49 protein-coding genes (1 of these 49 running past the window's edge) are annotated in these 57,671 nt (G+C 64.3%); 20 read left to right on the plus strand and 29 right to left on the minus strand.

Annotated features, from left to right (window positions below; genetic code table 11):
* Positions 1–220 precede the first annotated feature (220 nt).
* On the plus strand, positions 221–1,714 hold the full coding sequence (gene glpK / locus GEV06_08370) for a glycerol kinase GlpK (GenBank protein ID MPZ17910.1): 1,494 nt from the start codon (positions 221–223) through the stop codon (positions 1,712–1,714).
* A gap of 90 nt (positions 1,715–1,804) precedes the next feature.
* Here the strand turns inward: glpK and GEV06_08375 are convergent, their stop codons facing one another.
* Complete coding sequence (locus GEV06_08375; GenBank protein ID MPZ17911.1) at positions 1,805–3,979, minus strand: ATP-dependent RecD-like DNA helicase; 2,175 nt, start codon at positions 3,977–3,979, stop codon at positions 1,805–1,807.
* 34 nt (positions 3,980–4,013) lie between these two features.
* Positions 4,014–5,114 carry a gfo/Idh/MocA family oxidoreductase gene (locus GEV06_08380; GenBank protein ID MPZ17912.1) on the minus strand — a complete coding sequence of 367 codons (1,101 nt, stop codon included), beginning with the start codon at positions 5,112–5,114 and terminating at the stop codon, positions 4,014–4,016.
* Here GEV06_08380 and GEV06_08385 point away from each other — a divergent pair.
* From GEV06_08385 to GEV06_08395, 3 genes are all read left to right on the plus strand, one after another.
* The gene (locus GEV06_08385) at positions 5,050–5,805 is read left to right on the plus strand and encodes a hypothetical protein (GenBank protein ID MPZ17913.1); all 756 of its coding nucleotides are present in this window, start codon (positions 5,050–5,052) and stop codon (positions 5,803–5,805) included. The genes GEV06_08380 and GEV06_08385 overlap by 65 nt on opposite strands.
* A 28-nt stretch (positions 5,806–5,833) precedes the next feature.
* Positions 5,834–7,282, plus strand: a complete 1,449-nt coding sequence (locus GEV06_08390; GenBank protein ID MPZ17914.1) for an iron-sulfur cluster-binding protein — start codon at positions 5,834–5,836, stop codon at positions 7,280–7,282.
* A gap of 71 nt (positions 7,283–7,353) precedes the next feature.
* Positions 7,354–8,052 (plus strand): lactate utilization protein, encoded by a 699-nt coding sequence (locus GEV06_08395; protein MPZ17915.1) that lies wholly within the window; start codon positions 7,354–7,356, stop codon positions 8,050–8,052.
* Here the strand turns inward: GEV06_08395 and GEV06_08400 are convergent.
* Positions 8,003–8,788, minus strand: a complete 786-nt coding sequence (locus GEV06_08400) for a glycerophosphodiester phosphodiesterase (GenBank protein ID MPZ17916.1) — start codon at positions 8,786–8,788, stop codon at positions 8,003–8,005. The two genes, GEV06_08395 and GEV06_08400, sit on opposite strands and share 50 nt — an antisense overlap.
* Positions 8,789–8,948: 160 nt before the next feature.
* Here GEV06_08400 and GEV06_08405 point away from each other — a divergent pair, with 160 nt between their 5' ends.
* Together GEV06_08405 and GEV06_08410 are read left to right on the plus strand one after the other, a co-directional pair.
* Positions 8,949–10,454, plus strand: a complete 1,506-nt coding sequence (locus tag GEV06_08405; GenBank protein ID MPZ17917.1) for a magnesium chelatase — start codon at positions 8,949–8,951, stop codon at positions 10,452–10,454.
* A gap of 24 nt (positions 10,455–10,478) precedes the next feature.
* Positions 10,479–11,756 (plus strand): VWA domain-containing protein, encoded by a 1,278-nt coding sequence (locus GEV06_08410; GenBank protein MPZ17918.1) that lies wholly within the window; start codon positions 10,479–10,481, stop codon positions 11,754–11,756.
* Between the two features lie 13 nt (positions 11,757–11,769).
* On the opposite strand, the gene ypdA is transcribed toward GEV06_08410, so the two are convergent.
* The gene (gene ypdA / locus GEV06_08415; protein MPZ17919.1) at positions 11,770–12,789 is read right to left on the minus strand and encodes a YpdA family putative bacillithiol disulfide reductase; all 1,020 of its coding nucleotides are present in this window, start codon (positions 12,787–12,789) and stop codon (positions 11,770–11,772) included.
* Positions 12,790–12,876: 87 nt separating this feature from the next.
* Between ypdA and GEV06_08420 the strand changes: the two genes are divergently transcribed.
* Positions 12,877–13,755, plus strand: coding sequence for an ABC transporter substrate-binding protein (locus tag GEV06_08420; protein MPZ17920.1), 879 nt, complete (start codon positions 12,877–12,879; stop codon positions 13,753–13,755).
* On the opposite strand, the gene folE is transcribed toward GEV06_08420, so the two are convergent.
* Positions 13,739–14,302 (minus strand): GTP cyclohydrolase I FolE, encoded by a 564-nt coding sequence (folE, locus tag GEV06_08425; protein ID MPZ17921.1) that lies wholly within the window; start codon positions 14,300–14,302, stop codon positions 13,739–13,741. The genes GEV06_08420 and folE overlap by 17 nt on opposite strands.
* On the opposite strand from folE, the gene GEV06_08430 reads away from it, so the two are divergent.
* Positions 14,283–15,047, plus strand: coding sequence for a tetratricopeptide repeat protein (locus GEV06_08430; GenBank protein MPZ17922.1), 765 nt, complete (start codon positions 14,283–14,285; stop codon positions 15,045–15,047). The two genes, folE and GEV06_08430, sit on opposite strands and share 20 nt — an antisense overlap.
* Positions 15,048–15,202: 155 nt before the next feature.
* Here GEV06_08430 and GEV06_08435 read toward each other — a convergent pair whose 3' ends face one another.
* The 7 genes from GEV06_08435 to GEV06_08465 form a co-directional block, all read right to left on the minus strand.
* Entirely contained in the window at positions 15,203–16,060 is an 858-nt protein-coding gene (locus GEV06_08435) for a 3-hydroxybutyryl-CoA dehydrogenase (protein ID MPZ17923.1), read from the minus strand.
* 17 nt (positions 16,061–16,077) lie between these two features.
* Positions 16,078–18,699, minus strand: coding sequence for a hypothetical protein (locus tag GEV06_08440; GenBank protein MPZ17924.1), 2,622 nt, complete (start codon positions 18,697–18,699; stop codon positions 16,078–16,080).
* A complete protein-coding gene (locus GEV06_08445) occupies positions 18,677–19,093 on the minus strand; it encodes a hypothetical protein (GenBank protein MPZ17925.1) in 417 nt (138 codons plus the stop codon). The genes GEV06_08440 and GEV06_08445 overlap by 23 nt, the downstream gene beginning before the upstream one ends.
* A gap of 344 nt (positions 19,094–19,437) precedes the next feature.
* On the minus strand, positions 19,438–22,566 hold the full coding sequence (locus tag GEV06_08450) for a TonB-dependent receptor plug domain-containing protein (protein MPZ17926.1): 3,129 nt from the start codon (positions 22,564–22,566) through the stop codon (positions 19,438–19,440).
* Complete coding sequence (locus GEV06_08455; GenBank protein ID MPZ17927.1) at positions 22,353–22,859, minus strand: RES domain-containing protein; 507 nt, start codon at positions 22,857–22,859, stop codon at positions 22,353–22,355. The genes GEV06_08450 and GEV06_08455 overlap by 214 nt, the downstream gene beginning before the upstream one ends.
* Positions 22,856–23,305: a DUF2384 domain-containing protein gene (locus GEV06_08460; protein ID MPZ17928.1), complete on the minus strand. Its 450-nt coding sequence runs from the start codon at positions 23,303–23,305 to the stop codon at positions 22,856–22,858. The genes GEV06_08455 and GEV06_08460 overlap by 4 nt, the downstream gene beginning before the upstream one ends.
* A 224-nt stretch (positions 23,306–23,529) precedes the next feature.
* The gene (locus tag GEV06_08465; protein ID MPZ17929.1) at positions 23,530–26,463 is read right to left on the minus strand and encodes a TonB-dependent receptor plug domain-containing protein; all 2,934 of its coding nucleotides are present in this window, start codon (positions 26,461–26,463) and stop codon (positions 23,530–23,532) included.
* A gap of 583 nt (positions 26,464–27,046) precedes the next feature.
* On the opposite strand from GEV06_08465, the gene GEV06_08470 reads away from it, so the two are divergent.
* Positions 27,047–30,127 carry a TonB-dependent receptor plug domain-containing protein gene (locus GEV06_08470; GenBank protein ID MPZ17930.1) on the plus strand — a complete coding sequence of 1,027 codons (3,081 nt, stop codon included), beginning with the start codon at positions 27,047–27,049 and terminating at the stop codon, positions 30,125–30,127.
* A 77-nt stretch (positions 30,128–30,204) separates the two neighbouring features.
* On the opposite strand, the gene GEV06_08475 is transcribed toward GEV06_08470, so the two are convergent.
* From GEV06_08475 to GEV06_08520, 10 genes are all read right to left on the minus strand, one after another.
* Complete coding sequence (locus GEV06_08475; GenBank protein MPZ17931.1) at positions 30,205–30,663, minus strand: HEPN domain-containing protein; 459 nt, start codon at positions 30,661–30,663, stop codon at positions 30,205–30,207.
* A complete protein-coding gene (locus tag GEV06_08480) occupies positions 30,660–31,151 on the minus strand; it encodes a nucleotidyltransferase domain-containing protein (GenBank protein ID MPZ17932.1) in 492 nt (163 codons plus the stop codon). Before GEV06_08480 ends, GEV06_08475 begins: the two co-directional genes overlap by 4 nt.
* A 133-nt stretch (positions 31,152–31,284) precedes the next feature.
* Positions 31,285–32,781, minus strand: coding sequence for an aldehyde dehydrogenase family protein (locus tag GEV06_08485; protein ID MPZ17933.1), 1,497 nt, complete (start codon positions 32,779–32,781; stop codon positions 31,285–31,287).
* A gap of 17 nt (positions 32,782–32,798) precedes the next feature.
* Positions 32,799–33,200: a gamma-glutamylcyclotransferase gene (locus GEV06_08490; GenBank protein ID MPZ17934.1), complete on the minus strand. Its 402-nt coding sequence runs from the start codon at positions 33,198–33,200 to the stop codon at positions 32,799–32,801.
* A 138-nt stretch (positions 33,201–33,338) separates the two neighbouring features.
* Positions 33,339–34,406 carry a hypothetical protein gene (locus GEV06_08495; protein MPZ17935.1) on the minus strand — a complete coding sequence of 356 codons (1,068 nt, stop codon included), beginning with the start codon at positions 34,404–34,406 and terminating at the stop codon, positions 33,339–33,341.
* Positions 34,407–34,673: 267 nt separating this feature from the next.
* Positions 34,674–35,495, minus strand: coding sequence for an ABC transporter permease subunit (locus tag GEV06_08500; GenBank protein MPZ17936.1), 822 nt, complete (start codon positions 35,493–35,495; stop codon positions 34,674–34,676).
* Entirely contained in the window at positions 35,492–36,403 is a 912-nt protein-coding gene (locus GEV06_08505) for an ATP-binding cassette domain-containing protein (protein ID MPZ17937.1), read from the minus strand. Before GEV06_08505 ends, GEV06_08500 begins: the two co-directional genes overlap by 4 nt.
* Positions 36,404–36,411: 8 nt before the next feature.
* Positions 36,412–37,251 (minus strand): hypothetical protein, encoded by an 840-nt coding sequence (locus tag GEV06_08510; GenBank protein ID MPZ17938.1) that lies wholly within the window; start codon positions 37,249–37,251, stop codon positions 36,412–36,414.
* An 11-nt stretch (positions 37,252–37,262) separates the two neighbouring features.
* Positions 37,263–38,183: an ATP-binding cassette domain-containing protein gene (locus GEV06_08515; protein ID MPZ17939.1), complete on the minus strand. Its 921-nt coding sequence runs from the start codon at positions 38,181–38,183 to the stop codon at positions 37,263–37,265.
* Between the two features lie 68 nt (positions 38,184–38,251).
* Positions 38,252–38,821, minus strand: coding sequence for an HD domain-containing protein (locus GEV06_08520; GenBank protein MPZ17940.1), 570 nt, complete (start codon positions 38,819–38,821; stop codon positions 38,252–38,254).
* Positions 38,822–38,938: 117 nt separating this feature from the next.
* Here GEV06_08520 and GEV06_08525 point away from each other — a divergent pair, with 117 nt between their 5' ends.
* A complete protein-coding gene (locus GEV06_08525) occupies positions 38,939–39,379 on the plus strand; it encodes an NUDIX domain-containing protein (protein ID MPZ17941.1) in 441 nt (146 codons plus the stop codon).
* Between the two features lie 167 nt (positions 39,380–39,546).
* On the opposite strand, the gene GEV06_08530 is transcribed toward GEV06_08525, so the two are convergent.
* The 3 genes from GEV06_08530 to mtnA all read right to left on the minus strand — a co-directional run bounded on the left by GEV06_08530 (position 39,547) and on the right by mtnA (position 42,308).
* A complete protein-coding gene (locus GEV06_08530) occupies positions 39,547–39,963 on the minus strand; it encodes a YjbQ family protein (GenBank protein ID MPZ17942.1) in 417 nt (138 codons plus the stop codon).
* A gap of 106 nt (positions 39,964–40,069) precedes the next feature.
* On the minus strand, positions 40,070–41,197 hold the full coding sequence (gene tsaD, locus GEV06_08535) for a tRNA (adenosine(37)-N6)-threonylcarbamoyltransferase complex transferase subunit TsaD (GenBank protein ID MPZ17943.1): 1,128 nt from the start codon (positions 41,195–41,197) through the stop codon (positions 40,070–40,072).
* 49 nt (positions 41,198–41,246) lie between these two features.
* Positions 41,247–42,308: an S-methyl-5-thioribose-1-phosphate isomerase gene (gene mtnA / locus GEV06_08540; GenBank protein MPZ17944.1), complete on the minus strand. Its 1,062-nt coding sequence runs from the start codon at positions 42,306–42,308 to the stop codon at positions 41,247–41,249.
* 100 nt (positions 42,309–42,408) lie between these two features.
* Between mtnA and GEV06_08545 the strand changes: the two genes are divergently transcribed.
* The 3 genes from GEV06_08545 to GEV06_08555 all read left to right on the plus strand — a co-directional run bounded on the left by GEV06_08545 (position 42,409) and on the right by GEV06_08555 (position 46,561).
* On the plus strand, positions 42,409–43,242 hold the full coding sequence (locus tag GEV06_08545) for an FkbM family methyltransferase (GenBank protein ID MPZ17945.1): 834 nt from the start codon (positions 42,409–42,411) through the stop codon (positions 43,240–43,242).
* Complete coding sequence (locus GEV06_08550) at positions 43,239–44,495, plus strand: hypothetical protein (protein MPZ17946.1); 1,257 nt, start codon at positions 43,239–43,241, stop codon at positions 44,493–44,495. Before GEV06_08545 ends, GEV06_08550 begins: the two co-directional genes overlap by 4 nt.
* A 146-nt stretch (positions 44,496–44,641) precedes the next feature.
* Positions 44,642–46,561, plus strand: a complete 1,920-nt coding sequence (locus GEV06_08555) for a hypothetical protein (protein MPZ17947.1) — start codon at positions 44,642–44,644, stop codon at positions 46,559–46,561.
* Here GEV06_08555 and GEV06_08560 read toward each other — a convergent pair.
* From GEV06_08560 to GEV06_08570, 3 genes are read right to left on the minus strand one after another with little or no spacing between them, the layout of a single operon-like run.
* Positions 46,461–47,453 (minus strand): hypothetical protein, encoded by a 993-nt coding sequence (locus GEV06_08560; protein ID MPZ17948.1) that lies wholly within the window; start codon positions 47,451–47,453, stop codon positions 46,461–46,463. The genes GEV06_08555 and GEV06_08560 overlap by 101 nt on opposite strands.
* Before the next feature lie 17 nt (positions 47,454–47,470).
* Positions 47,471–48,637 carry a glycosyltransferase gene (locus tag GEV06_08565; GenBank protein ID MPZ17949.1) on the minus strand — a complete coding sequence of 389 codons (1,167 nt, stop codon included), beginning with the start codon at positions 48,635–48,637 and terminating at the stop codon, positions 47,471–47,473.
* Between the two features lie 2 nt (positions 48,638–48,639).
* Positions 48,640–50,928 carry a hypothetical protein gene (locus GEV06_08570; GenBank protein MPZ17950.1) on the minus strand — a complete coding sequence of 763 codons (2,289 nt, stop codon included), beginning with the start codon at positions 50,926–50,928 and terminating at the stop codon, positions 48,640–48,642.
* Between the two features lie 180 nt (positions 50,929–51,108).
* On the opposite strand from GEV06_08570, the gene GEV06_08575 reads away from it, so the two are divergent.
* Together GEV06_08575 and GEV06_08580 are read left to right on the plus strand one after the other, a co-directional pair.
* Positions 51,109–52,092, plus strand: coding sequence for a glycosyltransferase (locus GEV06_08575; GenBank protein ID MPZ17951.1), 984 nt, complete (start codon positions 51,109–51,111; stop codon positions 52,090–52,092).
* Positions 52,089–53,462 (plus strand): hypothetical protein, encoded by a 1,374-nt coding sequence (locus tag GEV06_08580; GenBank protein MPZ17952.1) that lies wholly within the window; start codon positions 52,089–52,091, stop codon positions 53,460–53,462. Before GEV06_08575 ends, GEV06_08580 begins: the two co-directional genes overlap by 4 nt.
* On the opposite strand, the gene GEV06_08585 is transcribed toward GEV06_08580, so the two are convergent.
* Positions 53,459–53,890, minus strand: coding sequence for a cytidine deaminase (locus tag GEV06_08585; GenBank protein ID MPZ17953.1), 432 nt, complete (start codon positions 53,888–53,890; stop codon positions 53,459–53,461). The two genes, GEV06_08580 and GEV06_08585, sit on opposite strands and share 4 nt — an antisense overlap.
* 103 nt (positions 53,891–53,993) lie before the next feature.
* Between GEV06_08585 and GEV06_08590 the strand changes: the two genes are divergently transcribed.
* From GEV06_08590 to GEV06_08610, 5 genes are all read left to right on the plus strand, one after another.
* Entirely contained in the window at positions 53,994–54,593 is a 600-nt protein-coding gene (locus GEV06_08590; GenBank protein ID MPZ17954.1) for a sigma-70 family RNA polymerase sigma factor, read from the plus strand.
* 1 nt (position 54,594) lies between these two features.
* Positions 54,595–55,260, plus strand: coding sequence for a hypothetical protein (locus GEV06_08595; protein ID MPZ17955.1), 666 nt, complete (start codon positions 54,595–54,597; stop codon positions 55,258–55,260).
* Positions 55,250–56,767: a hypothetical protein gene (locus GEV06_08600; GenBank protein MPZ17956.1), complete on the plus strand. Its 1,518-nt coding sequence runs from the start codon at positions 55,250–55,252 to the stop codon at positions 56,765–56,767. The genes GEV06_08595 and GEV06_08600 overlap by 11 nt, the downstream gene beginning before the upstream one ends.
* A gap of 178 nt (positions 56,768–56,945) precedes the next feature.
* Entirely contained in the window at positions 56,946–57,497 is a 552-nt protein-coding gene (locus tag GEV06_08605) for a DUF2384 domain-containing protein (GenBank protein MPZ17957.1), read from the plus strand.
* Positions 57,494–57,671 carry the 5' portion of an RES domain-containing protein gene (locus GEV06_08610; GenBank protein ID MPZ17958.1) on the plus strand. It continues 269 nt past the right edge of the window, so the window shows 178 of its 447 coding nt (coding positions 1–178); its start codon is at positions 57,494–57,496; its stop codon lies off the right edge, out of view. Before GEV06_08605 ends, GEV06_08610 begins: the two co-directional genes overlap by 4 nt.

Below are 57,671 nucleotides of genomic sequence, written 5' to 3' on the forward strand. Positions count from 1 at the left end.
TTAGGGGACATTTCTATTTCGCTCGCGAGGGGACATTATCACTTCGCTTCAACACCGGAGACCTCGGCGGAGACCTCGGCGACGCGACCCGCACGTGACTGGTCCTGGGGCATCACTTCGCCGCGCGGCCCAACCGCTGATAGCATGTCCGTCGGACAACGTAGGGTGAAGGCGAGCAGGCCGCGCGTCGACCGCCTTACCTTCGGAGAGGAGTCTGCTCATGCCACGTGCCGTGCTGGCGCTCGATCAGGGCACCACCTCGAGCCGCGCGATTGTCTTCGGCCGCGACGGACGGATGCTGAGCGTCGCGCAGCAGGAGTTCCCGCAGATCTTTCCAGGTCCCGCCGAGGTCGAGCACGATCCGGAGGCCATCTGGAGCTCGCAGCTTGCCGTCGCCCGCGAAGCCATTCAGCGCGCGGCGCTCGAGCCTCGAGACATTGCCGCGATCGGCATCACCAACCAGCGCGAGACCACAGTGCTGTGGGAGCGTGACACCGGCCGCCCGATTGGCAACGCCATCGTCTGGCAGAGTCGTGTGACCGCGGGTATCTGCGATCGGCTCAAGGCGGACGGCCTCGAGCCGATGTTCCGTGCCAAGACCGGCCTCGTGGTCGATGCCTATTTCTCCGGCACCAAGATCAAGTATCTGCTCGACAAGCACGAAGGCTTGCGAGCCAGAGCGGCGCGCGGAGAAGTGCTCTTCGGGACCGTCGATGCGTTTCTGCTCTGGCGGCTGAGCGGCGGCAAGCTGCATGTCACGGATGTGACCAACGCGAGCCGCACGCTCCTGTTCAACATCCACAGGCTCGATTGGGATGACGAGCTGTTGCGCGTACTGGACGTGCCGCGGGCAATGCTGCCAGAGGTACGGGCGTCGAGCGAGGTGTACGGCGAGACGGACCCGGAGCTCTTCGGCACTCCTATTCCGTTGGCCAGCGCGGTAGGCGATCAGCAGGGGGCGCTGTTCGGTCAAGCGTGCTTCGAGCCGGGCAGCGCGAAGAACACGTACGGCACCGGTTGTTTCGTCCTCCTCAACACCGCCGGCTCGCCGGTCGCCTCCGAGCATGGTCTGCTGACCACCATTGCGTGGCAAGTCCGCGGCGAGGTCACCTATTGCCTCGAAGGGGCCATCTTCGTCGCGGGCGCCGTTGTTCAGTGGCTGCGCGACGGCCTGAAGATCATCGAGCGATCGGCCGACGTCGAACGGCTGGCCTCACAAGTCAGCGACGCCGACGGCGTCTACTTCGTGCCGGCATTCGTCGGCCTCGGCACGCCGTACTGGGACGCGTACGCGCGCGGGATGATTATCGGCTTGACGCGCAACTCGACGGCTGGTCACATCGCCCGCGCGGCTATCGATTCGATGGCCTACCAGACGCGCGACGTGCTGGAGGTGATGCAGCACGAAGCGGGTCTTCGCGTGAAGAGCCTCAAGGTGGACGGCGGCGCCACCGGGAACGCACCGCTGCTCCAATTTCAGGCCGACCTCCTCGGGGTGCCCGTACGCCGGCCGCTGGTCGCCGAAACGACGGCGCTCGGTGCCGCGTATCTCGCAGGTCTGGCGGTGGGCTACTGGAAAGATCTCGCAGACGTCCGTGGCAATTGGGCGCTCGACCGCGAGTTCTCTCCGTCGCTCGACAGCTATACACGCGAGCATCTCTACACACGGTGGAAGAAGGCGGTCGAGCGCTCGCGGGGCTGGGCGAGTGAGTAGTTGTGACTTGTGAGATTTGGATACGTAGCGCAGGCCTTTAGGCCTGCCAACAGAGCGTCCGCAAGGTGCAGGCAGGCCTGAAGGCCTGCGCTACGACTGTTTTTCGGTCAGCCATTCGCGCAGCTTCGTCCAGCGGCGACGCGTGTGTGTCCCCTTCACGGCAATTGCCAGCGCGCGAGCCTGACCGATGAGCACGACGAGCTTCCGCCCGCGCGTGATCGCGGTATACAACAAGTTTCGCTGCAGCATGACATAGTGCTGCGTCGTCAACGGGATGACGACCGCCGGATACTCCGAGCCTTGTGCCTTGTGAATCGTGGTCGCATAGGCGAGAACGAGCCGATCGAGCTCGCCAAAATCGTAGGCCACCCGGCGCCCGTCGAAGGACACGACTATCTCGCTGGCCGCCTGATCGACAGAGACGACCAGGCCAAGGTCGCCGTTGTACACCTCCTTCTCGTAGTCGTTCTCGACCTGCATGACCTTGTCGCCGACGCCGAAGGTGTAGCCGAACCGCTCGACAGCATCCGGGCCGGGCGGATTGAGCGCGCGCTGCAGCCCGACGTTGAGCGTCCGCGCGCCGAGGGAGCCGCGGTTCATCGGACAGAGCACCTGCACGTCGTGGAATGGATGCAGGCCGTAGCGTGTCGGGATCCGTTCGCAGATGACCTGCAGGAGCTTCCGCATCGCGACGTCGGGGTCGTCGGCTTCGACGAAGTGGAAGTCCGACTCGGTGGAGCGACCGAGGTCGGGCATCTCGCCCTGGTTGATTCGATGGGCATTGACAATGATGCGACTGCTCGCCGCTTGGCGAAAGATGCTCGTGAGACGAACGACAGGGACGCGTGCCGAGCCAATCAGATCGGCGAGGACTTGGCCGGGACCAACCGACGGCAACTGATCGGCATCGCCGACCAGTAGCAGCGCGGCACCGGGGCTGACGGCCCGCACCAGGCTCCACATCAGCGGCACATCGATCATCGAGAGCTCGTCGACAACGACGTGCTGGGCCTCCAGCGGATTCGATTCGTTCCGCCGAAACCGGCCCGTCCGCGGATTGACTTCGAGAAGGCGGTGAAGCGTCCGTGCCTCGAGGCCCGTTGCCTCCGACAGCCGCTTGGCCGCGCGCCCGGTAGGCGCCGCAAGGGCCGGCCGCACGCCCTTGGCGGCAAGCACCGCCACGATGGCCCGCAGCAACGTCGTCTTGCCGACGCCAGGGCCACCGGTGATGACCAGGACCTTCGTGCGAACCGCAGCGGCGAACGCCTCCGCCTGACGCTCCGAGAGGGTGAGGTGCAGCCGTGCCTCGACCCACGCGCGCGCCCGGTCGGTGTCGATCACCGGCCAGGGCGGCGCGCCCTGCGAGAGCTGGCGCAGCCGTTCGGCGAGCTGCCGCTCTGCGGAATGGAGCGCGGCGAGGAAGATGCACGGTTGGCTGTCGACCGTGTCGGCCGCGAGCGCTCCATCGGCCAGCTCGAGATCGAGGGCTTGTCCGACGATCTCCGACGAGACCCCGAGCTGTCGCGCACTCTCGGCCAGCAGCACATCGCGAGGCAGCCCGCAGTGTCCCTCGTCGAGCGCTTGGGCGAGCCGGTAGCCAAGCCCGGCACGCACGCGCATCATCGCCGTCTTTTCGATGCCGAGCCGCTCGGCAATCCGATCAGCGCTCAGGAAGCCCACGCCACGGATGTCACGGGCGAGCCGGTACGGATTCTCCGAGATCGTCTTGACGGCATCGATGCCGTAGGTCTTGAAGATGCGCACGGCACGCGCAGTGCCGACACCGTGCTGGTGCAAGAACAGCATGATGTCGCGAATCGCCCGCTGCTCCCGCCAACCGGCGGCAATACTGGACGCGCGAACTGGGCCCACGCCAGGCACGTCACGCAGGCGATCCGGCTCGCGCTCGATGATGTCGAAGACCTCGGCACCGAATGCCGCCACCAGCTGCTTGGCGTAATGACGGCCAATGCCCTTGATCAATCCCGAGGCCAGATAGCGCTCGACGGCCTCGGCCGAGTCCGGCGGCGCCACACGGAGCCAATCCGCTTTGAACTGCAGGCCATGCGTGCGATCGTTCACCCATCGACCTGTGGCCTGCACCTGCTCGCCAGGAGCGATGCTCGCCGCGCAGCCAATCAGCGCGACGAGGTCGCGCCGTCCCCGAACCTGTACCCGGACAACGCAGAACCCGGTCTCGAGATTGTGGAACGTCACGCGCTCCACCGCACCAGAAAGGAATTCTCGGGAATCGGGATTCGGGATTCGGCCCTTCGACCCTTCGACTGCGCTCACTTGCTTATTCCTGGTTCTTGGTCCCTGGTTCCCGTTTCCCGATTCCTGAATCCTGAACCCCGATCACGCGACCGGTCCGAGCGGACTCGTAGAGTGCTACCAGTGTCGCGACGTTGCCGCGGCTTTCGGAGGGCAAGACGCGCGCCGGCACACTCTCGCGGGCGGCCCGGCGCAAGTCGTCCACCTGGAGCTGGTACAGCGGGCCGCCTTCAATGGGAACCTCGGTCGTCTCGTCACCACGACGTACGACGATGACCTCTGTGGGGCCGGGCTTGAAGGGATGCGGCACGTCGAGCACGCCCTCCGAGCCGACAACCTGCATTTCCGTGCGGAAGGGAGCAGTGAAGCCACAATCGAACTGACCAAGGATGTCGCCTGGAAAGCGCAAGGTCGCCGCCGCCGCGACGTCGACACCCGTAGACCCCGTCACGATCGTGGCGCTCACCTCGAGCGGATCCGCACCCAAGACGTACCGCATCCAGCTCACCGGGTAACAACCAATGTCCCACAGACCGCCGCCTCCGAGCCGCGGATCCAACCGGACGTTGTGATCGCCGGTCAGCAGGAACGTGAAGGCACCGCGCAGGTGCCGCACGCTGCCCACCGCTCCCTCGAGGACCAGCTGCCGTGCGGCCAGGGTCACTGGATGATGGCGGTACATGAATGCCTCCGCCACCACGACGCCGTGGCGGGCGGCCGCCTCGCCCATCGCCTCCACCTCGCCAACCGTGAGCGCCAGCGGCTTCTCGCACAGGACATGCTTCCCTGCCGCGGCGGCGTTGATGGTCCACGCGGCATGCAGCGCGTTCGGCAACGGGATGTAGACGGCGTCGACGTCGGGATCCGCCAAAAGGTCGTCGTAGGCACCGTGCGCACGCGGTATCTGCCAGTCGCGCGCGAACGCCTCGGCCCGCCCTCGGTCGCGGCTGGCAACCGCCACGAGCGCGTGACCTTGGCTGCGGAGCGGCTCCACTAGCCGGCGCACAATGCGCGCCGTGCCAAGAATGCCCCAGCGGAACGGCCTGGAGTCGGCAGAAGACATGCGCCTGTTATACCCTAGTCGCGTGAAGCCGCGCTCTGTGCAGCTCCTGGTGACCTGCCTCATCGACCATTTCTTTCCGCAGACCGGACTTGCCGCCGTCGAGGTGCTCGAACGACACGGCGTGTCGGTGACCTGCCCGGCCGGACAGACATGCTGCGGTCAGCCAGCCTTCAACGCTGGCAGTTGGAATGACGCCCGGGCCATGGCACGACATACGCTCGATGTGTTGTCGAAGGACGAGCGACCCATCGTGGTGCCGTCCGGCTCCTGCGCCGACATGGTGCTCCATCACTACGAGACCTTGCTTGCCGCGGAGCCCGCGTATGCGAAGAAAGCTCATGATGTGGCGTCGCGGACCTACGAGTTCTCGCAGTTCCTCGTCGACGTGCTCGGCATTACCGACACCGGGGCAACCGGGACTGGACGCGTGACCTACCATGCAGCCTGTCATGGTCTGCGCGGCCTCGGCGTCGATCGTCAGCCACGCGCGCTGCTGGAGCATGTGCGCGGCATCGAGCGGTGCCCGCTGCGCGATGCTGACGTCTGCTGCGGGTTTGGCGGCCTGTTCGCCGTGAAGATGGCCGATATCTCTGGCGCGATGCTCGCAGCAAAGCTCGACGCCATCGAGGAGAGCCGTGCCGACACCGTCGTGGTCACCGATGTGAGCTGCGGCATGCACGTGCAGGGTGGCCTCGAGCGGCGCGGCAGCCGGGTGCGCGTGCGCCACCTGGCCGAGGTCCTCGCGAGCCGTTGAGCACCGAACAGTCATGGCAGCCCGATACATGACGAGCCCGCTACCTTTCCATCGACGCGTCGAGCAGGCGCTCGGCAACCAGCAGCTCCGCGGTGCCATTGGGCGTGCGACGGCCCGCAAAGTGGAGGGCCGCTTGGCGGCCCTGGCAGGCCTTGCGGATGCCGATCGACTACGCGACGAGGGGCGCCGCATCCGCGCAAACGCCCTTGGCCGCTTGGACGAGCAGCTCACGCGCTTCGTCGAGCAGGTCGAACGCCATGGCGGGACAGCCGTGTGGGCGCCTGACGCCGACCACGCCGTGCGCTACCTCGTGGACCTCGCGCGCGCACGCGGCGTCAAGTCGATCGTCAAGTCCAAGTCGATGGTGACCGAGGAAATCGAGCTGAACCGCGCGATCGAGGCGGCCGGCCTTCGCGTTGTCGAAACCGATCTCGGAGAGTACGTCATCCAGCTCGATCACGATCATCCATCGCATATCGTCGCTCCAATCATCCACAAGACGCGGCAAGACATCGCCGCCACGTTCAAGCGAGAGGTCGGTGCCACCGACGCCGACGTGGCCGACATCCCGAGCATGACGGCGTTTGCACGCCGGAAGCTGCGCCAGGACTTCCTGACGGCCGGGATGGGCGTGAGCGGTGTGAACTTTGGGATTGCCGAGACCGGAACGCTGTGCATCTGCACCAACGAGGGGAATGGCCGCCTCACCACGACCGTACCGCGGATTCATGTCGCCTTCATGGGCATTGAGCGTATCTTGCCCACGCTGGCCGACCTCGGGATCATGCTGCAGCTGCTGGCGCGCAGCTCGACGGGGCAGAAGCTGACCGCCTACACGAATCTCCTCACGGGACCCCGCCGGCCGGGCTTGGACGCCGAAAGTGATGGACCCGATGAGCTCCACGTCGTCCTCGTGGACAACGGCCGGAGCCACGTGCTCGGAAGCGAGCTCGCCGAGATCCTGTATTGCATTCGCTGCGGCGCATGCTTGAATGCCTGTCCCGTATATCGCCAGATTGGGGGTCACGCGTACGGCAGCGTCTACCCTGGACCGGTTGGCGCCGTGTTCACGCCCGCAATAGGCGGCCTGGCAGACTGGAGCGACCTCCCTCACGCCAGCAGCCTGTGTGGCGCGTGTCGGGAGGTCTGCCCCGTCCGAATCGACATTCCGCGGATGTTGCTCGCCCTGCGCGCGCGCGCCGCAACCGAAGGCCACGGACCTTGGTGGGCACGCGTGGGCCTGCGAGCCTATCGCTTCACCGCCGTTCGACCGACGCTGTTCCGCCTGGCTGGCCGCTTGACCGCGCGAGCAACGAGCTTGGTGGCGCGGGATGGGCGTATCTCGAAGCTCCCTGGACCACTGGCGGGCTGGACCAGGTATCGCGAATTCCCAGCGATGGCCCCTCGCACGTTCCAGGAACAGTGGAAAGGCAGGCGTCAGGAATCAGGTTCAGGAATCAGTAGCGCAGGCCTTTAGGCCTGCCTGCGCCGCAGTTCGGCAGGCCTAAAGGCCTGCGCTACGTATAGCAACTCAAGAGACGTCAGCACATGAAGCCAGAAGATCTCGCTCACATGCGGAGCACGCTTGGCCGAGCCATCGGGCGGGCGCTGCTGCCTGGTGCGTCTCCCGACGGTCCGTCGAGTGCGCGAGTGTCTCAGGGCGCGGAGCGCGCCGCCGAAAGCCCCGAGGAGCTGGTCTCCTCGTTTCGCCGTGAGTTAGAAGCACTCGCCGGTGTCGTGCACGAGGTATCCGGGGTCGAGGCGGCGCGGTGTCGTGTTCGTGAGATTGCTCGCGATCAACGTGCCACGCGCGTGCTCTCGTGGGAAGGGCAGCACTTGCGCGTGGACGGCCTGTTGGGTGACCTGGAAGGCGACGGTCTCCAGGTCATGACCGGACCCGTGCCCTCCGAGACCGAGGCACGAGCCGCCTCGCTGGCGACACTGGAACGAGCGGAGCTTGGTCTGACGGGGGCTGACGCAGGCCTGGCGGACACAGGGTCGATAGTGGTGCGGAGCGGTCCAGGCCGGCTGCGCCTTGCTTCGCTCCTGCCGCCGGTGCACGTTGCGCTCCTGCCACGTTCGGGCCTCTGGCCCTCCTTGACCGCATGGTTGGCGGAGGAGTCGTCGACGGTCCAGGACGTGAGCAACCTCGTCATCATCACCGGCCCGAGCCGCACCGCTGACATCGAAATGACACTCAGCCGCGGTGTTCACGGGCCCGGTGAGCTCCACGTCGTTCTGTACTGAAAGCCCCTGCCGACTCGAGCCAGCGCTGGACCGCGGGCACCGCCTCGTCTGGACGGTCCGTGATGATGCCGTCTGCGCCCCAATCGAGCATCCGTGCGATCTCGCGTGGCTCGTCCACAGTCCAGACATGGACGGTCAGACCGGCGCGATGCGCAGCACGCACGAATCGGGGCGACACGATTCGTAGGCCACCGCCATGCTCCGGCACTTGGAGCGCCCGATACGGAAGGCGCCGAAGCGGCCAACGGACCCACGACTTGTAAAGGGCCAGACGTACCTCTTCCAGACAGGCGCTGGTGATGACCGTGGGCTCGGCTTCCCGCGCCGCTCGCAGCGTGGCGAGCGAATAACCGCCAAAGCAAACCCGCTCGAGAGCGCCAGCGCGCCGAACGACCTCCACCGCCACACGACCGAGTGTCGGGTCGATGCCTTTCAGCTCGATGACGAGCGCCGCGTCGCGCGCCTGTTGCAGCACATCCACGAGCCGCGGCATGCGAATGCCCTTACCGCGCAACGGATAGCCCTTGCTCGGGGCAAACCAATGAGCGGCATCGAGAGCGCGGAGCTCGTCCGCCGTCCGGGCCGAAATCGGCCCACGCCCATTGGTCGTCCGGTCGAGTGTCGCATCGTGGTGAACCATCACGACCCGATCCCGGGAGAGACGACAATCGAGCTCCACCCCTTGCGCGCCGAGCGCCAGGCCGTTGGCAAACGCCTCGCATGTGTTCTCGGGCATCAAGGCCGCACCGCCACGGTGGGCAAACACCGTAGGGCGAGCGCGATCAAGGATCAGGTGCAAGGTTCGACGTAGGGGTTCAACGTTCGAGGTTCGAGGCTCGAGCTCAACTCAACACTCACCACTCAACACTCGAGACTCAAGGTGATACTATCGCGGTATGGCCCGTCCAAAGACGCTTGGTGCACTAAAACGCGACGTGGCGGCGGGGCGCATCCCGCACCGCCCGGTGCGCGCGGAGATTCGACAAAACCTCATTGCCCGCCTGAAGCAGGCGGGACCGCTCTTCCCAGGCATCATCGGCTACGACGAGACGGTCATCCCCCAGCTGGTGAACGCACTCCTCTCACAGCACGACTTCGTCTTGCTCGGCCTGCGCGGCCAGGCCAAGAGCCGGCTGCTGCGCGCCCTCGTGACGCTGCTCGATGAAGCAATGCCCGTCGTCCCCGGGTCGGAGATCCACGATGACCCGCTTGCGCCGTTGAGCGCCTTCGCGAAGCGCCGCGTGCAGGAAGAAGGCGACGCCATGCCCATCGAATGGGTCCCCCGGGAGGCACGTTACGTCGAGAAGCTGGCCACGCCGGATGTGACGGTGGCCGACATCATCGGCGACATCGATCCGATCAAGGCGGCCCGTGCCGGCTTGCAGCTCTCCGACGAGCTGACGATGCACTACGGCCTGCTGCCGCGGGCGAACCGGAGCATCTTCGCCATCAACGAGCTGCCCGACCTCGCCGGGCGCGTCCAGGTGAGCCTCTTCAACATCTTGCAAGAGGGCGACGTGCAGATCAAAGGCTATCCGGTGCGACTGCCGCTCGACGTGCTCATGGTCTTCAGCGCCAATCCAGAGGACTACACCGCCCGCGGGAAGATCATCACGCCGCTCAAGGACCGGATCGGCTCGGAGATTCGCACGCATTACCCGCGCACGCGAGACGCCGCCATGGCGATTACGCAGCAAGAGGCATGGGTGGAGCGAGACGGCCACGGAGGGCTGCGTGTCGACGTTCCTCCCTACGTACGCGAGGTCGTCGAGGAAATTGCGTTCCAGGCGCGCGTGGATTCAAGGGTGGACAAGCGCTCTGGCGTGAGCCAGCGCCTGCCCATCACCTGTATCGAGAACGTGGTGTCCAACGCAGAGCGACGGACGCTTCTCTCGGGTGAGTCCGTCGTCGTTCCCCGTGTGGCGGATGTCTACGCGGCCTTGCCTGCGCTCACCGGGAAGCTCGAGCTCGAGTACGAGGGCGAGCTGCGGGGCGCCGATACGGTCGGCCGTGATCTCGTCCGCAGCGCCGTGCGCGTCGTCTTCGACGGCTATGACGATGGCGCCGACCTCAAGCCGATCATCGAGTGGTTCGATATGGGCGGGACGATGCAGCTCAGTGACACGCTGTCTGCGGCCGAGCTGCTCGAGGAAGCCGGGAAGCTGCAGGGGCTCGTCGAGCTCGGCGATCAGATCGACCGAGACACCGGTGGCGACAGTGGGCGCCGCGCCGCGGCCGTCGATTTCATTCTCGAGGGTCTGCACGCGCAGAAGCGCGTCAGCCGATCCGACGCGTGGCAGTACGAGGCGGCGGAGCCGCCGCGCCGCCGCATCCGTACGACACAGCCAACCATCGAGGACGAGGAGCTTCCGTCACCGGGGCGCAAGAAGCTGTACAACTGATCGCCCCTCGATCATCTGCGGGTCATGCGCTACAAATTTCATCGTTGGGTGGGCGACGATCTCGAAGGGCTCGACCTCGAGGAGCTCCTGTCGAAGCTGTCCGACCTCCTGATGGGGAGCGGCTTCGACAACCCGTACGGCGATCCGGGCGACACGTCTTTTTCACGGCAGTCGCTCCACGACGCCATTCTGGACGCCCTGCTGTCAGGCGGTCTTCTGTCGGAGGAAACGCTGGAACGGCTCCTCGGGGACCCGGCCGATGCCGATGCCCGATCGCAGATCGAGCAGCTCATCGAGCGCCTCATCGAGCAGCTGACCAAGGAGGGGTATCTGGTCCCGCATCCCGGACCGGCGCCCTCGGACGCGTCGCCAGACCGGGCGGGCGATGGCGGTGGCGGGGATGGACGGCCCGTGGAGTTCGAGGTCACCGACAAGGGCCTGGATTTCCTGGGCTACAGGGCGCTCCGCGATCTTCTTGGCTCACGTGGCCGCAGTGCCGTCGGCCGGCACGATACCCGCGAGCTGGCGACCGGCACCGAGGCCGAAGGCGCTCCCAAGGCCTACGAGTTCGGCGAGACGCTCAACCTCGACGCCAGCGCGACCATCCTCAACGCCGTTCGACGCGGAGGCTTGCCCATCAGTCACCAGCCGACGAGCGGCAACGCTGCCATCGACGTGCGAGAAGAGGACCTCATGGTTGCCCAGGGTGAGTATCAGAGCTCCTGCGCCACCGTTCTGCTGCTCGACTGCAGCCATAGCATGATCCTCTACGGCGAAGACCGCTTCACGCCGGCCAAGCGTGTCGCGCTCGCGCTGTCGAACCTCATTCGCCACCAATACCCGGGCGACGACCTGCGCGTGGTGTTGTTCCACGATGCGGCCGAAGAGATCCCGCTCTCACGGCTCGCGCGTGTGCGCGTCGGTCCGTACTACACGAACACACGTGAAGGCCTGCGGCTGGCGCGCCGCATCCTCGAGCGCCAGCAAAAGGACATGCGGCAAATCGTGATGATCACCGACGGCAAGCCGTCCGCAATCACCCATCCGGATGGCCGCATCTATCGCAATGCTTTCGGTCTCGATCCCCTGATCGTCACCGAGACCTTTGCGGAGGTCTCGGCATGCCGCCGTTCGGGCATCATGATCAACACCTTCATGCTGGCGCGCGACTACGATCTGGTCGCCTTCGTCCGGCGTGTCGCCGAGATATGCCGCGGCAAGGCGTACTTCACGACACCGTTCACCTTGGGCCAGTACGTCCTCATGGACTACCTGACGAAGAAGACGAGGACGGTTCACTGAGGTCTTTCTAGAGCTAGGCTTGCACCGAGTCCGCTACCTCCATGCGCAACCGGTCGTGAATGATGCGAACGACCTGCGCCCCATGAAAGCGGCCGTTCTCGATGAAGATCTTGCCGCTGTTCCGACCGGTGATCACGGCGCCTGCCAGAAACACACCGGGCACGTTCGTCTCGAACGTTTCGGCATCGAAGACCGGCACTGACGTTTCCGGATCGAACTCGACACCCGCCGCGGCGAACAGGGTCGTGTCCGAGCGATACCCCGTCAGCAATAGCACGACATCGGCGGGTAACACGTGGGGTCCAGATCCATCTTCGATCAGCACCTCCTTTGGTCGAATCTCGATCAGGCGGGCCCCTAGCCGTGCCTTGATAGCGCCATCCTTGATGCGGTTCTCGAGATCCGGGCGCACCCAGTATTTCAGCGAGTCGGAGAAGCTCTGCCCGCGATGGACCAGGGTGACATCCGCGCCAGAGCGATAGAGATCGAGGGCAGCATCGGCAGCCGAGTTGGCGCCACCCACGATGGCGACCCGCTTCTTGAAGTACGGATGTGCCTCGGTGTAGTAGTGCGAGACGTGCGGCAGCTCCTCGCCGGGCACACCCATCATGTTGGGAAGATCGAAGGCGCCCGTCGCAATCACGACGAAGCGGCCGGCGTACTCATGAATCCTACCTTCGGGCGTCTCCGTACGTACCGCGAAGGGGACGTCGCCGTCGTTGCCAGCGCGCACGACGGCCGTCACCCGCTCGTTGTACTGGATCGCGAGATCGTAAGTTTCGACGGCGCGCCGATAGTAACGGAGTGCCTCGACGCGCGTCGGTTTCTCGTAGGGCGTCACGAACGGCAGGCCGCCAATCTCCATCAGCTCTGGCGTCGTGAAGTAGATCATATTGACGGGGAAGTGCAGCAGCGTGTTGACCAGAACGTCCTTCTCGAGGACCAGCGCCGAGAGCCCGCGCTGCTTGGCAGCAATAGCGGTCGCGAGCCCGGCGGGCCCAGCACCTACAACGACGATGTCGTACAGTTGCATAGAGTCAGGTAAAAGGTTTTCGTCAGCTCAAACGATTCGGGCGTCGCCAGAGGTACCTGTGGCGCCCACCATATTGGTAATTGTACATTGTGCATTGACCGGAGGGCCGTTCTGGGCAGATATCCGCAACGCATCGTCTGTCTCACGGAGGAAACAACCGAGACGCTCTACAGGCTCGGCCAAGGCCACCGTGTCGTTGGTGTGTCTGGCTACACGGTGCGCCCGCCAGAGGCGCGTCAGAAGCCAAAGGTCTCGGCATTCATCAATGCGCGATTCGAGAAGATCGAAGCGCTGCGCCCAGATCTGATTCTGGCTTTTTCCGACCTACAGGCCGACATTGCTGCAGAGCTCGCCCGTCGTGGCTACACAATCGTCGTCTTCAATCAGCGGACGACCGACGAGATTCTGCAGATGATTCGGATGCTCGGGGCCCTGGTCGGCTGCGCCGCACAGGCCGAGGCGCTGGCTGACGAGCTCGAGCAGGGGCTCGAGGCGGTTGCGCGCTCCGCGGCGCGATTTCCCTCCCGACCGCGCGTATTCTTCGAGGAATGGGACGACCCCATCATCTCCGGCATCACGTGGGTGGAACAGCTCATCGAGATTGCCGGCGGGGAGCCAACGTTTCCAGAGCTGCGCGCATGCCGTCTCGGACGTGAGCGCATCGTGTCAGCAGATGACGTCCTCTCTCGCACGCCAGAGGTCATCCTCGCGTCCTGGTGTGGCAAGGCGGTCAAGCACGCACGCATCGCCGCGCGACCTGGATGGGCCGAGCTGCCGGCCGTACGCGGCGGCCACATCTACGAAATCAAGTCCACGTACATCCTCCAGCCGGGACCGGCATCGCTCACCGAAGGCGTCCGCCAGATCCACGCGCTGCTCGCCCGCGCTGTGGGCGTGCCCGTCGATCCGGCTCTCGCACCGGAGGAGACAAGGGGACAGGCCCCTTTCTCTACTTCGATCGGATGAGTTGTAAGAACTCCGCGCGGGTGCGCGCATCGCCGCGGAAGGTGCCGAGCATGGCGCTGGTCGTCGCATAGCAATTCTGTTTTTCGACACCGCGCATGGCCATGCAGAGATGCAATCCCTCCATGACAACGCCAACACCGAGCGGGTTGATCTTCTCGCGAATCGTCTCGGCGATTTGGTTCGTCAGACGCTCCTGCACTTGGAGTCGCCGGCTGAAGATATCGACCAACCGAGGGATCTTGCTAATGCCGATGACCTTGTCCCGTGGGATGTAAGCGACGTGACACTTTCCGAAGAACGGGAGGAGATGGTGCTCGCAGAGGCTGTAGAAATCGATCTCTTTGACGATCACCATCTCGCTATAATCAACCGTGAACAGGGCGCCATTGAGGATTTCATCGACGTTAGCACGGTAACCGCTGGTGAGGAACTGCAGCGCCCGCTCGACGCGCTCGGGCGTACGGCGAAGACCTTCGCGGTTGGGATCCTCGCCCAGCGCCGGTAGTAATTGAACGATCAGGTCTTGCATGAAGATATTGTACCTCACGGTTTTCGTTGCCTGCGGAGTTCCCTCTACAGTCGCTGCGGCGCTCCTGCCAGCTTCGAGAGCCGTGACCGCCCTGGCTCAGACATCGTTAACGCCAGATCCTGATGCGCTCTATGCCGAGCGAGAAGACCCTGACAAGGCGCGTTCGGCGGTCGAGATCTGGCAGGCACGCGCTGCTGCTGATCCGACTGATTTCGAGTCCACCTGGAAGGTCGCACGAGCGATGTACTGGATCGGTAGCCACGGCCCCAAGGAGGCCAGACGGGCGGATCTCGAGGTCGGGATGAAGGCCGCACGCGAAGCCATCGCGCTGAACGAGAACCGCCCGGAGGGACACTTCTGGCTCGCGGCCACGATGGGCAAGCTCGCGGAGGACTCCAGGATGGCCGGTCTCCGGTACCGCGGCGCAATCAAGGAGGAGTTGGAAACGGTATTGCGCCTCGATCCCGCCTTCCAGCAGGGCTCCGCGGATCGCGCGCTCGGCCGCTGGTACTATCGCGTGCCTGGCCTGTTCGGTGGCAGCAAGGAGAAGTCCGAGCAGCACCTCCGGCAGTCATTGAAGTACAACCCGAACAGCACGGCAACTCTCTTCTTCCTGGCCGAGACCCTCATCGCGCTGGACCGGAAAGAGGAGGCGCGCACGACGCTCGAAAAGCTGCTCGCCGCGCCGGCAGATTCGGAGTGGGGCCCGGAAGACCGCGAGTTCAAGGCGGCGGGCTCGAAGCTGCGGGGGGATCTGGAGTGACAGGGTGAGGGGGTGACAAGGTGAGGGGGTGAGGGGGTGACAAGGTGACAAGGTGACCGCGGGGCCTGAAGGCCCCGCGCTACAGACGCTCAAACGACCCCGTCACCTTGTCACCTTGTCACCTTGTCACCTTGTCACCCTTGATCACTTGCCCTTTACTTCTCGTAGCTGTAAAATCCCCGCCCCGCCTTGCGCCCGACGTGCCCGGCAAGAACCATACGCTTCAGGAGAGGCGGCGGAGCGTAGGCCGGCTCGCGAAATTCCTCGTACATGATGTTCGCAATGTAGTACGTCGTGTCGATCCCGACGAAGTCCAGGAGCGTAAACGGTCCCATCGGATGACCGCAACCGAGCTTCATCCCGTTATCGATGTCTTCGATGCTGCCCAAACCGTTCTCGTAGGCCCGAACCGCATCGAGGAGGTACGGCACGAGCAACCGGTTGACAATGAAGCCGGGTCGATCGGGCGCCACTATCGGCTCCTTGCCCAGTGCACGTGCAAGCGCCATCAGCCGCGAGTGCGTCTCGTCGCTCGTCGTCAGTGCGCGAATGACCTCGACGAGCTTCATCAGCGGCACCGGATTGAAGAAATGCAGGCCGCCAAACCGGTCTGGCCGTGTGGTGCTCGCCGCAAGCTCGGTGATACAAAGCGACGACGTGTTCGAAGCCATGACCGTGTCCGGCTTCACCACGGCCTCGAGCTGACGATAGGCTGCTCGCTTCGCGTCGAGGTTCTCGATGATGGCTTCGATGACGAGATCGCACTGCTTCAAGTCCTCATAGCGAGTGGTCCCGGTGATCTGCGCGAGGGTGGCAGCCTTCACATCTTCCGTCACCTTGCCTCGTGATACGCCATCACTCAAGAACCGCTCGATGCGACCAAGGCCCTTGCGCAACAGCGCCTGGTCGACCTCGAGCACAATCGTCCGGTAGCCGCTCTGCGCGGCTACCTGCGCGATGCCAGAGCCCATGAGGCCACAGCCCAACACACCTACGACGTTGACTTCCCGCATTGGCGGTTCTTTCTGCATCAGAAACTGAACTTCGCGAGAAATCGGAGCTCCCGTTCCCCCTGCAAGCCTGCCGCCTGCAGGAACTGCGGATCGGGCCGAACATCGTCGCGATTGGCGGATGCAAGCGCGTCGGCGTCGAAGCCGTTGAAGAACTGCTCATCGGATACGTTGAACCGATCCCGATACGGGCGCTGGTAGATCCTCGTGACGTTCTCTTCGTCGAAGAGATTGAAGATCTGCACTCCGACACTGAGTCGGCGCCCGCCGCCGAGCTGAAACGCGTGTTGGACGCTCAGATCGGTGCGGCTGAGTGCCTCAGTACGCCCATCGCTGTTCCGTCCCTGGTACCAGACCGGGATGCCATTCTGACTGATCTGGCGCGTGGTCGGCGTGCCGGAGGCCATCAACTGGTTGCCGCCGACTGTCGTGCCCCAGGGGAAGTCGTATGACGCCTGCAGGTTGAGGATGTGCGGGCGATCCGTCGCGAGGACGCCGTACAGCGGGTCAAGGCTACCGGACGTATCGAAGAGGCCGTACAGACCATCGAAGTAGCGCTCGACGTTTGGATCCGTCCGCCCCGTGCCATTGTCCGACTCATCGGAGCTAGCAAGCCCGGAGTAGTTCCCGTAGAGACGGCTGAACGTATAGACCGCGTTGAGCTGCCAGTTGTCGGCGAGCCGCTTGCGGAGCGCGAGCTCCAGGCCATCGTACTCACGCTTGGCATGCGGCATCTGTGGAAAGTCGCGTCCGAGCGGAAACAGGCCGAAGTCCTCGGAGCCCTTGCCTGGGTTCGTGATGAAGTAAATCTCGCCAACGCCGGGTAGCTGTGTGCCGACGTCCTCGATGGTCCGGTCGAGCTGCTTGTGGACATAGCGGACCCCGACGGACATCGTGGCGTTGAGCTCGTGGTCGAGGCCGACGGTGAGCTCTTGCGTCCGCACCGGCTTCATGTCTGGATCGACACCGCCCACGCCCAAGGCCACGGCTTCGGGTCCGTTGGACGGGTAGCGATAGTCGATCTCCTCGATGAAGGTGCCGGGGCAAGACGATGATCCGATGGCGCTTGGCGGATAGTCGCACTGGATCGAAGGCCAGTCGAACGTATCCAAGGTGATCATGTAGTCGACCCATTTGTCGCCGCCGAACGCACCGCGCGCCAGATCCAGCTTCATCAGATCGTAGTAGACGCCCCAGAAGCCATACAGCTTTGAGCGTGCGCTGCCCGTCAGGTCGTAGGCAAACCCGACGCGCGGTGCGAACTTGTCTGCAAACGAGAACTCGAGGTCCGGGGCATCGTCGCGATACGAAGGAATGAGCTCTCGCTCGGTCCGCACGCCGAGGTTCAACGTCAGCCGATTATTGATGGTCCAGGCGTCTTGCACGAAGAAACCGAGGTTGTGGCCTGTCACGTCTCCCAGCGTCTTGAACTCACGAACGATATAGTAGCCGTACTCCCCCCGCACAGCGCGTCCATCGAGCGTCTGCCAGCTATCGTCCCAAGAGAGACGAATATCTGGCAGAACGTTGCCGCTGTCGACGTCGTTGCCGAACCGCTCGTACTGGACGCCTGTCTTGAGCGTGTGATCACCGAGCCCGTTCAAGTAGGACGTCAGGTCGCCGCTGACTTGGACGCGCCGCCAGTCGTCCTTGAGATTGCGCGCGTTCGCTATCGAGCTGTCGTATCCATTGACGTGCTTTAAATTGCCGGGAACCTCCGGAAACCCGAAGTTGCTCTCGAGGACGCGGTAGCGGATGCCGTCGAAGAACTCGCCCTCATCCTTGCTTCCGTAATCGTAGATGCCCGTGGCGACGTTGACGTACAGCCGATTGGTGGGAGCCCAGTCGATCACTGCCGACACCGTCCGGTCGAATGAATCCGAGCGCACCGAATCCGGAAAGGACACGGGGTTGTCGAAGCTCGTCCCGTCCGGCTCGATGGACGGAAACGCGTATCCACCCCGGAACTCGTCGTTCATCACAGACACCTTCAACCGGAGCGCATCGGTCAGACGGGTCGTCACGTTCCCGAGGAGGCGATGCCCACGCTCATCGTCTACGAACTCTTGCGTCGCGTCGTTCTCGAGAAACGTGACCGTGCGGCTCTCGCGCCGAAAGTTCGGTGCGTATCCGGCAAAGAACCACATCCGGTCCCTGAGGATCGGCCCGCCCAAGGCGAACGTCGGCTCGGTCTGGCGGTCGCCGTCGCGAGGCTTCGTCACGTGCTCCGCAATCGTCGTATCGACTGGGTTGAGCCGCAGCTCCGGCCGGATATCTCCCGAGAGCTCGTTGTCCTCGTGATAGAGACCGATGTCGCCGTGCCACGCGTTGCTTCCGGAGCGCGTGATCGCGTTGATGACACCCCCTGTGGAGGCGCGATACTCCGCGTTGTAGCCACTCGTCTTGACCTGTACCTCCTCGACGAACTCCATTCGGAGGCCTTTGTTGTCGATGCCACTGCCGATGTCGGTGGTGTCGAGGCCATCGATGACGAAGCGGTTCTCAGACCCGCTCGCACCATCCACCTGGAACCCGCCCGACTTCGGCTCATCCTCGGCGCCTCTCGCCATACCGATGGCATCGGTGTAGTTGCGGTTGATCGGCACGCGCGTCAGGAGCTCACGCGTGATCGACGCCGTCACGGCGGTTTGCTTCACGTCGATGAGCGGCGCCTCGGGCCGTCACCTCGATGGTCTCGGCCAGGCCTTCCACCTGCAGCGTGAGGTTCACGCTCAGCACCTGCCCCAGCTCCAAACGGACGTTGCCAATGCTGTGCGACTGAAACCCCTGAAGTGCGGCAGCGATCTCGTAGCTGCCCGGCGGCAGTGCTGGGAATCGGTACGCACCGGCCGCATCTGTGACTACGGTCTCTCGCCCTACCAACGCCGGGCTCTCGGCTTCCACCGTGACGCCGGGAAGCATCCCGCCTTGTGCGTCCCGAACGACGCCTTCGATCCTGCCGCTTTGTTCCTGCGCAAGGACGGGGCCAACCGACAGCCCGAGAAGTACGGCGACGCTGCAGAGCCAGCTACGCATAACCTATCCTCCTGGGTAAAGCAAAAACAATATCGTCGGGCCGGGCGGGCACCCGGAGCCCCCGAGCGATCAACAGTGCCGGAGGATAGTGTAATGATGTGCTGGAGGAATGCGCAAGCGTGGAAAACGGGGACGCCTGGACAGGCCTCCCGTTTCACCGGTCGTAGGGTTCGCCGACTCGTCCGCCCGTTTCGACTTCGCCAAGGCTACGTCGAACCCGCTGAAGCTTTAGCGAAGACGTGAGCGCGCCTAGAACCCTTGAGAACCCGAAACTTGACGCATTTGGGTCAAGTTTCGGGGCTCGCAAGTGAGCGTCGGGGAGCGCGGCCGGAGGCCGCGGTCCGCTAGAATTCGTAGCGGATCCCGAATCTGATCTGGCTCGGCGTTTGGTACTGGAGGACATTGCCGAAGTCGGGACTCTCGGTCGTCGGGTTGGTTTGTGTGTAGTCGTCGTACGCCAACACGCCTTGCCGGTTGATGAAGTTGAACGCGTCGACGAGCAACACAAGCCGACGGCCAGCAACACGAATGGCATAGTCGGCGTGGACGTTCAAGTCCACCTCCACGGGCGAGCGTTGTTTGAACCCGTCGTCCGTTTGGAACCCGACTCCGCGCGGTGTCTCTGGAATCTCGCCGGTGCTCTGATATCGAGGGTTGGCCGCGAGGGCGGTCAACGGACGGCCGGAGCCCAGCAGCACACCAAGGCCGAGGTTCAAGCCCCAGTCGAAGCTGCGGTTCCCGTACAGCTTGAACTGGTGGCGCCGATCGTTTGGCAGCGGCCCCGCCCCAGCCTCACCGAGGAATCGGATGTCGCCGCGGAAGCCGCGCGGCACCATCACCTCTTCGTACGACGGGTCGTCTGTCGGGAAGTCGAACAGTGATGTAATTGCCGGATCCGACTGTCCGTTGTCGTTCCGGAAGAATCCCTCGAACGTGCCGTAGAGCCGACTCCAGCGATACGACGCCTGCACCTGCCAGTTTTGCGCGAACCTCCGCGCGGCAGTCAGCTCGACCGCGTCGTAGTCATGAATCGCCTCTTCGAAGCTCGCGCCGAGCTCTGGGAACAGCACAGCTGTGTCGGCGCCCGGATTCGTGATGAAGTACTCGACGCTATTGCCCGCCTCGTCTGGAAACAGCGTATACGCGGCCATCGGGACCGTACCCACGTCCTCGAGGATTCGGCCGAAGCTGCGGTGGATGTAGCGGACATCGAGCATCAAGCCGGGCGCCGCCTCGAACTCGAACCCGATCAGCGCCTCGTCCAAGTAGGTGGACTTCGAGTTTGGATCGAAGTCGCTCGGCTCGAGCCCGGCCGGCTGGAAGTGCTCCGTCTCCCCCTCGACGCCGACCGGAACGCCGTTGGGGATCGGCTCGGTGAGCGCGGCGTCGTAGTAGTCCGCCAGTGTCACACCGGCATCCGCTGAGAGCGCGCGCGCCGCGAGGTCGTTTGGAATCTTCGCGAAGAAGCGCCCCCAGTTCGCGTACAGCTTGGAGCGCCCATCCCCGAGCACGTCGAAGGTGCCGCCGACACGCGGCGCCCAGTTGTCCTTCCACCTGAACTCCGCGACGTTGCCCACCAGCTTCTGCTGCTCGTAGCGAATGCCTGGGCGCACCGTGAGCCGGTTACTGATCCTCCAGGTGTCTTGCAGGAAGAAGTTGAGGTACTCCTGCGTTGTGTCGCGGACGTTGCTCGTATTGGCGCGCGTCACACGGTAGAACTGGCCGAGATCCGGATCCGGAAGGATGTCGATTTGCGCGCCTGTCACCGTCTGCGAGCCGTCCGGCAACGTGAACGTCGGGCCGGTCCGTTGGATGATGTTGTCGTAGCGAATGTCTTCGAGCAGCACGCCGTATCGGACTTCGTGATTGGCGAAGTAGTGCGTCGACTTGACGCTGTACTGAAGGCTTTCACCATCGTTGCCTTCGTACAGCCCGATGCCGCCGGAGCGGCGAACCACGTCGCCGGTTCGATCGGTGATCGACCACTCGTCGACCGACGGTGTCTCTTCGATCCGGTTCGCGGCCCGCGCAAACGATGCTTCGACGAGCCAGCTCGGTCGCAGCGCGCCGTCGTATTTGACCGTTTGGTTGTGTCCGCCGTAGCTCAACTCGCTGAAGCCGGTCGTGTCGTCGCGAAGCAGCGCGATGCGGCGCTGGGGTCCCATGTCGCCCGTGGCTGGATCGCCGAAGAACGACACATCGGCGCGATGTCCATTCGCAATCTGTGCCGTGGCCTTGGCGGCGTACGCCACGAGCCTGCGATCGCGATCGACCTCGCCCAGCTCGCTGAGCGGTGCGTCCTCCGGTGCGAGCAGCGTATCGGTCTCCCACTGAGGATCGATGGCGCCAAAGAAGAACATCCGGTTCTCGAGAAGTGGTCCACCGAGCTCGATGCCGGCGTCGTTGAGCCGCGTTGCCGTGGCGTTCACCGATTCCTCCCGCGCGAGAACCTCGGACTCAACCGGTTCGTACCCGCCTTCGAGCGCCGACGGGCGGAAGTACGCAAACGCGCTTCCCCGCACCTCGTTGCTCCCGGACTTGGTGATCACGTTGACCACGCCGCCGGTCGACTGGCCGTACTCCGCCTCGTACCCGCCCGTCTTTACCTGGATCTCCCGCACGAAGTCGAACGGCACGCCATTCCCGAGCGAGCCGTGCAGAATCGAGTACGAGCCGAGCGCACCGTAGCCCGCGTTGGTGATGTTCACGCCGTCGACGACGTACTGGTTTTCGAGGCCGCTGCCGCCCGCAATCGACGGGTTGGCCATGCCGGTGCCGCCGCCGCTGCTCACGCCGGGGGCGATGTAGGTCGCATCGCTCAGGCGCCGCCCGACCGGCACCTGTCGAAGCAGCTCTGCCGCGAGGTTCGCACCAACTGTCGTCGTGCTGCTGTCGATACCGGGCGGCGCGCCGCCGACTTCAATGGTCTCGACCAGCCCACCGACTTCCATCTTCAGCGAGAGGCTAATGGTCTCGCCCAGGCCCACGGTCACGTTCTCCCGCTCCAGCGTTCTCAGCCCCAGCAACCTCACGTGGACCGTGTAGGTGCCCGGAACGAGGAGCGGCACCCGAAACTGCCCGTCGGCGCCGGTGCGGGCTTCCTTCAGGCCCCGATCGCCGGTGACGGTGACCCTGGCGCCCGGAATGCCGAGTCCCTGCCAATCCACGACGATGCCGCTGATCGTGCCGGTGGTCTCTTGCGCGAGCAGGGGGCTCGACAAGGCGAGTAGTAGCAGGAGCGCCGAGCAGGGGAACAGCTTCATGGTGACCTCTTCCTCCCTCGTGACGGGAACCGCTTTGTGCTGCGGCGCTCTGCGAGCTGCCGCAGTCGGGCATCCCACCCGACGGGCTTTGGTGCGCCCGCGCGGATGCCACGCGCCTCCGGGTGTGCAGGATTGATAATGACGTTGTGTTCCAACGAGACGATGACAGAGGGCACGAGCAGAACGGCAGACCGCTGCGCGTCGAACCATCGATCGCCGACCTCTCGGCTCGCTGCAGAGTCAGTGGCGTTCCAACCCGGCACGTCCGTGACGTCGACACGCTCAACGCGGATTCCATCGAGGATATCGATAGTGATGCATACCGCGTCGGGCGCGAACTCCGAGATCCCTGCGCGCGCCAAGTACTCGAGCATTGCGAGCGACAGGCTGGAAGCGGCATAGATAACCGGCCGGCCCTTCGAATTCCATCGTCCGCCTCGCATCCCGGCGCCGGTGCCATCAAAGAGCTTGTGGCGCCCGGACCCGAGACGAAACACTCTCATACCGGGAGGCCATACTCGAGACTGTAGAGCAAGTCCTCGACTTGCCGAGCGCCAAGCTCCGTCTGCGCGACCTCGACCGGGCGCCGCTTCTCGAGCATCGCGTGCGGCTCGGTTAGGAAACGCGCCGCGAGCACCGGGCTGGCCCAGACGTCTTGAGCGAGCGAGACGATGCGGGCCAAGCGGGCAAGCTTTTCGCTCTCGTCGAAGGTCAAGCGTTGTTTACGCCTGATGCGGCGCTTGAGCGTGGATTCTGGCACCACGATGTACGGCAGGTCGGCGAGGTCCACACCCAGCCGTGATCGCAGGTAGGCCACCACAGACCGATAGGCTCGAGGCGACAAGCCTTCTTCGATGGCACGGATGAGATCCGCTGTCGTTCGCACGCGCCGGCCGACTGTGTGCTCACCGCCAAGCACCGTGACGATTTCGCTGATGTTCTCCAGCATAGCACTCCCGGGGGACCACTTAGCACAGATTCTAGCACCAAATGGTCCACGCGGGCAGAAGGGACACCAGTGCGGCCCTGTCGACGAGCAGCTCACCAGCAATGTGGCAAGCGCTCGAGTGTGTGGGGAAACTGCCAGGAGCGGCAGAGGGGAGCCGGGTTGGGCTCCCCTCTGGTGCGTGTCGGCTCGCCCGTAGCGTTTCACGGGCGGTGGTAGGCGAAGCGTTAGAACTGGAACCGGATCCCGAATCTGACCTGCCGCGGATTCTGGTACTGCAGAACGCGACCAAAGTCCGGATTGTCAGACGGGAATGTGGACTGCGTGTAGTTATCGTAGTCGATCACGCCCTGTCTATCGAACAGGTTGAAGCTATCGAACAGCAGCACGAGGCGCTGTCCGCCGAGCCGGAGCGCATAGTCCAGGTGCACGTCGAACGTGGCCTCGACCGGCGTCCGATCACGGAATCCATCCAGGGTCTCGAACCCGGCGCCGCGTGGCGTCTCCGGTATCTCGCCGGAGCTGCGGTAGGCGGGGTTCGAGGCAAGCGCGGTCAGCGGTCGGCCGGAGCCGACGTTGAGACCGAGTCCGGCATTGAGCCCCATGTCGAACGTGTAGTTGCCGTAGACCTTGACCTGGTGTGGTCGATCATTCGGCAGCGGACCGGCGCCCGCCTCTCCCAGGAACCGGATGTCGCCAAGGAAGCCGAACTGGCGACCGACCGTCGAGTAGCTCGGGTCGTTGGTCGGGAAGTCGAAGAGCGACGTGATGGCCGGATCCGACTGGCCATTGTCGTTCCGGAAGAAGCCCTCGAACGATCCGTGGAGTCGAGACCAGCGGTACGAGCCCATGACCTGCCAGTTGTCTGACAGGCGCTTGTCCGCCGTGAGCTCGACCGCGTCGTAGTCGTGGATCGCTTTTTCGAACGACGAGCCGAACTCTGGAAAGCTGACCACCGTGTCCTCGTCTGGGTTCGTGATGAAGTACTCCACGCTGCCGAGCCCGTCCGCCGTCTCCGGGAGGAAGTACGCGACCATCGGCGCCGTGCCGATGTCTTCGAGAATCCGGCCGAACCGCCGCCGCGTGTACCGAACACCGAGGTTGAGGCCTGGCGCCGCTTCGAACTCGAAGCCGACGAGCGCCTCATCGAGGTAGGTCGACTTGGCGTCCGGGTCGAAGTCCGAGCTACTCAGACCGGCGAGCTGCTCATGGTCGGTGATGAAGCTTTCCCCATCGGTGCTCGTGGCCACGCCGTCCGGAATGGGTTGCGTCAACGCAGCATCGAAGTAGTCGGCGCGGGTCACGGCGGCGTCGTTCGAGAGGGCGCGCGCCGCCAAGTCGTTCGGAATCTTCGCGAAGAAACGGCCCCAGTTGGCGTACAGCTTCGAGCGGCCGTTGCCGAGCAGGTCGTAAGTGGCGCCGATGCGCGGCGCCCAGTTGCCATCCCACTTGAAGCTGTCCAGGTTGCCAACCAGCTCCTGCTGCTCGTAGCGGAGACCCGGCTTGATGGTGAGCCGATTACCAACGCGCCAGGTGTCCTGCACGAAGAAGCTCAGGTACTGCTGCTCGGTGCCGCGGACGTTGCTCAGGTTGGCCCGGGTGACGCTGTAGATCTGGCCGAAGTTCACGTCCGGCAATACGTCAACCTGGGCGCCAGTGACGGTCACCGCGCCGCTCGGCAGTGTGATCGGCGGCCCCGTCCGTTCGATGGTGTTGTCGTACTTGATGTCTTCGAAGAGCAGACCATATCGCACTTGGTGGTCGCCGAGGTAATGGGTGGACTTGGCCTGATACTGGAAGTTCTCACCGTCGTTCCCCACCTCGTAGAAGCCGATGCCGCCCGTGGTCCTAATAGGGTCGGTCCTTCGGTCCGTGAACTGCCATTCATCGAACTCGGGCGTCTCCTCGATGCTGTTCTGTGCGCGGGCGAAGGAGGCCTCCACCAACCAGCGGGGCGTCATCGCCGCCTCGTACTTCACCACCTGGCTGTGGCCACCGTACGTCAGATCACTGAAGCCCGTCGTCTCGTCGCGGAGCAGTGACGTGCGACGCTGCGGACCAATGTCACCCTCGGACGGGTCGCCGAAGAAGGACGCATCCAGCCGATGGTTGTCGGCCACCTGGAATGTGCCCTTGGCCGAGTACGCGAAGACACGCCGGTCGCGGTCCACCTCACCCAACGAGCTGAGCGGCGCGTTCTCCGGAGCGAGGAAAGTACGCGTCTCCCACTGCGGGTCGATCGCACCAAAGAAAAATACGCGGTTCTGCAGCACGGGACCGCCGATCTCAAAGCCGGCGTCATTCAGCTGCGTTGCTGTCGTGTTCACGGCCTCTGACCGCGACAGGCTCTCGGACACAACCGGCGTCCAGTCCCCTTCAAGAGCATCTGGCTGGAAGTAGGCGAAGGCGCTGCCGTTGAACGTATTCGATCCGCTCTTGGTGATGACGTTTACAACGCCGCCGGTCGACTGGCCGTACTCTGCCTCATACCCGGCCGTCTTCACCTGGACCTGGTCCATGAAATCGAACGGCGTGCCGTTGCCAAGCGAGCCGAACACAATCGAGTACGACCCAATAGCGCCGTAGCCGGCGTTCGTGATGTTCACGCCGTCAACGACGTATTGGTTCTCGAGACCGCTGCCACCGGTGATCGATGGGTTCATCTCCCCAACCATCCCGCTGCTGCTCACTCCTGGCGCTAGATACAGCGTGTCTGCTAAGCGCCGACCGACCGGCGCGCGTTGGAAGAGCTCACTCGAAAGGTTCGCCCCTGCGGTGGTCGAAGTCATGTCGACAATTGGTGCGCCCGCAGCGACCTCGACCGTCTCAGCCAAGCCGCCGACCTGCATCTCCATGGAGAGATCGATGGTCTGACCAAGGCGAACCACCACGTTGCCCTGTTCGAGTGTTTTGAAGCCGTCGAGCGTCACCCGAACCGAGTAGCTACCAGGCACCAGGAACGGCACGCGAAATCGCCCCTGCGCGTCGGTGAGCGCTTCTTTGGCGCCCTGACCTCCGGTCACGAGGACGGTCGCCGCCGGGATGCCGAGTCCCTGTGAGTCCACGACGCTGCCGGTGATCGCACCCGTCGTCTCTTGAGCCAGCGCCGGGCTCGCAAGGGCGAGCATCAGCGCCAGCACGATAAACATTCTTCCCTTCATAATGGCCTCCCCCTGGGGGTTTGGAAGAGCCCTCGTAGCCTAAGCGCCGCCGAGAAGGGCAGCGCCCCGTTCACGAAAGCTGGATGGGCAGTCGAGCCGCTCAAGTGCATGCATTGCGCGTGCCAGCCCAGCCGTTTTTGAGGAGAAATCGCTCACGGCGATCCGCAGGGACCATGGACCCGGAGCAGCCTGCAGAATGGATTAATTCGCTAGGAATTGCAGGCTGCGCCAGGGGCCGTGAGCGTGCAACCGCGTTCCGTCGATATTCCGGATCCATGACACGAGGCCGGCACGACGCCACGACCAGACGCGAATCCAAGGCGTTGAATCGAACAAATCCAATTGGTCGGTGGACTGCTGGTCCAGAGCCGGCGAGGCTAAATGACGGTTATGTAAATTGCCGAGCTGGCGTATAATGCTCCCTACTTGTCTGATTGCAGCCCTGCTCGAGCAAGGTAGATTGGCCCTTGAGCGTAGATGTTCGTGTGTCCAGGGGTGGCGTCCGGAGCTCTTTTCGTAGTTAATTCTTGATAGCGAGCAGACAAGTCGTAGGGGTAGTTTCACGGATGAGGAGGCCAGTCCCATGCGTAAATGTGCGCTTGTCTCGTTGATGGCACTCGCCCTGGCGCTTCCGGCTCTTGCCCAGGAGCAGCGGGCATCGATCGAAGGCATCGTCACGGACAGCTCAGGAGCCGTGCTCCCAGGCGTCACCGTCGAAGCCAGAAGCGCGAGCGGTGCGCTCGTCTCGACCGTGACTAATGACGTTGGCGCGTTCCGCTTCCCGGCCCTCGCCCCCGGACTCTACGAGGTCTCGGCCACACTCGAGGGGTTCCAAGGCCAGAAGTACGAGAAGGTCGAGGCACTCCTTGGCCAGATCAAGCGGCTGGCGTTCAGCCTCGAGCTGGGAGGTCTCGCCGAGCAGGTGCAGGTCACCGCCGAAACACCGCTCGTAGACGTGAGGCAGAGCGCGCGCTCCACCAGCCTTCGCGCCGAGCAGATCGAGCTGCTGCCGAAGGGGCGCGACTTCAGCACGTTGGTCACGCAGGTCTCGGGCGCCAACATCGAGCCCCGGCTGGGCGGGATCTCGGTTGACGGCGCGAGTGCTGGCGAGAACCGCTTCATCCTCGACGGCATGGAGACGACCGACATCGAGCACGGCGTCTCCGGCAAACAGGTGATCGTCGACTTCATCGAGGAGTTCCAGGTGAAGTCGAGCGGCTACACGGCGGAGTTCGGCGGCTCGACCGGCGGTGTCATCAACATCATCACCAAGAGCGGCACCAGCGAGTTCCATGGGACGGGGCTCCTGAGCTACGAGGGGAGCGCGCTGAGCGGCGGCCGATATTCGTTCGGCTCTGGCACGACGATCGGCGATTTCGGCGGTTCCACCGGCGCAGCGCCCACCGCGGCCGGAGGCCGTCCGACCCTGCGCCTCAACCCCCTGACCAACGAGATGGAGTACGTGGAATATCCGGAGGATGACAGCTACCGTGTCGAGCCGGGGTTTGCCGTCGGTGGCCCGATCGTCCGCGAGAAAGCGTGGTTCTACGCCGCGTACATGCCCTCGTTCATCGAGCACGAGCGATCGGTGGAGCTGCTCAGCGGCGGGACAGTGGCCGAGAATCAGAAGGATACACGCCATTTCTTCACCGGTAACCAAACGGCACAGCTCGGCGACAGGCTCCGGACGCGCGTGGCCTTCAACAACAGCTACCGGAAGCGAGACGGCCTCCTTCCGGCGCTCGACGGCACCGATCCCGAGGGCGCGGCGTACGATCTCGTGCGAGAGTACCCGAACTGGACCCTGTCCGGCACGGCCGACTGGGTGGCGAGGTCGGATCTCTATTTCGGCTTCCGTGCTGGGTACTACTTCTCCGACTTTTACGACACTGACTTCCCCACGGGGCCGCGGCTCTCCTTCCCGTCGTTTGGCAACACCGATTTCGTCGGCACCAACGGTGTGCCGGTACCTGCCGAGCTCCAGCGCGGCCAGGGCTTCTCGAGCTTCCCGGCCGGTGCGGCGTTCTCCACCGAGTTCGACAAGCAGAAGCGCTTCAATCTCCAGGCTGACGCTACGTGGTACGCACGGTTCGCCGGCCAGCATCAGATCAAGGGCGGCGTCCAAGTCGATCGCATCGGCAACGAGGTACTCTCGGGCGAAGCCGGTAACCTGGTGCGAGTCCATTGGGGCGAGCCGCTCCCGAGCGGGGTGCCGCTGCAGGAGGGTCCCTTCGGTTACTACCAGGTACGCAGTAACGGTGTTGATCCCAAGCGGGGCTTCATCACGGAGGGGAACGTCAGCACGACCAACGTGGGGCTGTTCATTCAAGACGCGTGGACGGTTGCGGACCGCCTCACGATCAATGCGGGTCTCCGCACCGAGCGCGAGCGCGTGCCGGCATACGCGCTGGGGCCAGACTTTCCGGAGTACGGCATCGAGTTCGACTTCCAGGACAAGCTGGCGCCGCGCCTCGGTGTGGCGTGGGACCTCACGGGGGACGGCAGGTGGAAGACCTACGCGTCCTGGGGCGTGTTCTACGACATCTTCAAGCTGGAGCTGCCGCGCGGTGCCTGGGGCGGCGACAAGTGGCTCGAGTATTACTACACACTCGACACGTATGATTGGACGTCGCTCGTCAGCAACGCCGACTGCCCGCCGGCCTGTTCCGGCACGCTCATTCGAGGGCCAATCGACTTTCGGCACGTATCGCTTGGTTTCGACCCGGAGTCTGGCGAGGGGATCGATCCGAACCTCAAGCCGATGCGCTTGCAAGAAGCCGCCGTGGGCCTCGAGCGCCAGCTCACCAATGTGATGGCCGTCGGCGTCCGCTACCTGCGCAAGCAGATCGACCGCGCCGTCGAGGATACCGGCGCGCTCGACGCAGCCCAGAACGAGATCTACGTTATCGCCAACCCCGGCGAAGGTCTTGCCGAGTTCGCGCACCCAGGCGTGGGACTGCCGAAGGGACAGCGAGACTATGATGCGGTGGAGCTCTCACTCGACAAGCGCTACGCAGATAACTGGTCGCTGCGTCTGAGCTATCTCTGGAGCCGACTCGACGGCAACTACGCGGGTCTGTCGCAGAGCGACGAGAACGGGCGCACCAGCCCGAACGTGGGCCGTCTCTTCGACTACCCGGCCATGATGTTCGACGAGCACGGCCAGCCGGCACTCGGACGCCTGCCAACCGATCGCCCGCACCAGTTCAAGGCACAGGGCCTGTACTCGTTTGCATTCGGGACCAGCGTTGGCGTGAACTACTACATCGGGAGCGGCGTGCCCGTCACCCGCGAGATCGGCATCTATCCGCCGAACAACCTTCCGGTCCAATACCACGGGCGGTTGAGCGACGGGCGCACGGATGTGTACTCGCAGACGGACCTGTCCATCCAGCATGAGTTCAGGCTAGGCGTCAGCCGGCGCATGCAGCTCGAGTTCAACGTGCTCAACCTGTTCGATCAGAAAGCGGCGATCGGCAAGTGGCAGACTTACCAGCTCACCAATGGCATCAGTCTGCCGGACGAGGATCAGTTCTATGCTGGTCAGCTCGACTTCGATCAACTGATTCAGGAGCAGGGCGTGACACAGGATCCGCGATTCCTGCAGGATTCGTGGTACCAGTTCCCAATCACCGCGCGCTTCGGCGTGAAGTTCCTGTTCTAATTGCACGGAGTCGTTAGGCGGCCCACCGTCGTCGCGCCCTGCCAACACCTTTGCGGGTGGCAGGGCGCTTCTGTTGCTCAAGGACCACGATCTGGCGTGTCGTCCGGCAAGGGATCCGGCGTCGGCGGCGGTTCTATGACGAGCTCTGCTCTCTGGACCGCGATCCGCGCATCATCTACGGCGCGCTGGGCCTCCGTCTCCCCGTACTGTTCCGTGGGGATGAAGTCGATATCACCGTAGAAGGCGAACTCGCGCTCCTTGCGAAGCCAGGCGGAGATCGACGCGAGTTGGTCCACGTCTGCGGTCACGTCGGCTGGAAGACGGTCGCGATGCTGCTTGAGCAGCTCTCCCACGTCGTGCCAGTGTGGTGGTTCGACACCAACGTGTCTCAACATCCCCTTGAGAGCCAACTCGACGATCTCTTGCGCCTCCCGCACGACATCCGAGTAAGCTGCCGCATCGAACAAGACTTGCAGCGCCGTGAGCCGCACTTGCGCCTTGCGCAGATAGCTCTGAGCGAGTGACGCATTCGTCATGTCAGCTCGAACACCTCTCCCGGCCGGTAGTCCGGCTTGAGATCCCAATACCACGCGTTCCCTCGCCAGATGCGTCGGGCGCCAAGCTCGGTAAGGCGCGCCTTGAACCGTCCCAGCGCGCGCGCGAAGAACTCGTCGCGATCGACAACGATGCGCGCATCGTCGATCATGTCGAGAAACAAGGGGCTTCCCGTCTGGACCTCCGTCGGCGTCTTGAAGACGGGCGACAAGAGAATAGGGTAACCAGCCCTTCGCGCAGCATCGAGCTCTTGCGCCATTCTGGCCTCGATCGCTCCAAACTCCTCCACACGGGGGACACGTCCGCGCGGGAGGTCCTCAGCAACGATGAGGAGATCGATATCCGAGTCGGGGCGAGGCGTGCGCCGCCCCACGGAGCCAAAGACCGCGAGCGAGACCAATCGCTCGCCGTAGTAGTCGCGCGACGCAGCCGTTACACGCTCGATCAGACCGTCGAAAATGCCGAACATGTCATCGGACATCAGGTTTCTCGCAGGGCGCTCGGTCCCGGCCGGCTAGCCTCGTTCGATCGTATACCAACGGAGTCACGCCCCTCGTCCTCTGCTGTCGCTGCGGCAGATTCGAGGGCGACCCACCGAAATGCTATATCTCCTCGAGATCCATCTGAGCGCGCTGCAGCCGGCCGCTGAAGTCCACGTACACCGTCTTCCACTCGGAAAAGACATCCAGCGCAGCAAGCCCCGCCTCACGGTGGCCATTGCCCGTCGCTTTGGTCCCGCCAAAGGGCAGGTGCACCTCGGCGCCAATCGTCGGCGCGTTCACATAGCAGATGCCCGTGTAGAGGTCGCGCATCGCGGTGAACGCTTTATTGATGTCCTGCGTGTAGATGGCCGCGGAGAGCCCGTACGCGACGTCGTTGGCGATGTCGATGCCATCCTCCAACGAGCGGCATGGAACCACCGAGACGACCGGCCCGAAGATCTCCTCCCGTGCGATGCGCATTTCGCGATCGACGTCGACGAAGATCGTGGGCTCGTGGAAGAAGCCCCGTGCATGCGCCGCGCCGCTCAGCCGGTTACCTCCAGCAACGAGCTTCGCGCCTTCCTGCTTTCCTACCTCGACATACTGCATGACCTTGGTGAGCTGTGCGTCGCTGATGACGGGGCCCATTTGCGTATCCGCGTCCAGGCCGTTGCCGACGCGCAACGCCTTGGCCTGTTGAGTAAACCGGTCGACGAACTCCCCATAGACGCGCTCGTGGACGATCACGCGGCTCGCCGCCGTGCACCGCTGCCCGGTGGTTCCAAAACCGCCCCACACCGCGCCCTCTACCGCGAGATCGAGGCTCGCATCGTCCATCACGAGGAGGGGGTTCTTGCCGCCCATCTCCAGGTGAACCTTCTTGAACGTCGGCGCCGACGCCTCGTTGACGAGACGGCCGGTCTCGGTCGATCCGGTGAACGACACCACACGCACATCCGGATGCACCACGAGCGGTCCGCCAGTCCCAGGCCCGTCACCGGTGACCAGGTTCAACACGCCCTTCGGCAGGCCGGCGTCGATGAAGGCCTGCACGAAGTTGACACCACAGAGCGGTGCTTCCTCTGCCGGCTTGAAGACAATGGTATTGCCGCACACGAGCGCCGGCAGAATCTTCCAGGAGGGCACCGCAATCGGGAAGTTCCAGGCGGTGATCACTCCGCAGACGCCAATCGGCTGCCGGAGGGACATGGCGAACTTGTCCCGCAGCTCGGAGGGCGTCGTCTGCCCGAACATCCGGCGCCCTTCGCCCGCCATGAGATAGCCCATGTCGATGGCTTCTTGAACGTCGCCCTGCGTCTCGGCCAGCACCTTTCCCATCTCGCGCGTCATAGCGCGCGCGTAGGTCAGCTTACGCTCGACGAGAATTTGCGCGGCGCGATAGAGGATCTCGGCACGGCGTGGTGCCGGCACGAGGCGCCAGCGCTCGTACGCGGCACGCGCCGCCGCAACCGCGCTATTCACGTCTGTTTGGTTGGACTTCTGGAAGTATCCGATCAGATCGTCGTGGTCAGCCGGGTTGCGATTCTCGAAGACTTCACCCGACTGCGACGCCACCCATTCGCCGTTGATGTAGTTCTTGTAGGCAGGAACGGCCATGGATGCGAGGATAGCATCTAGCGCGCGCGGACGTGCTGGAGGTAATCACCCGAGGGAATGCGCGGCGCCCGGCCAAGCGGCGCGTTGTAGAAGTAGACCCACGCCTCTTGGACACGACCATCCTCGAGGGTCACCGGTACACGCGCGCGGGTGTACAGGCTGTGGTCTGGATCACCGGGCGAGAAACCTTCGATATCGTCCAGAACCGTCAGGACCGCCTGGGGCTCGTCGGTGTCGTACACCTCGCCCCAGACGCGAGCATCAGGTGAAGGAATGGCTGCGGGATAGATACCGAGGTCGAACAGTGCGGCAGAGATCCACCCTCGTCGACCGTCGCGGAGCTTGTCTTCGATACCGGCCCTCCGCCGCCGATCGAAGCCCGTCATTAGCGTGCCATAGAAGAACACGGAATCGGCCACGGGCGGCAACGCACACTGTTACGCAACCGAGCGAGTTTAGCACGATGTTGAAAAGGAACCGGGTACCTTTTCGGCCGCGAAAAGATACCCGGTTCCTTTTCAACATCCGATCCTTTTCAACATCCGAGGTGCCGCTCGTCACAGCCGGGGTGGCGCCGGCGGAGGGGGCGGCGGAGCGGGCGGTGGAGGCGCCCCCGCCGGCGGCATGGGCGGCATGTGGGGCTTGTGTCCGCTGACTTCGTTGGCAATGTAGTCCACCGCGGCCAGCGGTAATGTGAGCGACATGCTCACGGTCGTCCCCTCGCCGCCAATTTGAAGGGACTGCAGGACCTGTTGCCACTCTTGGCGGTTGCCAAGGGACATGCGCGCCAGCGCTGCCATCCCGGTGACCGCATCCCGCAGGTTCTTGGCCGCCGCCTCGTCAATGGTCTCGGCGCGGAGGGTCGCGGCCATGCCGCCGTTCAATCGGCTCGTCGCCGAAAACCACTTGATCTGCGGCACCTGCGCCGCCACTGGTCCTGGTAATTTCCCCGCCGCCAGCCCTTCTGGACTCCCAACCGCCCAGACCGTCGCCTGCGCGCTCGCCTCATCGATGAGACGCATCACATCCTCGCTCGAGGGCCCGCTCGCACCCGAGTCGGCACGGTCAATCGCCAGCTTCACCGCGGGCTCCTGGCCCACCAACAGTGCGCCGTCCTCCATGAAGCCGAACGCCAGCCGGTCTCCATGTCGCGGCCCGTCATCGGACATCAGGTACAGTTGCCGCCCGTTGTGCATCACGATCGTCGCGCCGTGCTCGGTGGCGGCCGCCTCTATGCGCTGCACGTCGAAGCGCCCCCGCAGCACGGCGAATCCACCGGATATGCTGCTCCCACCCTCGCCCGAAAGCAAACAGCCCACCACGCTGTCCACATCCCGCTCGATATCGATGCCGGTCTCGTCGCGGAATCGATTCTTGCCTGGGCTGTCACGCTCCAGCTTCTTCATACGCTGGCGAAACTCGGAGCTCATGACCGCACGGACGTCCGCGTAACCGACGACGGAAGCCGCGTCGGGCACATAGCGGAGGTCGTCCTGCCCGCCCGCCTGCGCCAGCACGCTGCTCGAGAGGTCGCCCCGATAGTAGGCGATCAGGCCGGTACAGAGCCCCCCGACGAGCACCACCGCCGCCGCCAAGATGAAGTAACGCGTTTTGCGCTCGGCCATAAACAACCCCTATACCGACTAGTAACGAGCACTCAACAGTAAATGTTCCGAAGCCGCCGCCGCTTTCAGCGACGGCGCTTCGCCGATTCACCTTCGCCTTGGGCGAAGGTGAATCCCCCGAGCCGCCGCCGGCGGCCGTGCTGGCTGATTCACCGTCGCCTTCGGCGACGGCGAATCCGGAAGCCGTTGTTGCCACCGTTTCCTGTTTCCAGCCTTCGCTCGCCTCCGGCGAGCTACGGCTAGGCAAGCCTGTCTCCTGATTCCTGATCACTGCTCGAGCACATATTCCCGGTGGCTGACGGTTCGCGCCGCCAGCCACAGCGCTATCACGGCAATGACCAGGAGCCAGAACAGGCTGGCCATCGTCGAAGGCCCCTCCCGGAAGAAGCTCTGCAGCATGCTCATGGTCGTGTCTTGCGGCATGGCATGCGGCACCAACGCCTGCAGGTAGTAGGCCACCGTGAGCTGCTTCAAATAGCCAGGAATCGCGAGCACGGTCGGCTCCCACCCGAAGAGAAAGACCAGCCCAACGATGAGCGGACGCTTCAGCCGCGCGCCCATCCAGGCAAACAGCGCACCGTAGACGGCCAACCCAGCGGCCACGAGCCCAAGGTCCTTGAGGAGATGCGGAAACCCAGCCCCGAGCGATCCAGTCCCGCGAGGTGCCACCAGGAAATACACGACGACGATCGAGGGGAGCACGACCGCAAGCGTACACCCCAAGTAAGCCAGGTACTTCCCCGCGAGCACCGCGCTGCGCGGGACCGGCCGCGAGAAGAGATAAGTGATCGTCTTGTCTTCGACCTCGTCGGCAATGAGCGCCGTCGCGTAGAACACGGCCAGCACCGGCACCGCGAATCGCAAGTAGAGCACCCAGATCATGAACCCAAAGATGACCGGGCCGTTCTCCATGACTCTGGGCCGCGCCTCCGCCGGTGCGAAGGTGTCGAACAGCACCAGACCGACCGCGATGACCATCGGCATGCCGACGACGAGCACCATGAAGAAGGTGCGCTTCGACCACAGCATCTGGCCGAGCGACAGGTCGGCGATTCGCAGCGACGAGTGCCAGAAGGAGGGTTGTTTCATTTGACCAGATACTCGAATACGGCCTGCAGGTTGTCGTCCGGCGATGTCACCTCCTCGATCGTCCCGCAAGCGCCAGATGCAGCCATCTCGGTCAGTCGCGCGTAGAATCCGTCCGGCTTCGCTGTCTCGACTACCAGGGCGCCCGCCTCGAATCGCAGGCTGACCACGTCATCGTGCATCAGGAACTCACGCGCCAGCACGCGGGGCTGATCCGATCTGATGTAAACCGTGTGCGGATGCTCGTCGATCAGCTCACGGATCTGATGGACGTTGCCCTCTGCGAGAATGCGCCCGTTGTTGATGAGGAGAATGTTCGAGGTCATCGCCTCGATCTCGTGCAGGATGTGGCTGGAGACGACGACGCTCTTTCCCGCCCGCGCCCAGTCGCGGATGAGACGAATGGTCTTCCGGCGCGCCAACGGATCCATGCCCGCCAGCGGCTCATCGAGGATGAGCAGCTCCGGGTCGTGCGCCATGGCCTGCGCGAGCTTGACACGCTGGCGCATCCCCTTGCTGTAGGCGCCAATCTTCTTGTTGGCCGCGTCGGTGAGCTCCACGACCTCGAGCGCGCGGCGCGCCGCGGCGCTCGCCGCACTGTCATCCAAGCCGTTGAGCCGCACGAGCGCGCGCACCCACTCGAGACCGGTCATGCGATCGTAGAAGGCATCCTGCTCGGGACAGAAGCCAATGCGCGCGTAGAGCGCCGGATTGCCCCAGATCGGTTCCTCCAGGACGTTCAGGGCTCCCTTGCTCGGCTTGAGCTGGCCGGTCACGAGCTTCATGAACGTCGACTTGCCCGCACCATTCGGCCCCAAGAGGCCCGTGATCCCCGAAGGCACGACCACCGAGACGTCGTTGAGGCCAATGACCTGGCCGTACCACTTCGAGACGTTGGTCGCGGAGATCACGGGGCCGCTCACGCGATGACCTCCACGCCACGCACGCGGCGCTCGAGGACGAAGATCGGCACGACGATCAACGCGGCAACCGCGATGAACGACACCACCGGCGGCACCTCATAGCGCGGGGCCACGCGGAAGATCACGTCGCCGATCTGCTCGAGATTCGCAATGAACGAGACCCACGCTACGCGCGACCCGCCCGTGATGAGCGACAGGAGACCAAACACCGCATGACTGAACAGTGCGACGCCCGCGAAGACGATGCCGCTGAAGCGAGCGCTCTTGGAGAGCGATGAGATCGCGAGCATCATGAGGGCGTTGACGAAGGTCTCCACGAGCGAAGCCAATGCAATCGACGGCACCAGGCTGATATTCGCACGGGCAAAGCTGAAGCTGCCGTAGAAGACCACCTGCAGCAAGAGCAGCAGCATCGTGGGGACCAACGTAATCGCGAGCAGCGCTGTCACGAGCACTGCCAGCTTGCCGGCCACGTACTCCGTCCGCGTGAGCGGCTTCGAGAGATAGATCTGCAGCGCGTTGGCACGACGGTCGTTCGCAATGAGCCCGGCGCCGACGTAGATGGTGACGATGAAGATCGGCAAGCCCTGGATGTCGAGAAAGTCGCGGAACATCTGCGGCGTGGGCGCGAGCAGCTGCGCTTGAGAGAAGTTGGCGGCGAAATAAATGCGCACCGCGTAGACGACAAACGGGATCCACGCGGCGATCATCACAGCCAGGAAGGCACGGCGGCGCAGAAAGCTCATGAGGCCGTGCCCGGCAATGACCGTCCATGCGCCCGTCGCCGGTAGACGCGTGCCCTGATAGCGGCGATAGCTCTGATCGTGAATCGGCATCTTCAGGTTCTTTAGCGTTCTCCAACCGCGCGGGCAAAGACGTCCTCGAGAGTGGGGACACTGGGCCGCAGGTGCCGCACTTGCACGCCGTGCCTGGCCGCCAGGCCGAACAGATCCTTGGCGTCCATGCCGGCCGGCACGAACACCCGCATCACATCGTCGTCGCCGCCATGACAATCCATCTGATGGGCGCTGAGCACCTCCACGAACGCCGGGAGGTCGCCTTTGATCCGTAGCTCGAACACGCGGCCCGCAGGCCCTTTCAGCTCGTCGATCGGGCCGTGGGTCGCCACGCGGCCACGGTCGAGGACCACGACGTGCTGACAGGTCGCCTCGACGTCCGGCAGGAGGTGAGAGGACAGAATGAGGTTCACCCCCTTGTTGTGCGCCAGGTCCTGCACCAGGGCCAGCATCTCGTCCCGGCCGCGCGGGTCGAGGCCGTTGGTCGGCTCGTCGAGGAAGAGCAGGTCCGGATCGTGGACCAACGCCTGCCCAAGCTTCAAGCGCTGCTTCATTCCGGTTGAGTACGTCTCCGAGTTGCGATAGCGCGCCTCGCCTAGGCCCACGTAGAAGAGCACTTCGTGGGCACGTTGCATGGCGTCGGCATCCGGCAGGCCCGCGAGTCGGCCGCAGTACGCAACGAAGGTCACCGCGTTCATGCCTGGGATGTGCGCGTCCGTTTCCGGCATGTAGCCAATGCGCCGCCGAATCTCGCGGGCGCGCGTACGCACATCCAGCCCGAGGACGTTCATGCTGCCCTGATCGGGCGTGATGAAGCCGAGCAGCGCGCGCAGTAACGTGCTCTTGCCCGCACCGTTCGGGCCGAGGAGGCCGATGGCGCCGGTCGCGAACGTGGCACTCACGTCGTTCAGCGCCCGCGTCTTGGCGTAGGTCACGCTCACCTGCTGGAGCTGAACGACCGCATCTGACATCTCAGTCATCTAGACGAAGGGAAATGGCCCTGGGTTCTCCAACCGCCGCCTCGGCGAGGCGGCCCTACCTACAGCTCTCCTCTGAGCCCCAGGACATCAGCCTGCTCCCGCATCGAGGCGATGACGTTGGCAATGTGCTCGTCGAGCGGGATACCGAGCTCCTCGGCACCGCCGATCAGATCTTCACGACGGACCGCGCGTGCAAACGCCTTGTCCTTCATGCGCTTGCGCACGGAGGATGGCGAAAGGTCGAGCACACTTTTCGAGGGCCGGACGAGCGCCGCCGCGGTGATGAAGCCGCACAGCTCGTCGCAGGCAAACAGCGCGTGCTCGAGGTTCGTTTGCCGCGGCACGCCCGTGTGATCGCCGTGTGAGAGGACCGCGCGGACGATCGTCTCGGGATAGCCCCGGTCGCGGAGAATCTCGCTGCCTCGAAACGGATGATCGGTGAGATCGGGCCAGCGCTCGTAGTCGAAGTCGTGCAGGAGCGCCGTGACGCCCCACAGCACCTCGTCTTCGCTGAACCGCCGCGCATAGCCACGCACGGCCGCTTCGACGGCAAGTGCGTGGCGGATCAAGCTCTCGCTCTTGGTGTACTCGGTCAGCAACGACCAGGCTTCATCACGCGATGGGCTCATGTTGGTCTCGCTCGTCCGCAGGATCGTATCAGGAGGCGGGCCGCGGCGCGAAGGCGGCAGGACCGCCTCCTGCGGCCGCTGGCATGATATAGTCCTTGCGCTTTACGTCTGAGCCCCGTGTCTGGCCGCAGCTACCCCAAACAGCCAATTGTCGGCGTCGGCGCCGTCGTCATAGACGAAGGGCGCGTGCTGCTGGTGCGGCGTGCCACGGAGCCGCAGGCAGGTCAGTGGAGCTTGCCGGGTGGCCGCGTCGAGCTCGGCGAAACGCTGACCGCCGCCGTCGCACGCGAGCTCCACGAGGAAACCGGCGTCGAGATCGATGTAGGACCTTCCGTCGAGGTCCTCGATCGTATCGTGCACGACGCCAATCGGCGCGTGCAGTACCACTACGTGCTGGTCGACTTTCTCTGCACGGTTCGGGGAGGCACACGCCGGGCTGGGTCCGACGTGAGCGAGGTTGTACTCGCCGACCCGTTCGAGCTCGCAGGCTATCAGCTGTCCAGCGATACACGTGCGGTCATCGAGAAGGCACTCGATCTCTGGCGGAGAGCACGGTGAGAGGTGACGGGGGTGACAAGGTGATGGGGTGACAAGGTGAGGGGTGACAAGGTGACAAGGTGATAGGGTGGCTCGAGGGCACGTGGCAAACATCGAGCGGCATAGACGCGTCGCCGCATTCACCCGATGCTCGAATCACCCGGTCACCTTGTCACCCCGTCACCCCATCACCCTGCCTCGCCGATCACCTTGATGACAACCCGCTTGCGACGCTGGCCGTCGAACTCGGCATAGAAGACCTGCTCCCACGGGCCGAGATCGAGGTCGCCGTTGGTAATCGGCAAAATCACCTGTTGCCCCATAATCGTGCGCTTCAAATGAGCATCGGCATTGTCCTCGCCGGTCTGGTGATGGCGATACGGCAAGCCGTAGGGCGCCAGCTTCTCCAGCCAGGTCTGGAAATCCTCGATGAGGCCCTCTTCCCAGTCGTTGACATAGACGCCCGCCGTGATGTGCATGGCGGAGACGAGCACCATGCCTTCCTTCACGCCACTCTTCTTCACGGCCTTGCGTACGTCATCGGTAATGCGAACGAACTCCTGTCGCTTCTTCGTGTTGAACCAGAGATAGTCGGTGTGGGTCATCGTTCAGGCTCTTGGTTCTTGGTTCTTGGTTCTTGGTTCTTCGTGCGATGGCGCCCCGATGCTTCACCGCGGCCCCTGCGTGCGCCGCCGCACCAAGCACCAGGGACTATGGACCAAGGACCAAATTGGCGTGCGCATTGAGGGAGAGCGGTGCGGCAACGCCCTGATGGAAGCGGCGGAGGCCAGCGGCCGCAATCATGGCGGCGTTGTCGGTGGCGAGCTTCAAGCTCGGCACGAAGACCGGCAGGCCCGCTTTCTCACCACGCGCCGCGGCAACCGTCCGTAAGCGGCTGTTCGCGGACACGCCGCCGGCAATGCCGACGCTACGCGCGTTGTGCCAGCGTGCCGCGTCGAACGTGCGATCGAGCAACGCCTCGATCACCGCGCGTTGGAAGCTGGCACAGATATCGGCAATGTCCCGATCGGAAAAGAGCGTGCGGGGGCTCCCGTCGACACCTGGCTCTGCGCCCTGCGCCGCCGCGCGCTTCTTGACGTAACGGAGCACTGCCGTCTTCAGGCCGCTGAAGCTGAAGTCGGTGCGATATTGCAGCGCCTTCTCGAAGCCCTTGGGGAGCCGCACGGGCGGCGCCGGGTTGCGGTCGCGATGCGTGAGGCGCGCCACCGGGAACTCGATCGCCAGCTCGTTCCCCTGCTTCGCCAGCTCGTCGATGATCGGACCGCCGGGATATCCCAGACCCAGGAGCTTGGCGACCTTGTCGTATGCTTCGCCTGCCGCGTCATCACGGGTCCGGCCCACGAGCTCGTAGGTGCCCGCGACGGGCACCAGGTATAGGCTCGTATGGCCGCCGGAGACGACCAGAATCGACGCCGGGTAGGGCAGCTCGCCGTGCTCCAGCACGAGTGACTCGATGTGACCAGCCAGATGATGCACCGGCACGAACGGCACGTCGAGTGTGGCGGCAGCCGCCTTCGCGAACGAGAAGCCCACGAGCAGCGATCCCACGAGGCCCGGCCCTTGGGTGGCGGCAATCGCGTCGACATCGCGCCAGTCGACGGCAGCGTCCTCCAACGCCCGCTCCGCAACGCCGCAGATGTCTCGCAGATGCTGTCGCGACGCCAGCTCCGGCACGACGCCGCCCCATTCGCGGTGAATGGCCACTTGCGAGGCAATCACGTTCGAGCGCACACGCCACGGCCGCATCGGCTCGCCGGTCTCCTCGACGATCGCCGCCGCCGTCTCGTCGCACGAGCTCTCGATGCCGAGGATCTTCACATAGCACCATCCGCGCTACGGCTCCGTCACCATGTACTACGTTTGCGGTCTACGTCAACGCCGGCGCATCCTGCTCGACCAACGCCCGCAGGGACACCTCGTACGGTGGCCGCGCAATGCTGCGCTCGGTGACGATGCCGCTGATGTAGGCGGCAGGGGTAATGTCGAAGGCCGGGTTCCAGACGGTCGCGCCCTGCGGTGCGAGCCGCTGCGATCCCATGTGCGTGACCTCGCGCTCGTTGCGCTCTTCGATGGGAATGGCGCTGCCGTCGGGAGAGGCAAGATCGATTGTCGACAGCGGGGCGGCCACATAGAACGGCACGCTGTGCTCGCGCGCGAGCACGGCGAGCGAATAGGTCCCGATCTTGTTCGCCACGTCGCCGTTTGCCGCAATGCGATCGGCGCCCACGACGACCAGATCCACGCGACCGTGGCGCATCAGCGCGCCCGCCATGTTGTCGGCGATCACCGTCGTTGGTATGCCATCTTTGACCAGCTCCCAGGCGGTGAGACGCGCGCCCTGGAGGAATGGCCGCGTCTCGTCCGCAAACACCTCCACCCGGCGGCCGAGGTCGACGGCACCGCGGATGACGCCCAGCGCCGTGCCATAGCCCGCGGTTGCGAGCGCACCCGCATTGCAGTGCGTGAGCACGCGCGCCTGTTCCGGAACGATCGTCGCGCCATGCCGGCCGATGGCTCGGCAGCTCTCGAGGTCCTCGTCGTGAATCCGCTTGGCCTCCACTTCGAGCCGTATCTTCAGCTCTTCGACCGATGCCCCCGCCTGGACTGCCGCCGAGAAGACACGCTTCATGCGGTCGATGGCCCAGAACAGGTTCACGGCGGTCGGACGAGTCGACGCGAGCAGATCACAGATCTTGAGAAACTCTGCCGTGAGCTGCTTCGTGCCGCGGGCGCTGCTGCGCTTCGCGCCGAGCGCCACACCCATGGCCGCCGCGACACCAATGGCGGGCGCACCGCGAATCACCATCGTCTTGATGGCGCGTGCCACGTCCTGCGCCGTCCGACAGCGCACATAGACCTCCACGGCGGGCAGCTTCCGCTGGTCCACCATGGTCACCACATCATCGTCCCACGCCACAGTCGGCAACATAACGGCATCATACCCGATAGGTTGGACCGACTCATCGGCGACGTCGGGAAGCGGCTCGGGGTAACATCGAGAGCCGCGTTGTCCGGCGCCGTGAGCGACCATGGATGAGAGAGACCTGAGGCAAACGTTCGATCAGTTGTACCAATCCTATTTCGGGGAGGCACACCTCGAGCAGGGTGCAATCGAGAGCTTGCCGCGGATCCTCGAATCGTGTGATCTATTCCTCGATGTGGGCGCGTCGCTGGGCATGTACACCTATTACGCGGACAAGCTCCTGAAGGGTAAGAAGATCATCGCAATCGAGGCCGATCCCGATCGGTTCGCGGAGCTGGAGAAGAACTGCGCCAAGTGGCAGGGCGATAGCACGAACGAGATCGTCTCCCTCAACGCGTCCGTGGGCGATCGCGCGGGCACCGCAACCTTCTACAAGACCGGGTCGACCATCAGCGGCGCCCTCTTTCAAATCGAAGAGCGCTCGCAAGCCTACGAAGCGGTGGAAGTGCAGGAGGTGACGCTCGACGAGCTGTTCGAGCCGGCCGTCAAGATCGTGGCGAAGATCGACGTGGAAGGCGCCGAGTATCGCGTGCTCCAGGGCGCTCGGAAGCATCTGGACGCTCGCAACACGGACTTCTTGATCGAGCTGCATTGGTGGGGCGACCGGGAGCGTGGGACAACGTCGATGGACGTCCTGCGCTGCTTGTTCGAGCACCGCATGGCGATGATCCGGCCGGCCAAGCAGCAGAAGTCGCACTATCTCTTTCGGCCGGCGCGCGCCGGCGAGCTTCTGTGGCCGCCTTACATACGCTTCGCGCCGCTCTTGTTCGCCAAGTCGATGTACGGCAAGCATGCCCCCCGGCAGGTCCGTGAGATCCGCGAGCGGATCATCAAGGCCAGGCGCAAGAAGGTCTTCGGCGTTACTGGTGATCGAGCGTGAAGCGACACGTCCTCGTCTTGAACCAACACGGTGAGAATCGGGGAGACGAGGCAGCCATGCGCGCCATGCTCGTCTCGCTGGACGAGGCCCTGGGCGGCGCGAGCTTCACGATTCTCTACCAGTACCGGGATCGCTCGCTGCGGATGGAGCTCCCGCAGGACGTGCAGATGCTGCCGATCATCATGCCGGTGAGCGAGGCGGCGCGATTGACGCTCTTCGGTCTCGGCACCTTGGTCAGTGCGAGGCTCGGGCAGCCCGTGCTCGGCAGGCTCGGTAAGGCCATCACCGACGCTTACGAGCGCGCAGACCTGGTGCTCTCGGCGCCTGGTGGTCCGTACTTTGGCGACATCTACGCCAATCACGAGCTCGTCCATTGGTTCTTCGTCTGGCTCGCAAAGCGCTACCGCAAGCCACTGATGCTGTACTCGCCATCGGCTGGACCGTTCGCGAACCCCGTTCTCAACCAGGTGCGCCGTCGGCTCTACCGCGCGTTCGATGTCGTGTGTGCGCGAGAGCCCATCTCAGCTCGTATGATCGAGGGGCTGGTCGGTCAGGGTCTCACCGTGCACGTCACGGCAGATTCCGCCCTCCAGGTTCGCATGCCGCCGATGGGGCGGGCGCAGTACTTCGGCTCGAGCCGCAGCCACCTGGCGGCTCGCTTCATCGTCTGCACGTCGGTCATCGACTATGCGTTTCCCGGCGACGACGATCCGAAAGGCCTGAAGTCCGTCTACGAGCGCGCACTGATCGATCTGATGACCCACCTCTCGAAGCGGCGCGATTGTCATTTCCTCTTCCTGCCCCAGCTGCATGGCTCGGTGCATACCGACGTGCCGTACCTGCGGCACATCGCGCAGCGGCTTCCGTCCGGTCTGAGCTGGGAGATCGTGGACGACCACCTGGATTCCGACACGCAGCGCGGCATCTTTGGAATGGCTGACACGTTTATCGCGAGCCGCTATCATCCGGCGATCTTCGGCAGCTCAGCGGGAGTTCCAGGCCTGTGTTTCTACTATGAGCACAAGGCGCTGGGCTTCATGACACAGCTCGGGATGGAACGGTTCGCCTTCGACATCCGCAAGCTCGACTCCCGCGCCCTGTGTGAGGCAATGGACGAGATTCTCGAGAACGGCGCAGCGCTGGCTCGCGAGATTGAATTGCGCTTGCCTGCTCTGGTCGCGCAAGCAAGGCGGAGCACCGAGCTCGCGGTGGCGCTCGTCGAGTCGGGAGGCGCTAGTGCCCTGTCTCAGTGATTCGCGACATAATTCCCGGGCGGGGCATCCCGCCTGGCGTCGTTGCTCGTCGGTCAAATACGGCCTGTATGCTCCCTCCTCGCGCCTCGCCAGCCGGGCGCCGCGCTCCGGGACTTATGCCACGAATCACTGAGACAGGACACTAGATGAATCGGATCTGCGGCGCAGGCGGACAGGACGTCCTCGCCGTCTTTCGCCGCCTGAGTGCGTGGCTCGAGCAGCAAGGCCAACCCGTTCTACGCAGGCAGGTGGAGACACCGGCGCTCTGCCTCGGCTATAGCGAGGACGGAGGCGCTTTGGTCGGCACCGCGCGCAAGGGATCGCTGGATCTCGTCTATCTCGGCACGTTCTTCAACATGGGGTTCTCCGGCGGGATCTCTCCTCAGGATGATCCGAATGCGACCGCGCTCCACCTCATCGAGCGCTATGAAGCGGCAGGCACGGCGTTCTTGAATGGTCTCTGGGGCAGCTTCGTCGTGGCGCTCGCGGATCGCCAGGACGACATGCTGCTCCTGGCCTGCGACCCTCAGGGGAATCGCCGGCTGTTCGTAAGCGTCGACGCAGGATCGATTCGATTCGCCACGCAGCTCGTGGATTTTGCTGGGCTGATGGAGCCGCAGCTCCGGCTCGACCGGAGCCTCGAGGACTTCCTCCTCGGCTACGAATTCTTACCGGACCACCGCACCCCCGTGCAGGGTGTGAAGACGCTACCTTCCGGTGTCCTGCTCGAGTGGCGGCCGACCGCCGGAGTGACGGAGCACAGGATGCAGCCGGCGGAGGTGTGGCCGGAGTGGACGAGCGGTCTGGATCTGCGTGACAAAGACGAGGCGACGGTCGTCGGGGCGCTCCGCAGGGCGTTCCGGAGCGCGCTCGAAGAGCAGCTGCCTTCAGCGCCGGACGTCGGCGTGATGCTGGGCGGCTTCGACTCGGCGCTGATCGCCGCGGCGCTGACCGAGATGGGAAAGCGGGTGCAGACCTTCTCGTTCGGCTACGAGGACCAGAGCTACAACCAGCCCTTCGCAGAGGAGCTCGCCTCCTCCCTCGGGATACGACATCATTGGGTTCCGATCGGTCCGGACGTCATACGCCGTGGCCTCGAGAGCTACGCGCTCGTGTTCAATCAACCGCTTTGTCTCCCGCACTATGTGATCGGCACGGCGCGCGTCGCGGAAGCCATGCGGTCGGCGGGGATCCGACACGGCTTCACCGGCGATGGATGCGACGGGCTCTTCTTCGGCTATCCGACAGTGTACTTACGCGCCGTCCTCGTCGAGACCCTTTCGAAGGTGGCGCCGCTCGTCGTCTCCATCGTGAGCCCGTTGTCCAAGATGCGGGTGCTCGAGCGGCGCATTGGGCATCCCTACCGCCTCGCACGGAATGTTGCCCGTGTGCTGCGCCGGCCGATGCCGGCGCGAGGTCATATCACCTCGTGCATTCTGGACGAGGTGTCCCTCCGCCTATTGCGGACCGGCGAGCAACCGCCGCAGGTCGAGAGCTCGGAGCAGATTCTGGAGCGGCTCGCCCGCGGCTTCGAGCACCTCAGCGCGGTGCGCCTGGCCTACCTCGGAAAAGGAGCCGTTGGTCTCAACAAGACGAAGCTCGAAGGCAGCTCCGCCTGGACCGGCGTGAGCTTGTCGTCACCCTTTCTGCATCCCGGCATGGCGCGTGTGGCCAAGATGCTGCCCGAGCGGATGCTTCGGCCGACCGAGAAGACGAAGTCGGAGGCCACGGGCAAGTACGTCCTGATGCGCATGGCGGAGGAGGATCGCATCCTCCCTGACCACATGATCTATCAGCGCAAACGCTCTCCGGTCACGTCACCGGTCGACGCGTGGTACTTGGGACCGCTGCGCGAGCTCATGCTGGCGCAGCTCGAGGGCCTTCCGTTTGCGTACGACCGCGCCTACGTCGCCGATCTCCTTCGTCCCAAGGTGGCCGAGGAGCTCTTCCGCAGGCACGTTGGCATCAGTCGCTTCGCCTTGCACGCGCCGTGTCTGCTGGCGACGTACGCGAGCCTGACGCGGCATGCGAAACCCCCGCGCGCCCTCGAAACCACACGAGGGTGAAGCAGCCGGCCCCCAGCGTGGCCACGACGATGAGCTGGGCGGCTCGGTCGAAGGCTCCGGCGAAGATTCCCACATCGAACGTTTGTCCGGTCGCAAAAACGACGTAGCCGATGATGAGCTCCCGGATGCCGAGACCGCCCGGTGTAATCGCCAACAGCGAGCTCACGCTGGAGGCGACGCCGAGAACCAGCAGCACCCAGGGCGGCGCGCTGGTGCCAAGGAGATGGAACGCGATGCCGAAGCGAATGCTCAGGAGCACGTACTGCGCCAGGCCCCAGAGCGCGCTCATCGCGGCAAGGCGTGGACGCCGGCGTGCGATCCCGAATCCTTCGCGGAGGTCGTGCCAGAACCGGGCGGCTCGCCTCCCGGAGAACGCAAGCGGAGGCAGGGGACGTGTCAGGGCCACGCACGCCACGATCGTGAGCGAGCCGAAGATCGCGAGGAGCGGGTAGCTCATTCGACCGCTGGTAAGGCCCCCGAACAGGAGCGCGCCAATTCCCACCAGGCCGCTGATGGAGATCTGGATCGCCATACGGATGGCCGAGAGGCTGCCGAAGCGCACATAGCCCATCCCGTACTTGCGCTTCATGTATTGGGCTCGGAGGATCATGCCGACCCTGAGAGGCAGGTAGTTGCCGAATCCAGCGGCGGAGGAGAGCACGAAGTTCTCCCAGAACGAGATCGGCACTCCCTCCGCACGGAAGAGCACATAGGTCTGCGCGGCGATGACGATCCAGGTCGCCGAGATGACGAGCAACATCAGCAGGAGCCCCGCCCACGACGCGTTCAACGTCTCCGCCAACGGCGCGCGCCGCTGCCACACATAGAACAGCCCGGCGGCCACGAAGGCGAGGCCGAGGACGAGCTGCACTGTTTCACGGGCGCGTTGCATGGATCCTGTCGATATCGTCACGACCGCCTCGGCGAGGCAGCCCTACCTTCCAACAACGTCTCGAGCACGGTGACGAGCTCCCCCGCCACACGCCTGGGCGTGGCAATCGCCTGAAACGTCTCCACCGCGTTCCGGGCGAGGCGTAACCGTAGGTCCGGATCGTCTCGCAACCGACGGATCGCCTGGGCAAGCGCGTGGCCGTCGGCCACCGGGCAGAGCAGCCCGTCGTGCCCATGCGTGAGCACCTCACGAGTGGCCGGAGTATCACCTGAAATGATGGCGCCGCCAGCCGCCATCGACTGGTAGATCTTGTTCGGCACGACGCGCGACGCCTTCGCGGAATCACCGAAGATTCCCAGGCAACAGCCCGCCTCTCCGATGCGGGCACAGAGCGCCGCTGGATCGAGCCAGTTGATGCGCTCGACGTTGGAGAGCTGCAACGTGCGAATCGATGCGTCGATTTGCGCCTCGAGCTGACCACCGCCGACCAGCAGGAAGCGGACGTTTTCTGCGGCGAGCTCGCGGGCCGCATCGAGGATGTGCTCGACGCCGTGCAGTGGTGCGAACTTACTGTAATGCAGGACCGTGAAGGGCTCCCCCGTTCGACTGAGCTCCGGGCTCGGCTGAAATACCGCATCGTCCGCACCGACGCGCACTCGATACAGTTTCGACAACGGCACGCCGAGCTCCTCGTGGAAATACGCTGCGTGCGCCTGCGTATCGAGCAGCACCGCATCCGCGCGTGCGCAGGCGGCCTTGTCGAGCCACCAAAGCGCTCTGGACGGCAGGCTGCCACGCGACAACATGCCGCGATCCTGGGCCAGCGTGTCGTACAGCGAGATGAACGCGTCGAAGACCATCGGCTTGCCTCGGCGGCGGGCGAGCGCAGATCCCACGATCGCGTCGAGGTGGCCCAAGTAGCCGACAATCATCGCGTCGTGATCCGGCATCGTCATGTAGCGCCGCGCGAGACCCACGTACGCGAGGAGCATGCGAGTGGCTACTCCGGCGAGCGCAGGGGCACTCTTCAGCACACCTGTCTTGTGCCGCCTGCGCTCGAGCACCGGCGAGTGACAGATCAAGACGTCGACGCCGAGCTCGCGGAGCCCCCGAATCAGAATCCGGTTCCGGTCGTAATCCGATTCGAACGTGCCGAAGTAGCAAACGCGGAGCGTCTTCGCCACGCCTATGGTCTCAACCGAAAGTGCGCGACGCCAACAGACGGAATGCGTGTGTCGCCAGACCCAGCCTCGGCGATCGCGCCACCGAACCACAGCCCATCCCGGCCGAGCGCCACCTCGTCCACACCGATGGCATTGAGGCCACCGTCCAACGGCGCGATCCGCCGTTGCCTGTCGTCGTAGATGAACGCGTTGCGTCCGCCAGTCTCGGGCCAGAGCGATCCAACGGCGACCACGTACCTTCCGAGCGCGAGCAGGTCACGGATCGCGTGAACGGTCTCTTCGCGCGGTGGAGGCAGCCCGTTGTCTGGCGTGGCCACTTCTTCCCACTGTGTGCCGTCCCAGCGGCCCAGCAGGAGGTGCTCGACGCTCGGATCGCTCGGATTCTCGGTCGAGGCATAGACGGCATCCTCTCCCCAGGCCAGCGCGAGCACCGCTGCGGAGAGATCGGATCCGAGCGGCTCCCACTGCCCGCCGCGGAGGCGCGCGATGCGCGCGAACGCGTCGGACCCAATTTGCGTGAATGCTCCGGCCGCGATCACCTCGCCCTCCCTGGCACTACCGCCAGGCGGAAACGCCACTCGGAAGACCATCGAATTGAAGCCGTCCTCGACGACCGTGAATTGGTCCCAGTCCCAGCGTGCGACAAAGCCGGAACCGGACGAGTCTCCCGTGCGCACTCCTCCCGCCAGCCACACGCGCCCCCGTCGGTCGACGCGCATGTCCCATACCGTGCCTTCCACGTCCAGCGGTCCGAGCGAGACCCACTCGTCGCCGCGCAGCATCAGCACTACCGGCACGCCGGGGCCTGACGGATCCTGGCATCCCACGAACACACGTTCCCAGGGGTCGACCGCCAACTGCGAGCATCGCAGGTCCTCCGGCAGCGGTCCGCCCACGGCGGTCCAGCGACCCTCGCGAGGGCCCTGGTCGTAACGGAAGATGCCGGACGTCCTGCTCGCCGTGCCGGCATGGCTGATCAGGCCAAGCACATACGTGGAGTGCCTCCATCCACCGACGGCCACGGCACTCGCATATCCAAACAGTCCATCGTTGCTCTGGCCGAAGCCCTGCCACTCCCGACCGTCGAATGCCACGATGCTTTGAGAGGGAACGCCCGCCACTCCAGGGAGATGGCCGCCCAGGTAGACCCGCTCGCCATCGCTGAACAAGCGCTGATACCTTACATCCCAGATCGTGAACTGGTTCGGCTCGAAGCCGCAGACGCCCCACTCGAACCATGTAGTGCCGACCGGCTCGGATCCATCATCCAAGCCTTCCCACTCAGTGCCGGTCCACCGGGCCACCGACTCCGCGCGAACAGACGAAGGATCCGACGGGATGCTGTTCGCGGATGAGAAACAGCCGGTGACGTACAGGTCTCCACGGTGCATGACCATATCGCTCACGACGCCGTAGAACTCTCCAAAGAAGACGCCCCCGCTGACAGGCTCCCAGCCCGCTCCTGTCCAGCGGACCAGACCTCCCGAAATCGCGCCGCCCGCAAACAGCTCGCCCGCCTCGGTGCGGGTCACCGCGTAGACGTGCCCGACCTCGATGGGCTCGGTGAGGTCGTACGCCGTCCAGTCTGCGCCGTTCCACTCGGCCACGTGACTGGCGGCAATGCCACCGATGCTCGTGAAATCACCCGCCATCAGCAGCGTGTCATCGCTGACCGACAGTCGGTACACGGCGTCGTTTGCAAGCCCGCCAGGAGGAGCGGACCAGGTCGCGCCGTCCCAGACTGCCAAGTTGGTCACGCCGGCGTCCTCCATGACGAAGAACCCAGCGACCCAGAGCTGTCGCTCGAACCACACCATCGAGCGCACGGATCCGCGGAGGCGTCCGATCACCTGAGCGCCGTCCTGCGTCTCCATCCAGATCTCGCCAGGTGCGGCGCCGAACGGACCGCTGTACGTACTGAGCGCGATTGCACCGGTGTCGCTGACCGCGATTGCGGAAAACCCGATCAGCGGGACCTCGCGGCCCCAGTCTCGCCGGACGGGCTGCCACGTATCGTGATCGAGCTGCACGACGGGATCGACGCGACGGTCGCCCATCCACTGAAAGCGCCCCGTTGCCAGGACCTTGCCATCCGGGCCACGTGCGAAATCATAGACGACAGGCGCACCGCCATCGTGGCCCGAGAACCCGGCGATGGTGAAGTCTTCACTCCACCCGGTCCGAGCGGCAGGGCTCAACGAGGATTCGATCGTGTTGCTGTCTATCTGTTGCGCTGATAACGTTACGGAAATTGCCGTGACGCCAACGAGGAGGAAGCTGGCGATTCTCATAGGATGAATGCTCCTTTCGGGACGCGGCTGGGCTGGCAAGGCGCGAAAGCCTCGAACAGCCCATACTATCCTCAGAAGGCGCCTTGCATTCCCGTATCGGTTTGGGTATGAAAGCTGTCGCACGTGATCCTTCCTGAGACGTCCACACTCCCGATGCCGGAACAACGCGTCCAGCGGCGCATCGTCTCGGTCGTCGTCCCGATCTGGAACGAGCGGGAGAGCTTGACTCAGCTGCACGCCGAGCTGGTTGCGGCCGCCGAGCGTGACGACATCCAGATCGAGATCATCTTCGTCGATGACGGCAGCCGGGACGGGTCGTGGGAGACGATTCGCGCGATTGCCAGTCGAGACGCCCGCGTCCGCGGGATTCGGTTCAGACGGAACTTCGGAAAGGCTGCTGCGCTCTCGGCCGGCTTCCGCGCCGTGCGAGGGCAGGTGGTCATGACCCTGGACGCTGATCTGCAGGACGACCCGGCCGATCTGCCGCGCCTGCTCGCTGCGCTGGAGACGGGCTACGATCTCGTCAGCGGGTGGAAGCGTCAGCGGCAGGATCCGTGGCATCGCGTGGTGTCCAGCCAGCTGTTCAACATCATCACGAGTTGGAGCACGGGTGTCTCACTTCACGATCACAATTGCGGATTGAAGGCATACCGGCGCGAGGTCCTGCGCGAGGTCGCGCTCTACGGTGAGCTCCACCGTTTCATCACGGCGCTGGCGCATGCGCGAGGCTTTCGAGTGGGAGAGATTCCGGTCAATCATCGCCCACGGCGGTTCGGGCGGTCGAAGTACGGTCTCTCACGGAGCGTGAAGGGGCTGCTCGACCTCGCAGCCGTGAAGTTTCTCACCGGCTTCGGCGGTCGTCCACACCATCTGCTCGGCACGTTCGGCCTCGTAGCGCTGCTGGCAGGTCTCGTCGGCCTGGGCTATCTCGCCGTGCTCTGGATCCTTCGCCTGTCGGATCCGTCAATTCCTCCCTTGCATGGGCGGCCGCTCATGACCTACTCTGCGGCGGCGCTGATCGTCGGGGTGCAGCTCGCGTCGCTTGGCCTGCTCGCTTCGTTGGTCACAGCGTACGCCCAGCGTGAGCGTGATATGTACAGCGTCGCGGAGCGCATTGGCGAGGTGCCCCGCAAACGGAGACCACGCGGCGCTGGCCTTCCATGACACCTGACGACGGCATTTCGGCGGATGCTGGGCGGGCACAGCGCGCCGGGTCGACGCTGATACTCCTGCTCGTCGTGGCTGCCGGCATCCACGGCGCCCGGATTCTCTCCGCTCCCCCGGTGCTGATTGTGAACGACCAGTCTCGCTGGTCCACCATCCGTGCGCTGGTCGACACCGGGACGTACTCGATTGGCGGGCGATTCGGCCGCCGGTACGACGGCACTCACCGCGACGTCGGGATCGTGTCGGAGCCGGGATGGTGGACCGTCGACCAGGTCCTCAACCCTACGACGGGACGCTTCTACTCCAGCAAGCCGACACTGCTGCCGACACTGCTGGCAGGCGAGTATTGGCTCCTCAAGAACACGCTGGGCTGGGAAATCACAACCGATCGCACCAAGGTCGCGCGGACCATCCTGCTCACGATCAATTGGCTGCCGTTCGTGTGGTCGCTGTGGCTGCTCGCCCGCGTGCTCGAGCGGCACGCGCAGACGGCCTGGGCGCGGAGTCTCGTGATGAGCGCGGCCTGTTTTGGCACATTCGTCAGCACGTTTCTCATCAGCCTCAACAACCACACGGTCGCCGCCGCCGGCGTGATGTTCACGCTCTATCACCTGCTCCGTATCCAGCTCGAGAATCGGCAGGAGAACTGGCGATTCGCCGCAGTCGGTCTATTCGCCGGCTGGACCGCCTGCAACGAGCTTCCAGCCGCGTCGTTTGCGGCCGGCGCCCTCCTGTGGCTGTCGACGACCTCCTGGCGCCGCACGCTCTCGCGTGCCGTGCCGTATGCCGCCCTGCCGGTCATCGCGTATCTCGCTACGCAGTACGTGGCTTTTGGGGACATCGTCCCGACCTATGGGCGCGCCGACTGGTATCACTATGCCGGTGCCTACTGGAATCATCCGGTCGGCATCGATGCGGTCCACGAGCCGAAGCGCGTCTACGCGCTCAATCTGCTGGTGGGACATACCGGTATTCTGTCGCTGACGCCGCTGTTTCTCGTCGGGTGGTTGGGAATGCTCCGATGGATCGTCCGACCGGATGGGGATGATGTCCAGCGTCGTGGTAAGCGCTGGCTAGGCGGCCTCACGCTCGCGGTCACCGTGGTCGTGTTTCTGTTCTACGTCGTTCGGACGCACAATTACGGCGGCATCACCAGCGCGCCGCGGTGGTTCTTCTGGCTCGGCCCGTTGTGGCTCGTCACGATGATGGGTGAGCTCGACCGATGGGCGTCGAGCCGCTGGGGCCGTCGTGTTGCGACGTTGTTGCTGGCCGTGTCGGTCGCGAGCGCGAGCGTCACGCTGGCGAACCCGTGGCAAGCCTCGTGGCTCTTGTCGTTGCTCAGGGACCTGCGCCTCGTCAACTACTAGCGCTGTTCTCGACCGAGGGAGCGTACGTCGAACGGAAGCGGCAGCAGGTCGGCAATCCGATGCCGGCTGATCTCGCGTTCGAGATTCGCCAGCACGATCTCCAGGTCTCCTCCGAACTCCCAGAGGATCTGGCGGCAGGCGCCGCACGGCGGGGTTGGTGATTCGGTATCCGCCACGATCGCGAGCCGAACGAACTTCCGGCGTCCTTCCGAGAGCGCCTTGAACATCGCGACCCGCTCGGCGCACAGGGTCAGGCCATAGCTGGCGTTTTCAATATTGCAGCCGGTGATCACGGCGCCGTCTGCCGTCTCCAACGCGGCGCCCACCTTGAAGCCGGAGAATGCCGCGAGGGCATACTCACGCGCCCGGCGCGCCGTATCGATCAGGGCCGCGGCGTCGTCAGGTCGGCTATGGAAGCGGTTCTTCATCGGTGACAACCGCTGTGGCATCGGCACGGCATAGGGCGCCTGTCGTGAACCGGCGCTGATCGACTTGCGCGAACAGCCCGCTCGTGAGTCCCTCGCCTACTCTATGCGGAAAGGCGAAATTGGGACAGCTTGGCCTCCTCCCAACGATTCGGCCTCCCTGGCCGTCCAAGAGCCTAACGGAGCGCGCTTGTACATCGACCTGGCGGATTTCGAGGCTCTCTACGAGTCTCATGGGCCGAGGATGAAGAGCCTCGCATTCAACATGTTAGGGAACGTCTCTGACGCCGAGGATGCGGTCCAAGAAGCGTTTCTGCGAGCCTATCGCCAGCGGCAGAGCTTTCGCGGCGAGGCGGGCGTGTGGACCTGGTTCTACCGCATCTTGCTCAACACCTGTTACGACATCGGCCGCCAGCGGGTCGCCCGCCCGTGGCACGAAGAGCTGGCGCCGGATGCCGAGTCGTACCCACCCTCGCCAGCCGGCGATCATCCGATGCGGCTGGCGCTACAGAGGGCGCTGGCCGGTCTGTCGTCGGCACACCGTGAGGTGTTCTTGCTGTTCGAGGTGGAGGGGTACAAGCATCGCGAGATTGCCGGCATGTTGGGGATTCCGGAAGGCACGTCGAAGCATCGGCTGTTCGAGGCCAAGCGGCAGCTCAAGGCTGTAATGCGGAGTGCGACGCTGGCCGCCGGTGAAGGATCGTAACGTGAACTGTCACGAGCTCGAAAAAGCGCTGGGCTCCGAGAATCCGGCAGTGGTCGCGGCCGCGCGGGATCATGCCGAGCGCTGTCCGAGATGCCGCATGGAGCTGCAGCTCTGGAACGATCTGTCGGCTGCGGCCCGAACACTCCATCGCGAATGGGAGAGCCCCGCGCTGTGGCCGCGGATCGTGTCCGCTATTCGCGTTCAGGATGCACCGCCACGCTCACATCCTAGCCGGGCGGTCTGGTGGCAGATCCCGCAGTGGCGCGCGCTCGTGGCGGTCTTGGTACTCCTCGCTCTGGTCCCCACGGCATGGTACGGCTGGCGTCTCGTGCGTCCCGCAGCGCCCTCGAGCGACCGCGAGAGCACGAGCGAGCGGCTCCTGAGCGAGCAGGCATTGGCAGACGTCGAACGTGCCGAAGCCGAGTACGTGCGCGCCATCGATGGCTTGTCGAGCCTGGCGGCCACGACCGTCGACACCTCGGCGTCTCCGCTGCTGCTGAACCTCCATGAGCGGCTGATGACCATCGACGCCGCAATTGCCGAGTGCCGCGCCGAAATCGAGCGGAACCGGTTCAACGCGCACCTCCGGAACCAGTTGTTGCTCATCTATCGGCAGAAGCAACACACGCTGGAGCAAATCTTGGAGCAGGAGAAACATGCGTCCTAGAGTCGACTATCGCATCGGCGGCGGATTACTGTGCGTTGCAGTGGCGTTGGCGTTCTCCGTCGCGGCCGAGGGCGCTCCACAACGTCGCACGGCGTCACGAGAGTTCACGCGGACGCTCACGGTCCAGCAGCGTCAGTCGCTCCGCCTCGATCATCGGCACGGCGATATTCGGATCCGCGCGCACGCCGGCTCGGAACTGCAGATTCGCGCCGCTATCAAGGTATCCGCGGGCTCCTCCGCCGATGCCGACGCCCTGCTCGATGACGTTCGAATCGACGTGGAGGAGGCGCCAACCTCCATCGTTGTGCGAACGCACTACCCGGAAGAGCCGAGCCGACAGCAGGAAGACCTTTCGTTCTCGGTCGACTACACGATCGTCATGCCAGAGACGATGACCCTGGACGTGACGAATCGGTTCGGAGACCTCACGGTGGAGTCGCTCAAGGCCAAGTCGACTCTCGTCAATTCGCACGGCCGCGTGGCAGTCACCGACTGCACCGGGGAACACAAGGTGGAAAACGCGTTTGGCGCCACCGAAGGCCGGCGAATTGGCGGCAACCTGTCGGTCATCAGCGGCAATGGCAACGTGAGGACCGAGGACATTCAGGGCACGCTCACCATTGACAATCGCTTCGGCGACGTGCGCGCCGCTCGCGTCGGCGGCGCAGCCACGTTGACGAACACCAATGGCGCGGTCGAGGTGTCGGCCGCGGCCTCCGCAGTGGTCACCAACGCATTTGGATCCGTGAAGCTGAGAGACATTTCCGGCGATGCGATCGTCAGCAACGGAAACGGAGCGGTGGACGCGCGCGGTATTGGGGGCAAGGCCGAGCTCAAGACGTCGTTCAGCACGCTGAGCTTCTTCAATATCGGCAAGGGTCTCACTGTCACTGCGACGAACACGTCGGTTGAAGGCAGACAGGTTGGCGGCCCCATCAGCATCACGACGACCTTTGGCGCCGTTGACGTGCAGGACCTCAAGGCGGGCATCAAGGTGTCCAATGGCAATAGCACCGTCCGCTTGGTGAACGTGGCCGGGTCGGCGTACGTGAAGACCAGCTTTGGCGCGGTCCGGGCCGAAGGTGTGCGAGGCGGGCTCACGGTCGACAATGCCAACGGCGGCGTCGAGGCAAGTAGCGTGGCTGGGTCGGCGCAAATTACGACATCATTTGGAGGCGTGGTGCTGAAGGAGGTCGACGGGACGATCGACGTCAAGAACCGGAACGGTGCCATCGACGTCGCGCCCTCGCGGCAGGCGCAGAAGTGCCATGACCTGACGCTTGCCACGTCATTCTCGCCGATCCACATCCGCCTGCGCGAGGATTCCAGCTACGTGCTGAACGCGAGGGTGACGTTCGGCAGAATCAGCAGCGACCTGCCGGTCACCGCTTCCGGTACGATGGCCGAGGGATCGCTCTCCGGCACCATCGGCAGCGGCGGGTGCAGTCTGCGCGCTACCACCACCAACGGCGACATTCGAATCCAGAAGCTAGCGGCCAGACGCTAAGCCAGTCCCCTGTTACCCGCACTGAATAGAAGATCTTGCGATCTCCGCGCAAGATCCATTGGCGAGATCTGCGACGTTCGCGCCGAGCAGCAGGTGTCAGGCAACGAGCTGCGCCGATTTTCGGGCTGGTCGAAGGATCGAGAGACTGGCACGACTATCGCACTAAGGTGACGATGTCATGCCAACGACCACACACGAAGTCCTCGCTGATTCCGAGGCAGTAACGGCTCTGGACCGGCCCTCCTCTAATCTGGCAAACTGCCGTACAATAGACGGCACCATGCCACGTGTCGCACCAAAGCCTCATAAGCCGACGTCACGGGAACTGACCCTCAGCGCGCTCAGCGCTCGCGCGTCAGCATCACCGGACGCCGCCGTTGCTCGCCTCGTAGAAGGCGGCCTCCCGCTCACGATCATCGAGCAGCTCGTCGATCTAGGATTCACGCGCCAGGAGGTGCATGCCATGGTCATCCCACAACGGACGTTCACACATCGAAAGAACCGTCATGAATCGCTCACGGCGGATGAATCAGACAAGGCCCTGCGCCTCGCCCGCGCCGTGGCGTTCGCGGAGGAGGTTTTCGGAAATCGAGAGAAGGCCTGGCGCTGGTTGCGCGAGGCTAGCCCGGCTCTCGAGGACCACGCACCACTCGAGCTCCTGCGTACCGAAGCGGGCGCCCAAGCGGTGGAGGGAGAATTGGTCGCCATTGACGAAGGCATTTTCCTATGACCCTGTGGCGCATTTCCAACCATGCCGACCTGAGTGGTAAAGGCGGCAAGCGTAAGGGAGGGCGCTGGCACTCGAGAGGCCGGCCGGTGACGTATCTCACGTCGAGCCCGGCTGCGGCCCTCCTCGAGATGTTGGTACATCACGTCCGGCGCGGCAACCTCCCTGCCGATTACC

The organism is Luteitalea sp., assembly GCA_009377605.1.
GTDB lineage: Bacteria > Acidobacteriota > Vicinamibacteria > Vicinamibacterales > Vicinamibacteraceae > WHTT01.

What these genes read in the sequence shown, in the direction of transcription:
- glpK (MPZ17910.1), top strand. Translation starts at nt 221, where the DNA reads ATGCCACGTGCCGTGCTGGCGCTCGATCAGGGCACCACCTCGAGCCGC.
- GEV06_08385 (MPZ17913.1), top strand. Translation starts at nt 5,050, where the DNA reads ATGCGCCTGTTATACCCTAGTCGCGTGAAGCCGCGCTCTGTGCAGCTC.
- GEV06_08380 (MPZ17912.1), bottom strand. Translation starts at nt 5,114, where the DNA reads ATGAGGCAGGTCACCAGGAGCTGCACAGAGCGCGGCTTCACGCGACTA.
- GEV06_08390 (MPZ17914.1), top strand. Translation starts at nt 5,834, where the DNA reads ATGACGAGCCCGCTACCTTTCCATCGACGCGTCGAGCAGGCGCTCGGC.
- GEV06_08395 (MPZ17915.1), top strand. Translation starts at nt 7,354, where the DNA reads ATGAAGCCAGAAGATCTCGCTCACATGCGGAGCACGCTTGGCCGAGCC.
- GEV06_08400 (MPZ17916.1), bottom strand. Translation starts at nt 8,788, where the DNA reads ATGCCCGAGAACACATGCGAGGCGTTTGCCAACGGCCTGGCGCTCGGC.
- GEV06_08405 (MPZ17917.1), top strand. Translation starts at nt 8,949, where the DNA reads ATGGCCCGTCCAAAGACGCTTGGTGCACTAAAACGCGACGTGGCGGCG.
- GEV06_08410 (MPZ17918.1), top strand. Translation starts at nt 10,479, where the DNA reads ATGCGCTACAAATTTCATCGTTGGGTGGGCGACGATCTCGAAGGGCTC.
- ypdA (MPZ17919.1), bottom strand. Translation starts at nt 12,789, where the DNA reads ATGCAACTGTACGACATCGTCGTTGTAGGTGCTGGGCCCGCCGGGCTC.
- GEV06_08430 (MPZ17922.1), top strand. Translation starts at nt 14,283, where the DNA reads ATGAAGATATTGTACCTCACGGTTTTCGTTGCCTGCGGAGTTCCCTCT.
- GEV06_08435 (MPZ17923.1), bottom strand. Translation starts at nt 16,060, where the DNA reads ATGCGGGAAGTCAACGTCGTAGGTGTGTTGGGCTGTGGCCTCATGGGC.
- GEV06_08445 (MPZ17925.1), bottom strand. Translation starts at nt 19,093, where the DNA reads ATGCGTAGCTGGCTCTGCAGCGTCGCCGTACTTCTCGGGCTGTCGGTT.
- GEV06_08450 (MPZ17926.1), bottom strand. Translation starts at nt 22,566, where the DNA reads ATGGTTCGACGCGCAGCGGTCTGCCGTTCTGCTCGTGCCCTCTGTCAT.
- GEV06_08455 (MPZ17927.1), bottom strand. Translation starts at nt 22,859, where the DNA reads ATGAGAGTGTTTCGTCTCGGGTCCGGGCGCCACAAGCTCTTTGATGGC.
- GEV06_08460 (MPZ17928.1), bottom strand. Translation starts at nt 23,305, where the DNA reads ATGCTGGAGAACATCAGCGAAATCGTCACGGTGCTTGGCGGTGAGCAC.
- GEV06_08465 (MPZ17929.1), bottom strand. Translation starts at nt 26,463, where the DNA reads ATGAAGGGAAGAATGTTTATCGTGCTGGCGCTGATGCTCGCCCTTGCG.
- GEV06_08470 (MPZ17930.1), top strand. Translation starts at nt 27,047, where the DNA reads ATGCGTAAATGTGCGCTTGTCTCGTTGATGGCACTCGCCCTGGCGCTT.
- GEV06_08475 (MPZ17931.1), bottom strand. Translation starts at nt 30,663, where the DNA reads ATGACGAATGCGTCACTCGCTCAGAGCTATCTGCGCAAGGCGCAAGTG.
- GEV06_08480 (MPZ17932.1), bottom strand. Translation starts at nt 31,151, where the DNA reads ATGTTCGGCATTTTCGACGGTCTGATCGAGCGTGTAACGGCTGCGTCG.
- GEV06_08485 (MPZ17933.1), bottom strand. Translation starts at nt 32,781, where the DNA reads ATGGCCGTTCCTGCCTACAAGAACTACATCAACGGCGAATGGGTGGCG.
- GEV06_08495 (MPZ17935.1), bottom strand. Translation starts at nt 34,406, where the DNA reads ATGGCCGAGCGCAAAACGCGTTACTTCATCTTGGCGGCGGCGGTGGTG.
- GEV06_08500 (MPZ17936.1), bottom strand. Translation starts at nt 35,495, where the DNA reads ATGAAACAACCCTCCTTCTGGCACTCGTCGCTGCGAATCGCCGACCTG.
- GEV06_08510 (MPZ17938.1), bottom strand. Translation starts at nt 37,251, where the DNA reads ATGCCGATTCACGATCAGAGCTATCGCCGCTATCAGGGCACGCGTCTA.
- GEV06_08515 (MPZ17939.1), bottom strand. Translation starts at nt 38,183, where the DNA reads ATGTCAGATGCGGTCGTTCAGCTCCAGCAGGTGAGCGTGACCTACGCC.
- GEV06_08520 (MPZ17940.1), bottom strand. Translation starts at nt 38,821, where the DNA reads ATGAGCCCATCGCGTGATGAAGCCTGGTCGTTGCTGACCGAGTACACC.
- GEV06_08530 (MPZ17942.1), bottom strand. Translation starts at nt 39,963, where the DNA reads ATGACCCACACCGACTATCTCTGGTTCAACACGAAGAAGCGACAGGAG.
- mtnA (MPZ17944.1), bottom strand. Translation starts at nt 42,308, where the DNA reads ATGTTGCCGACTGTGGCGTGGGACGATGATGTGGTGACCATGGTGGAC.
- GEV06_08545 (MPZ17945.1), top strand. Translation starts at nt 42,409, where the DNA reads ATGGATGAGAGAGACCTGAGGCAAACGTTCGATCAGTTGTACCAATCC.
- GEV06_08555 (MPZ17947.1), top strand. Translation starts at nt 44,642, where the DNA reads ATGAATCGGATCTGCGGCGCAGGCGGACAGGACGTCCTCGCCGTCTTT.
- GEV06_08560 (MPZ17948.1), bottom strand. Translation starts at nt 47,453, where the DNA reads ATGCAACGCGCCCGTGAAACAGTGCAGCTCGTCCTCGGCCTCGCCTTC.
- GEV06_08570 (MPZ17950.1), bottom strand. Translation starts at nt 50,928, where the DNA reads ATGAGAATCGCCAGCTTCCTCCTCGTTGGCGTCACGGCAATTTCCGTA.
- GEV06_08580 (MPZ17952.1), top strand. Translation starts at nt 52,089, where the DNA reads ATGACACCTGACGACGGCATTTCGGCGGATGCTGGGCGGGCACAGCGC.
- GEV06_08585 (MPZ17953.1), bottom strand. Translation starts at nt 53,890, where the DNA reads ATGAAGAACCGCTTCCATAGCCGACCTGACGACGCCGCGGCCCTGATC.
- GEV06_08590 (MPZ17954.1), top strand. Translation starts at nt 53,994, where the DNA reads ATGCGGAAAGGCGAAATTGGGACAGCTTGGCCTCCTCCCAACGATTCG.
- GEV06_08600 (MPZ17956.1), top strand. Translation starts at nt 55,250, where the DNA reads ATGCGTCCTAGAGTCGACTATCGCATCGGCGGCGGATTACTGTGCGTT.
- GEV06_08605 (MPZ17957.1), top strand. Translation starts at nt 56,946, where the DNA reads ATGCCAACGACCACACACGAAGTCCTCGCTGATTCCGAGGCAGTAACG.